Origin of the sequence: Streptomyces sp. NPDC059010 (assembly GCF_042740355.1) — a bacterium.
GTDB lineage: Bacteria > Actinomycetota > Actinomycetes > Streptomycetales > Streptomycetaceae > Streptomyces.
The window spans coordinates 1-56,933 of sequence record NZ_JBHYJA010000043.1; the positions used below are offsets into that span (position 1 = coordinate 1).

Sequence of the window (56,933 nt, forward strand, 5' to 3'; positions counted from 1 at the left end):
CGTCAGACCCAGTACCGCAGCGGTGTACTCAATGGCTGTCTCGCAGCCACCGGACTGCCCCTCATACTCGCGACACCACGCCTACAAGCTCAGTAAGAACCCGTCTTTGAACCTCAAGATCAATGACGGCAGCTGCCAGCGGCCCTCATCTGGACCAGTGGCCACTCTTCCTATGGCTGGTCGTCTGGTACGGGCAAGGCTGAAGGATCGAGATCCCGGCGCATGCTGGCACGCATGGCGTCAAAGGCGTCGAACCAGGGTCGACCATCGCTCTTGAGCTCTGCCCAGGTGTCGTATCTCCGGCCAGCGATGAGTTGCCCAACGAGGTCGCGTATGCCCCTCATGGTCTGATCAGAGAGGACAACGATCTCAGGAGGTGCCGTGATCGCCATCTGGTAGCGAAGCTCATACACCCCACCGTTGCGGTAAGCGACTTCCGCCTGACGTGCCCGTTCCGGCCAGGGCTCCGTGCTGTCGATAACGGCGGCGCGGATGTCGTTCCAGGTCTTGGCCACGGCTGCGAGGTAGGCCGCATACAGTTCGCGTTTGACATCAGTACGACGCTCGCTCTGCTCGCGGCGCCACTTGGCTCGGTCGCCTATCGATGTGGCGCCCACTCCGATGACCGCGCCCGTCAGCGTGCCTAGGAGAGTCCCCCAATCCATCGCCTCAAGATACGCCCTCATTCACGTGAGCATCTGCCTGGCTACCGCCTGGATTACCGTGCGTGAGTGATCAAACAGCTTGGACAGCGAGCGTCGGCCGGGAAGCCGCGGCGGAGGGGTGGACCGGCCGTCGGGCGAGCCGCCTGGTCATCAACGTGATGGCCGCGAGAGTGAGCATTGCTGCCAGCCCGGCTCCGGCACAGACCTGCTCATGTCGGCATGGGGACCGCGTCGAGCCGTCATGCCGGGGCCGAACTATGACGCGTAGCCACCCGGGTAGGTGATTACGGCGTAATCACCTACCCGGACAGGTAGCGGCGGTCGAATGAGCACCCACCGCTCCATCAGCTGCGCGACGGGGCCTGGTTCAACTCGCGGAGCGATCCCTGGCCGCGCGCCTGATCGGAAGACGGCGGACACGGTCAGGTCCCTGTCGTTGGTCTGTCGGCTCCGCTCGTTGTCCCATCCTCGGTATGGCGTGAGTCGCCGAGGCGACGAGTCCTGGTGCAGGGGACGTGGCTCCTTACCGCCCTTGGAACCAGACCAAGTCGCCTTGAGCAGCAACGGTGTCGGGATGGTCGGTTCCAAGCACTCTTGCCATGTCGGGCAACAGTCGCTCGAAACCCTGCACGGCTTCGCCTGTATTTCCTGCCATACCTTGCATGAAGTGCAGGTTGTTTCGGGTGCGCAAGGTGTCGGGGTGGTCCGGGCCCAGCACTCTCGTCATGTCTTGCAGCAACTCGGCACTGGCTGCTGCGGAGCCTTCCGGGTCCCCTGCCCAGCCGTGCCACCACGAGAGGTAACTGCGGGTCCGTAAGGTGTCGGGGTGGTCCGGCCCCACCATGCGCAATCGCCCGGCGAGTACTTCGGCGTAGGTGGTTGCAGCGCCGGCCGGGTCTCCTGTCTGGCCGCGCCACCAAGCCAGAGTGGCATGGGTGCGCAGGGTGTCGGGGTGGTCGGGCCCGAGCACTCTGATCATGTCCTTCAGCAGCGCAGCACTGGCGCTTGCGGCGCCGCTTTTGTCTCCCGCCCAGCCTTGCCACCAGACGAGGGCTCCGTGGGTGCGCAGAGTGTCGGGGTGGTCGGCTCCCAATACGTCGGTCATGTCATGGAGCAGGGCTGCGTAGGCAGTAGCGGCTCCTGAGCGGTCTCCTGCCGCCGCCTGCCAGCGTAGGAGACGCCCTCGTGTGCGCAGCGTGTCCGGATGGTCCGGTCCCCAGTGCTGATTGGCGGAAGCGAGCAGACGCTGCCAGTAGGCAATCGCACCCGTGACCTGACCGGCTTCGCCGAGGCTGGTGCCGGTTCGGAACAGCACTTCATGTGCGTTGAGCCGGTACAGCGCGTCCTCGGCTTGGCTGGCAAGCGCGTCGCTGTTGGCGCGAAGGGCCTGTCCCAGGGCCGTGTCGCGCTCGATCTCGGGCCAGCTGGTGAGGAGGGCGTCAGCTGCGATGCGGGCGGTGTGGTCGTGCTGTTCGGGGGTGAGAGTGTCTCGGACGGCGCGCTGGACGAGCTGGTGGACGCGGACCGCGGTCCGGGGTGTGGTGGGGGTGTGCTGGATGAGGCTGAGCCTGCGTAGGGCACTCAGGGCGGTGAGGACATCGCGCTCCGGAACCTCCTCCTGGCTTTGCGGCTTGGCGCCCGGCGGGCTTACGAGCCTTGGAGCGGCGGCACCGGAGCTGGTGCGGTGATGGGCCAGGTAGGCGCGGGCAGGGGGACTGGTCAGGACCGTGGCGGGAATGCCGTTGGGCTCCAGGAAGGCGGCCAGTTGGAGGAGGGGGCGGGCCAGCCCGGCCGGTTCCAGGCCGTCGGCGCGCTCGATGGACACCGACCATGTCGTGGCCACCGCCAACTGCTGTCCGTCGGGCAGAGCGTCAGGCGCGCGCAGGGCGGTGGTCCGGTCGGCCAGCATCTGCCGGTAGTCGGCTGGGTTGATGCCGGTGTCCGTGAGATAGGCGGCGGCCTGAGACAGGGCCAGTGGCAGGTGCCCGAGGTCATCGGCAAGGGCGGCCAACTGGTCGGCTGGCTCCGTGTGGGCGGGTAGGGCACCGGTGAGATAGGCCAGGGACTCGGCGGGAGTGAAGACGCCGACCGGGATGAGGCGGCGGCCTGCGGTCAGGGCCGCATCCTGGCGACGGGTGGTAATAAGGGTGCGGCCGGTGACGCTGGAAGGCGGCCACAGGCCGTCCATGTCCTTGGGATCACTCACATCGTCCAGGATCACCAGCCACCGGCACCTCTTCTGAGCCGCCTTGGGCTGCAGCCAGGCCAGGAAGACATCAGCGGCCCGTGTGGTGTCGCCGGAGGCGGTGCCGAGCAGTTCGGCGGCGGCCCTCGCGTAGGCAGTGCGAACCTCATCGGCCGTGGTTGCGGTAGTCCACACCAGCACATCCAAGTCTTTGGCCTGCCACGCGGTGCGGGCGTAGTGGGCGGCGAGTTGGGTCTTGCCGACCCCGCCCAGGCCCACCACCACTCCTGCCGGCGCGGCCTGGGCGACAACCGCTGTCCCGCTATCCGCCAGGGCCGTGGCCAAACGGGCAACCTCGGCGCGGTCCTGGAAACAGACAGCCTGCGGAGGGATCGTCCCGACCTGGTGCGGCCACGAAGCCAGCGGCCGAGGCATTTCATAGTGATTGTGCTGGACGCCCAGGACAGGTCCGTAGAACGTGCCGTGGCGGAAGTCGACCAGGTCACCCCCGTCGGTAGCCGCGTTCGCGCTGCCGTCCAGAGATTCTTCTTGTTCCATAATCCGCCCCAATCCGAACGAAACGGCCCTTCGACCATACCCACGCGTTTGACTCCAACTACGGCCAGCGGCAAAGCCGTTACACCCAAATCCGGGGGTGAGACGCCGGAGCGGCCGGACGCGGAGGCCGATGGCCGCCCCGGGCGTCAGGCGGTGGCCGGAGGTGCTCGCGTCGGGCGGTCGTCGTCCGGACGACGGTTCACTTGAGTTCGGAACACCGTTTCTTGAACGAGCGACGGTAGGTCCGCAGTCGGGCAGGGTCATGTTGATCAGGCCAGCCTGCGGCGGCGCTGGTCGGTGGAGCGCGAGCCGAACGCTGAGTGCATTCCCTTCCCGACAGGGTGATTACGCCGTAATCACCCCGCTGGCGAAAAATCCGATGCCTTTGCGGCCGCCTACTCCAATGTCCCGTCTCATTCCACCGAGTCGCTTCTCAATGAACCGAGTCGTTCGGCCTTCTGCCTCAGCGAACCAGGCCGCGCGGCTGAGTGCGCCGCGGGTGCTGAGTTGCTCTCCCGGCTGGGGTGGATCAGGCAGAGCCGAGTTCCGCGTTGTCTTACGTGGATGTGGTGTATGCGTGTCGGCGGTGTCCGCTGCGGGACTGTGTGACGGGCCAGTTCGGAGATGTCATGGCCAATGCGTACGTTTCGCTGGTCGTGGGGTCAGCGTTACTTCGCGGGCGGGTACAGGGCGGCGGCGACCGGTCGGCACATCCGCTTCGAGGCGTGGACCGGCTCCGGGTCCCGGAGCCGGTGCTTCCCCGTCACAGCAGCGCCATCAGGCGCTGAACGCTGCGGCTGCCCTCACGGCGTACGCCCAGGGGGATCAGGGCGGCGCGGGTCGGCAGGCGCACGCCCCCGGTGAAAGCCACCCGAGTGCCTGAGCCTTCTGGCGTCGCCGCCACGCCGAGCAGCAGGAACCGGCTCTGCAGCCAGCACCAGCCGGGCCGCTGCACCCCGCGCAGTCGTGCCCGCATCCCGTACCGGCTGCGCGCCAGCGCCTCTACGCGCTCGCCCTGCCGACGGACGACGCGCAGCCGCTCCATGTCGGGCACGACCTGCCCGAAGGCGCCCTCCAGGTCGCCCAGCAGGTCCCAGACCCGGTCGAAGGGGGCGTCGATGTACGCCTCGGTCACGCGGGCGGCGCGAATACCGCTGGCCAAGGCATGCAGGCGGCGTACGGGGTCGAGGTCGGTGATGGGCCAGGGTTCGTTCATGACGTCCACGCCTTCCGGAAGGTTTCACGGGCCCGGTGCAGCCGCGATTTGACGGTGCCCGTGCGCACACAGAGCAGGGCGGCGGTGGTGCGCTCGTCCAAACCCTCGACGTCGCGCAGCATCAGCACCGCGCGATGCTCGGGGGAGAGCCGGTCCAGTACGTCCCAGATGTCGGCGGAGAGTTGGGGGTCGCCGCGGGCGGGGAGCGCGCTGAGATCGGCCGGAACGGTGCGGGCGGCGCGGTGCGCGGTGCGGATCGCCTCCCGCACGGCGATGGCACGGACCCAACCGTGCAGTGCGGCCGGGTCCTTCAGGGTGCGCAGCGACTTGAACACCGCCACCAGGGCCTCCTGCGCAGCGTCCGCGCCTTGGCCCAGTGCTATGGGCGCGCAGACACGGCCCACGTACGGTGCGAGGACGTCCAAGAGTTCGGCCATGGCGAGGGTGTCGCCACGCTGGGCGGCTCGCACGAGCCGGACCGTCCGGTCATCGTGTTGTTCATCAGGCACGGGCCGCATCCTTCCACCGCGCCACGCGCAGGGCGGCGACGGCCAGGACGGCGCACAGTGGGGTGTAGAGCATGAGGTTGAGCCAGTAGAAGGCGGTGTCGGCCTCCCTGGCGAACAGCCAGTACGCCCCGGCCAGAGCGCGCAGTGAGAGGCCCGCGGCCACGGCCAGCGTGCCGAGGCGGAGCAGCAGGTGGCGGGGCCGGCGGGAGCGGGCGAGGACGAAGGCTGCAGCGGTGAGGAGCAGGGCGGCCAGAGGGATCAGGATCGGTGGTGTGAACGGCACATCCGTACCGAGAACCGCGTCGGACAGGCTCCTGCCGTCGGCCGCGGGCCAGGTGGCTCCCGTCGTCCAGTACAAGTGGAGCACAGCGTCCACGGTGAGCACCGAGGCGACGAGTGCGGCAGCGCGGGTGGGGGCGGGGGTGTGGGGCCGGTACGGCATGTGGCCTCCTACGCAGGCGAGGTTGAATTCCGTCGCCCTGTTGAGGAGCCGTCCGCGCGAAACGTTCCCTCGAGGTACGTGAATTTTTCGGAGGTGTGCGGGGTCCACCCGGGCCCCGGCTGTCGAGCGGGCCTCCTGTGCCGGGGCGGATCGAGCGCGCCAACAGCAGGGCTGGGTCTGCCGTCGACGTTTCGCTCCTTCGGCTCGCCGACGTTGAAGGCGACATTGCCCGTCCCACGGGCTTGTGGCAGGTCTGTGGGCGTCCTTCTCGACGAACCGAGTCCACGTGTCTCACCCAATCAAGTCCACGCAGGACGACTACAGAGCGAGCGCCAGGATCCACGCGATCTGCGAGCTACCCCCGCGGGCGCGGGGACGACACGACGGGGCGCACGATCAGCGGGTACCCCTCCGAGCTACCCCTGCGGGCGCGGGGGTAGGTCGTACTGGCCGTGACGGTGCGGCCGTCCGTTGCCGTCGTCCCCGCGCCCGCGGGGACATCCCGGTCGTACGGGCACGCCGGGTCCGGAGACGCACGGCCCGCGAGGTGCTTCTGCCGTCGTGGCTCCTGGACGATGGCACGATTGATGAACAGCCGTTGACGATACGGGAGTTGGGAGTCTCATTGCGGGATGTGCGGCGTATTCAGACGGCGGTGCTGGGCAGTGCGGATTCCGAGGAGCCGTTGCTGTTGCCGCTGGAGGCGATTGAGGTGGATGCGTTCCGGCAGCGGCATGAGGGGAAGTCGTTCTGGTGCGGGCGGCTGCTGGGTGGGTGTGGCGGGCACACGGTCTTCCATATCGCGGCGGGAACGCTGGCCCGGGGGCCGTCGCAGGTGTCGTTGAGGAGATCCATGGTCAGTGCCACGGACTTGCCGTCCGGCCCCTTGGCCGAGAACTTGACCCCCTGCGCTGCCCACGGGTTTGCACGGACAGAGGCGAACTGCACCGGGGCGTGGTACGCCGCGAAGTCCTTGCCGTTCCGGGTGAGGGTGACGGTGCCCGGCCGAACTGGAACAACGCGAACACCGTGCTGCACTACGGCAAGGACGGCGCCCTCACTGGTCCCGACAAGGAGCACGCCGAGACGTCCATGCTCGCGCTGCACCTGCTCCAGTCCGCGCTCGTCCACGTCAACACCCTGCTGCTCCAGCAGGTCCTGGCAGAGCCCAGTTGGGCCAAGAAGCTGAGCGCCGAGGACCGGCGCGGCCTGACCGCGCTGTTCTGGTCGAACATCAAGCCGTACGGCACTTTGCATCCCTGCGACGCCAGTCCCGTGGATTCACGGCGGCCGGCGATGAGCGCCACGCATGGGGACTGTTCAGCCGCAACCTCTGGCTCGACGACATGATGGGGGACCTCTACACCGTCATGGACCTGCTCTCACCTCACATCGCAGAAACTGGCTACTGCGGGCACTTCCGCGAGGAGTTCGACGCCGAGCCGACCACCCTCACCTTCCGAGAGGGCGCCTTCGGGCCGCTGAAACTCTGATCCAGTTCAATCCCTGAACGTCGAAGAGGTTAAAGAACGAGCTAAGAGCGCCGCCGACGCCTCACGTCACGCCCGCCGCAGCAACCGGTTCACCGCCCGCCCGAACACATACCGAGCCACCCGCTTCACCACCCCGTCCAGCACCCCCGGCACGAACCGCACCCGCAGCTCCTCCCGCCACACCACCCGCGTCCGCCCGCCCGGACCGGGCCGTACCTCGATCTCGGCCCAGCCCGTGATCACGCGGCCCCGCTTCTCCAGTCGGCACCGGCCGGGTGTGTCGTCCCCGGGGGGCTGCCACACCGTCACCTCCATCGGATCGGCGAAGGAGAGCGGGCCGAGTCCGGAGCGGGCGACGAACAGCGTGCCCTCGTGGGTCGGTTCGGGGGTGGTGACATGGACGCGGGTCAGGGGGACGACCTCGGCGTGGCGGGGCCACTCCGTCAGACGGCGCCAGGTCTCGGTGAGGGGGAGTGGAACCGTGCGTTCGAGCAGGAAGTTCGCCACGCAACGATCTTACGTATACGGGGTGCGCCGACGGTCCGGACAGTGGTCGGACGGCGGACGTACGCGGAGTGAACTCGCCTCCCGTCGCGCCGCCCGCGCCCTACGCTTTCGGCCAAGGGCGGGCAAACCGCCCGCCCAACGGGGGAGTTGGTCGCCATGCCACTGAAGACGTACGGCGTACTCGTCGGACGAGCCGTCGACACCCGGCGCGAGGGCGCCCACGACACGCCGCACTACCAGATCCACCTCACCGACGAGCACGGCACGCGCCCCCACTCTCGAATTCACTCAAGCGGGGGGACCCCCTTCCGGGCCGCCGTCAACGTCCAGTCCCAGCAGAAGCCCTCCGAGCTGCTGTACTTCGTCAGCGAGGACTTCCGGCACCCGATCACGGACCGGCTGGCGGGACTGCAGAGCGGCTGGAACACCCTGCCCTCGGGGCCCGGCGGCCCGAACCTCGACTTTGTGCGCGGCAACCTCTTCGACCCGGCCCTGATGCGGAAGCTGCCCCCGGACCTCGAAGGACCCGACAACGACCTCGCCGACCTCCTCGACCACTCGGTCCGCCGCGCGGTCGCCGACTCCGAGGCCCGCGTGTACCTCTTCGGCGAGCGCTGGGGCCCCGAACCGAAGGTCAAGGACAAGGTCTTCGGCTTCCTGCCCGGCAACGGCGTCCACGACATCCATATGAACCAGGGCAACAGCGGCCGCTTCCGCGACGCCGACGGTGTCTGGCAGGACGGCGGGATGCTGATCCACTTCCCGGCTCGGTCCCGCTGGGTCGGCGTCTTCCTCGCCTTCCAGAGCCAGTCCTGGAAGACGGACGACGTCACCGGTCACGCCATCGACGACGTCGACGGTTCGCGCCCCGTGCCCGGCACCCGGCCCGTCCGGATTGTCGCCGCCCTCGTCAATCCGCGCGGCCCGGCCCCCGAGGCCGAGACGGTGACCCTCGTCAACGCCTCGCCCGACCCCGTCGACCTGACCGGCTGGCAGATCCAGGACCGGCTGGGGCAGCGCTCCGCCGTGCCGTCCGGCCCGCTCGCGGCCGGCGTCTGCCTCACCGTCAGCCTCGGCGGCGGGGCCCAACTCGGCAACCACGGCGGCGAGATCAGCCTCCTCGACGCGCAGCGGCTGAAGGTGGACGGCGTCTCGTACACCGCCGAGCAGGCCGGGCGGGAGGGATGGTCCGTCGTCTTCTGACGGGCCCGTACCACCCCGTCGTCTTCCGACGGGCCCGTACGACCTGGCACATGGACCGGGGCGCGCCGTCTATCGCACCCGTACACCCGTACGGCACCATGAGCGCGACCCGCACCACTGTCGGGAGGGCGTCTCGTGGACCGTGAACGGCACGACGTACTCGACGAGTTGCAGCGCGACCCGTATCCGCACTACGACCGGGCCCGCCGTGCGGAGGGGCTGATCCGCGTCCCCGAGCTCGACGCCTGGCTGGTCGCCCGGGACGCCGACGTACGCGAGGTCCTGCGCCGTCCCGACGAGTTCTCGTCGGCGAACAGCCTGCGGCCGGACGTGCTGCCGTCGCCCGCCGCGCTCGCCGTCCTCGGCGGCGGATTCGGCGGGCGGCCCGTCGTCGTCACCACCGACGGCGCCCTGCACCAGCAGTTGCGCGCGCCCATCGTCCGCGCGCTGTCCCCGGCCCGGGTCGCCGCCGTCCTGCCGTTCGCCGCCGAGCGGGCGGCGGCCCTGGTGGACGGGTTCGTCAAGGACGGCCGGGTCGAGCTGATGGCGGCCTACGCCCGGCGTCTGCCCGGTGACGTCATCGGCAGGATCGTCGGCCTCGACCCCGCCGACGTTCCGGCCGTCGTACACGGTGGACACCGCGCGGAGGAGTTGCTGTTCCGCCCCTTGGCGGAGGACGAGCAGATCGCCGCCGCCGAGGACGTGGTGGCGATGCAGCGGATCATGGACCGGTGTGTACGGGAGCGGCACGCGGAGCCGCGCGAGGATCTGGCCACGGAGATCGTCGCGTCCGTCACCGAGGGCTCCGACGGCGGACTCACGATGGAGCACCGGCACGAGGCCGTCTCGCACCTGCAGAACCTGCTCATCGCCGGCCATCTGACCACCACGGCCCTGATCGGTACGACCGTCCTGCACCTCCTGCGGCATCGCCGTCAGTGGGAGCTGCTGTGTGCCGAGCCCGAGAGGATCCCGGCGGCGGTCGAGGAGGCGGCCCGCTACGACACCGTCCTCCAGGGATTCCGGCGGCTCACCACCTGCCCGGTCACCCTGGCCGGCACCGAACTCCCGCCCGGGGAGGAGGTGTTCGTGGCCTTCGGCGGGGCCAACCGTGACCCCGCCCGGCATGCGCGCCCCGACGAGTTCGACATCACCCGCGCCCCGGAGCGTCACCTGGCCTTCGGGTTCGGTGTGCACGGCTGCCCCGGCGCCCAGCTGGCCCGCGAGCAACTCCGGCTCACGCTGGAGGAGTTGACCCGCAGGCTGCCCGGGCTGCGGCTCGCGCTGGACCACCCGGTCACCATGCGACCGACGATGATCCACCGCTCCCCGTACCGTCTGCACCTCACCTGGTGAGGCACCTCACCGCCTCACCGCCGCACTGACTCACCGCCTCACTGGGCGTAGAACGTGGCGTCGGCCCTGTCCGTCGCCGTGTTCGGTGCCTGCACCTGCAGCAGGTAGTCGTAGTGCCGGATGTAGCGCCCGGCGTAGTTGTACGACTCGTATGACACCCCCGCCGAGTCGGACAGCCCGGCCCGCTTGTGGAACGTGGCGTCGGACGCGAACGCCGCCGTGCCGTCGTTCTTCTCCACCCACACCTCGAAGTTCTTGTGCCGCAGGTAGTAGCCGGGGAAGTTGGCCGACTCCAGCGAGACCGTGCCGCTGCCCGCCAGGCCGGTGACCACGCGGAACTGCGAGTCCGCGAGCGGGGAGACATGGGGTTCGATCCTGGCGCGGTACTCCCAGTGCCGGATGAACCGGTCCGCGAAGTTGTACGACGAGAAGCGCTGCGGCGTGACCCCGTCGGCCACCGGGATGCCGAAGTCGGGGGTGCCGTCGGCCTTCCAGTACAGCTTCTGCACGCGGGTGCGGCGGTTGGGGTCGTTGAGCGGGTCGCCGGTGATGTCCTTGTAGCTGCGGTCGTGGTAGACGAGGATGTCGCTCTTGCCGTCCTCGGAGACCGTGAACGAGTTGTGGCCGGGGCCGTACTGGCCGGTGCTCGCGTTGCTGGTGAAGACCGGTGTGGAACTCTTGCTCCAGTTGGCCGTGTTGAGCAGGTCGGCACTGGCGGAGGCGGTCAGCATGCCCAGGCAGTAGTTGCTGTCGGTGGCGCTGGCCGAGTAGGTCAGGAAGACCTTGCCGCCGTACTGGATCACCGCCGGGCCCTCGTTGACCTTGTAGCCGACGGTCTCCCAGGAGTAGGTGGGCCGCGACAGCATCACCGGGGTGCCGGTGATGGTCCAGGGGTTGGCCATCTTCGCGAGGTAGACGTCCGTGTTGTTGTTCACGGACGGGTCGCGCTGGGCCCAGGCCAGATAGCGCACGCCGTTCACGACGAACGTCGTGGCGTCCAGGGAGAAGCTCTCCCACTGGGTCTTGATCTGGCCCTTCTCGGTCCAGGTGGCGGTCAGCGGGTTGGCGCCGGTGCCCTCCAGGACGTACATCCGGATCGCCCACACGTCGTTGGTGGCCCCGGCGGCGAAGTAGACGTACCACTTGCCGTCGATGAAGTGGATCTCCGGCGCCCAGATGTGCGCGCCCATCACACCGCTTGCGTGCTTGGTCCAGATGGTGACCTCCTGGGCCGTGGACAGGCCCTGGATGGTGGTCGCGCGGCGCAGCACGATGCGGTCGTACTCGGGGACGGTCGCGGTGAAGTAGTAGTAGCCGTCGGTGTGTTTGAAGATGTGCGGGTCGGCCCGCTTCTCCGCGATCGGGTTGGTGTAGGTCACGGCGGGGGAGGCGGGCACGGCGGCCTGGGCGGCGGGGGCGGGCCCGGCGAGGCATGCCGCCAGGGCGACGAGGACGGCCATGAGCAGCCGTACGGCTATGCGTCTCAAGGGAGTTCTCCAGTCGAGGGCGGAGTGATCAGGTCGTGGGGACGAGGCGCCACTGCTGGCAGTTGTTGTTCAGCCAGGTCCACTGGCGTACGTCGGTGCCGTTCGCGGTGCCGCAGTCGGCGACGTCGGCGACCTTGCCGGTGGACTCGTTGACGATCCGGACGTGGTCGCCGCTCGCGGTGAACACGAGGCGGTAGCGCTGGCACTTGTTGTTCAGCCAGGACCACTGCCGGATGTCGGCGCCGTCGGCGGCGGAGCACTCGGCGGTGTCCATCACCTTGCCGGTGGCGACGTTGACCAGGCGGTTGGTGTCGTCGCCGAGGTCCTCGACCTTCCACTTCTGGTTGGCCCCGCCGGTGCAGGTCCACTGGAAGATGTCGGTGCCGTCGGCCGCGTTGCCGCCGTTCACGTCCAGGCACTTGCCGCTGTTGCGGTTGACGAGGGTGTACGCCGTGGGCGTCTGGGCCGTCTCGCCGGACGGTCCGGGCAGGGTGGTGCCGAGCTTGACCGGCGTGCCGAAGTCCGGGGTGCCGTCGGCGTTCCAGGTGAACTCCTGGGCGCGGGTGGTGCGTCCGTTGCCGCAGCCGCCGTTCGACGCGGAGTTGGCGTGGTAGACGATCCAGTTCTCGGTGCCGTCGGGTGAGGTGAAGAAGCCGTTGTGGCCGGGGCCGTAGACGCCGTTCGCGTCACTGCGCTGGAAGACCGGGGTCTGCTTCTTGGTCCAGGACGCCGGGTTCAGCGGGTCCGAGCCGGTCAACTCCAGCTGACCCAGCTTGTAGTCGGCGGTATTGCAGGAGCTCGCCGAGTACGTCAGGAAGGTGCGGCCGTTGTGGTACAGCGGCTCCGGGCCCTCGTTGACCGGGGCGCCGGACCGCTCCCAGGACAGGGTCGGGCTGGAGATGATCGTGAAGGTGTTGCTCGCCAGGGTGTACGGGTTGCTCAGCGGGGCGATGACCAGGCTCTGTGTACTGCCGTTGATGAACCCGCTGCCCACCAGATACAGCTTGTTGTTCGCCTGCAGCACGCTCGCGTCGATCAGCCAGCCGCCCGGCGTGAGATTGGATCCGGTCAGCGAGCCCTTGTAGGTGTACGGCCCCATCGGGTCGGTGCCCGCGCTCTCCAGCACATGCGTGCGCTGGGAGTCGCAGCAGGCGACGCCGCTCTGGCCGGCCGAGTAGTACACGTACCAGTGGCCGTTGAACAGATGCATCTCCGGCGCCCAGATGTTGGTGTTGCGGGTCGGCGTGGTGTCCGACCACACCTGCACATTGGGCGCGGTGGCGAGGCCCGCGAGCGTCGGCGACTTGCGGATGCCGAGGATGCCGGTGAACGTCGTGGTGATCAGGTAGTAGTTGCCGTCGTGGTACTGGAGCCAGGGGTCGGCGCCCTTGGCCGACTTCAGCGGGTTGGTGTACGGGCGGCCGTCCGCCGCGGACGCCGGTTGCGTGGACGCCACCAGGGCGAGAAGGGCCGCGAGGACGCCGAGGATCAGTGATCTACGGCGTTGCCTGAGCGGCCGGTGAGACATCCGGGGCATACGAGACCGTCCCTGTCCGTAATTCTGTCCGTGATTTCGAACGGAGTTCGTGATTCCGATCGTGATTGGGACAGAAGATAAAAGTGGGCCATGTCCCCGTCAACGGTTTCGTCACGCGGGCTTCGCAAACCCGCGTGCGGACGCACGACCGGCGGTGGTGTGTGAAGGTGCGCTTGCCCGTTCAGGTGATGAACCGACGGATGGGCTGCCGACTGCCCAACTCCCCCCGTATCCAAGGCACATGGACAATCACCAAGTGCCCGCCGACCCGGCTGCCCTCTCCCGGCGGCGGTTCACGACCGCATCGGCGGCGACGGCGGCTCTCACCGCGTTGACGCCCGCCGCCGCGGCGGCCGCCGCACCCCGACAGGCCCCGCACCGACCGAAGTCCACCGCCGACTGGGACACCTGCCTTGCCGTCGCCCGCGCCCTCCTGCTGGTCGACGACCACGACCAGCCGCTCGCACCGGCATACCGGAAGATCCTCGACTCCGGGCTGCCGCGCGCGAAGACGAAGACCGCCAAGAAGGTCCTCGTCATCGGTGCCGGGCCCGCCGGTCTGGTCGCGGCCTGGCTGCTGAAGCGGGCCGGGCACCGGGTCACCCTGGTCGAGGCCAACGGCAACCGCGTCGGCGGCCGGATCAAGACCTTCCGTACCGGCGGTCACGAGCACGCGGCGCAGGCGTTCGCCGACCCGGCCCAGTACGCGGAGGCCGGCGCCATGCGCATCCCCGGCAGCCATCCGCTGGTGATGAGCCTGCTCGCCCAACTCGGCGTAGAACGCCGCCGGTTCCACCTCGTCGACGTCGACGGTGAGGGCAAGCCCGTGAACAACGCCTGGCTGCACGTCAACGGCGTTCGCGTACGCCGTTCCGAGTACGCCGGGGCACCCCGAAAGATCAACCGCTCCTTCGGCGTGCCCCGCGAGTACTGGGACACCCCTTCCTCGACCATCCTGCGCCGCGCCCTGGATCCCGTCCGCGACGAGTTCAGCACCGTCGGCGCGGACGGCAAGCGGGTCGACAAGCCGATGCCCGAGCGGGTCAGGGGCTGGGCGCGGGTCGTGCAGAAGTACGGCGACTGGTCGATGTACCGCTTCCTGACCGAGGAGGCCGGCTTCGACGAGCGCACCATCGACCTGATCGGCACCCTGGAAAACCTCACCTCACGGCTGCCGCTCTCCTTCATCCACAGCTTCATCAGCCAGTCCCTGATCAGCCCCGACACCGCGTTCTGGGAGCTGATCGGCGGCACGGCGACCCTGCCGGACGCGCTGCTCAAGCAGGTCGCCGACGTCCTGCGCCTCGACCGCCGCGCCACCCACATCGAGTACTGGGCGCCCGGCCGTCCCGGCGCCGACGACACCTCCCACGTCCGGGCGGGCGGCCCGCACGTCTGGATCGACACCGTCTCCGAGGGGCGCGACGGCAAGGTCGTGCGCGAGGAGTTCACCGGCGACCTCGCCATCGTCACGGTGCCGTTCTCCGGGCTCAGGCAGGTGCAGGTCAGCCCGCTGATGTCGTACAAGAAGCGGCGTGCGGTGGCCGAGCTGCACTACGACAGCGCGACCAAGGTGCTGCTCGAATTCGGCCTGCGCTGGTGGGAGTTCACCGAGGCCGACTGGAAGCGGGAGCTCGACGCCGTACGGCCCGGCCTCTACGACGACTACCGCAAGGGCAAGGCGCCCGCCGACGGCAGCCTCCTCGGCATCCACCCCTCCGTCCCGCGCGGCCACATCAGCGACGCCCAGCGCGTGCACTACGCCGCCAACCGCTGGGCCACCCGCGACCAGCCCGAGGCGGCGCACATCATCGGCGGCGGCTCGGTCTCCGACAACTCCAACCGCTTCATGATCAACCCCTCCCATCCGATCGACGGCAGCAAGGGCGGCGTCGTCCTCGCCTCCTACAGCTGGGCCGACGACGCCTCCCGCTGGGACTCCCTCGACGAGGACGCCCGCTACCCGCACGCGCTGCGGGGCCTGCAGCAGGTCTACGGCCAGCGCGTCGAGGTCTTCTACACCGGGGCCGGGCGGACACAGAGCTGGCTGCGGGATCCGTACGCCTACGGGGAGGCGTCCGTGCTCCTGCCCGGCCAGCACACGGAGTTGCTGGAAGCCATTCGCGCGCCGGAGGGGCCGTTGTACTTCGCCGGGGACCATACGTCGGTGAAGCCGTCGTGGATCGAGGGCGCTCTTGAATCGGGGGTGCGGGCTGCGCTGGAGGCGCACGGGGACTGAGAATCCGCGAACGGACGCTGAGCCGTCGTAGGGCTCAGTCATGCGGGTCGGGGTCCTGCGGCAGCGGCTGTTCGGTCCAGATCACCTTGCCGTCGGCCGTGTAGCGCGTGCCCCACCGCTCGGCGAACTGGGCGACCAGGAACAGCCCTCGGCCGCCCTCGTCCGTGGTGGCGGCGCTGCGCAGATGCGGGGCGGTGCTGCTGCCGTCGGAGACCTCGCAGATCAGGGCGCGGTCGCGGATCAGACGGACATGGATGGGGCCGGTGGCGTGGCGGAGGGCGTTGGTGACCAGCTCGCTGAGGATCAGCTCGGTCGTGAACGCCTCGTCCGCCAGCTTCCAGTCGGCCAGGGTCCGGGCGGCCACCGCGCGGACCCGGGCCACGGCCGAGGGATCGGCCGGCACGTCCCAGGCCGCCGTGCGGTCGGTGGGGAGCCGCCGGGTCCGGGCGACCACGAGGGCGACGTCGTCCCGCGGCCGCTCGGGCAGCAGCGCCCCCAGTACCGCCTTGCAGGTCTCCTCCGGCGTCCGGCCCTGCGTCGGCGGGGCCGCGGCGAGCGCCCCGCGCAGCAGCTCCAGACCCTCGTCGATGTCCCGGCCGTGGTCCTCGACCAGCCCGTCCGTGTACAGCACCAGACCGGAGCCCTCGGACAGGCGCAGCTCCGTCGCCTCGAACGGCAGGCTGCCGCCCAGGCCCAGCGGCGGGCCGCCGGGGACGGCGGGGAACTCGACGTCGCCGTCGGGGTGGACGAGGGCCGGTTCGAGGTGGCCGGCGCGGGAGAGGGTGCACAGTCCGGAGGACGGGTCGTACACCGCGTACAGACAGGTCGCCCCGGTGACCGGTGCGGCCTCGCCGTCGCCCTCGTCCTGGTCGATGCGGACCACCAACTCGTCCAGATGGCCGAGGAGTTCGTCGGGCGGGATGTCCAGGGTGGAGAAGTTGTGGACCGCCGTGCGCAGGCGTCCCATCGTGGCCGCCGCGTGCAGTCCGTGCCCCACGACGTCCCCCACCACCAGCGCCACCCGTGCGCCCGGCAGCGGGATGACGTCGAACCAGTCCCCGCCGACCCCGCCCTGCGCCGCGTGCGCGGGCAGATAGCGGTAGGCGACGTCCAGGGCGCTCAGGCCGGGCAGGGCCCGCGGCAGCAGGCTGCGCTGGAGCGTGATCGACAGGGTGTGCTCGCGGGTGTAGCGGCGGGCGTTGTCGATGCTGACGGCGGCCCGCGCCACCAGCTCCTCGGCGAGCGAGACGTCCTCCCGCTCGAAGGGCTCGGGCCGGTCGGCGCGCCAGAAGGTGGCCATGCCCATGATGACGCCGCGGGCGCGCAGCGGGACCGTGAGCATCGTGTGGATGCCGAAGTCGACGATCCGGCGGGCGTTGTCGGGATCCTGCGCCTGCCAGCCGGAGAAGGTCGCCATGTCCGTCTCCAGCACCGACTTGCCGGTGCCGAAGCCGAAGGCCTGCGGGCTGTCCGGGGCGAAGTGGATCAGCTTGCCGAGCGGGTAGAGCGGGCTGCCCTCCCGTACGCCCCGGAAGGCGACCCGGCGCATGTCGGTACGGCCCTCCTTCGGCTCCTCGCCGCGCAGCACCGGATCCGCCAGATCGACGGAGACGAAGTCGGCGAACCGCGGCACCGCGAAGTCGGCCAGTTCCTGCGAGGTGCGGGTGACGTCCAGCGTGGTGCCGATCTCCAGCCCCGCGTCGTACAGCAGCTTCAGCCGCTCCTGCGCCACGTCCGCCCGGCCGGTCATGGTGCGCAGCTCGGTGGTGTCCCGCAGCGTCGCCACACTGCCGGGCGGCCCGCCCTCACGGTCGGTCGAGCGCTGGCTCACGGCCAGCAGCCTGCCCTGCGCCAGGTGCACCTCGTCGGTGGCGTCCCGCCCGGAGGAGAACAGCTGGGCGAGGTCGCGTCCGATGCCCAGATCGCGGCAGAGCCGCCCCTCCGCGTCCGGGGCCAGTCCGAGCAGCCGCCGCGCCTCGTCGTTGGCCAGGGCCAGGCGCCGCTGGTCGTCCAGGATCAGTACGCCCTCGCGTACGGAGTGCAGGACGGCGTCGTGATGCTCGTACATCCGCGTCATCTCTTCGGGCCCCAGCCCGTGCGTCTGCCGCAGCAGCCGCCGGCTGACCAGTGCGGTCCCGCCGGTGGCGAGGGCGAGAGCGGCCGCCGCCGAGCCGAGCACCATCGGCAGCTGGTTGTCCACGGTGCCGCCCACGCTGGCCAGCGTCACCCCGGCGGCCACCAGGCCGACGACCTTGCCGTGGTCGTCCTTCACGGGGACCACGGCCCGCACGGACGGCCCGAGGGTGCCGGTGTACGTCTCCCGTACGACCCCGCCCGCCGCGGCCGGTGCGATGGTGCCGACGAAGTGCTTGCCGATCTGCTTGGGGTTGGGGTGCGTGTAGCGGATCCCGTCCTTGGTCATCACGACGACGAAGTCCACGTCGGTCGCCTCGCGCGCCGCCTCGGCACGCGGCTGCAGCACCGACGACGGATCGGAGCTGCCCAGCGCGTCGACCACACCCGGTGAGTGTGCGAAGGCCTCGGCGACCGCGAGGGAGCGGTTGCGGGCCTCCCGCTCGGTGTCGTTGCGGACCTGCAGTACCAGGGCCACCACCGCGGCGACGACGAGGAGCACGACGATCGCCGCCTGCAGCACGAAGACCTGCCGGGCGACGGTACGCGCGCTCAACAGGGAGCGCAGGCGGCCGAGGAATCCGGCCATGCTCTATTTCTAACACCGTTCGCCGGGGCCAGCACGGGGCGCTCCGCGGGTGGAGCAGGGAGGTTGTGCCGGGTCGGGGCGCTTTTTCGGGTGCGGCTGCGTTGTGGCTGGTCGCGCCCACGCGGCGGAGCCGCATGTCGATACAGCCCCGCCCTCCTTGGCACGTCTATGGCGAGCACGATTCGATGCGCCCGGCGCCGGACGGCTCGCGGGTGGCGGGTGTATCGGGGGCCGTCGGCTTGTGGAGGAGCAGCAGGGCGGCGTCGTCGTGGAGGCGGCCGCCGACGTGGGTCAGGAGTTCGTCGTGCAGGGCGGTGACGGTGTCGGCCGGTTCGCCGCAGGTGTGGCGGGCCAGGCCCTCGGCGAGGGGGTAGAACTCGCGCTCGTGGTTGCGGGCCTCGGTGACGCCGTCGGTGTACAGCAGCAGCTGGTCGCCGTCGGTGAAGGGCAGCACCTGCAGTGCGGGCGTCTCGCCCGAGAGGGTGCGCAGACCGAGGGGCGGGGCCGGACGGTCCGGCTCGACCGGCACGACGACGCCGTCGCGCACCAGCAGCGGCGGCGCGTGGCCGCAGTTGACCACCTCCAGGTGGCCCTCCCGGGGGTAGCCCGCCACCACGGCGGTGACGAAGTCGTCGCTGCCCAGGTTGCGCGCCAGGCTCCGCTCGATACGGGCGACGACGTCCAGGAGGTCGGGCTCGTCGTAGGCGGCCTCCCGGAACACCCCGAGCACCAGGGCGGCGGTCCCCACGGCCGGCAGCCCCTTGCCGCGCACGTCGCCGACGATCAGCCGTACCCCGTACGGCGTGGACACCAGGGCGTAGAGGTCACCGCCGATCCGGGCCTCGGCCGCGGCGGCGCTGTAGCGGACGGCCACGCGGAACGGGCCGACCGTCGCCGGTATGGGCTGCAGCAGCGCGTGCTGGGCGGCCTCGGCGACGGACCGGACGGCCGCCAGCACCCGCTCGCGCCGCCCGCGCCGGGCGCTGGTGAGGGCACACGCCAGGGTGACCACCAGCAGGGCGGACAGCGCGATCGCCAGCTGGCTGTCCGGGGCGCCGCCCCGGATGCCGAGCGTCACGCTCATGGCGGCGGCGAGCAGCCCCACGCACAGGACGCTGCGCGGCCCGCAGGTGGTGGCGGCGAGCGCGGGGCCGGTGGCGAGCAGCGGCACCCAGGTCATCCCCGTGCCGCCGACGAGATCGACGAGTACGAGGGCGGAGACGATCAGGATGGGCAGTACGGGCACGGCGGCGATCAGCCGCCTCGGCCAGTGGTCATCACCGTGGTGGGGGGCCATGCTCATGTCTTGTCCGCTGTCCTCACCTTGTGGGGGGGCCATGCGCCCGTGAAATGTCCGGTTTATTCAGGAAAGCGTTTCGACCCCGGACGGGACAAGGACAGCGTTTTCAGATAGTGAGCGAGAGACCCCGGGTCACCCGGTCGGCGGCGGGGATCAGCCGCGCCCTGACCTCCTCCAGCCGGGAGCGCCGCCCGGCCCGCAGCGAGACGCCCAGCGAGCCGAGGGTGGAGCCGGCGTAGACGGGCACCGCCACGCACACCGTGCCCAGGGAGTACTCCTCCATGTCCGTCACGGCAGGCGCCAGGGGCGAGGATTCGATGCGCCGCAGCAGCTCGGGGGTGTCGGTGATCGTCCTGGGCGTGAGGTCGGAGAGCGTGTGCCGGGACAGGTACTCCTTGCGCGCGTCCTCGTCCAGCTCACGCAGCACCGACTTGCCCAGCGCCGTGGCGTGCCCCGCGTCCTCGAACCCCACCCACAGGTCGACCCGGGGAGCGCGCGGGCCGTCGACGATCTCCGCGACCCGGATCTCCCCCTCCTCGTAGAAGGTGAGGTAGGCGGCGGACGACAGCTCGTCGCGCAGCGCGGCGAGCGTGGGCCGGATCCGGCTGAGCAGCGCCTGTGTCCGGCCCGCCGTGTGCAGCGTCTGGAGCCGCTCGCCCAGGATGAACCCGCCGTCGGCGAGCTTGCGCACATAGCCGTCGTGGACCAGCGTGCGCAGCAGGTGGTACGCCGTGGCCAGCGGCAGGTCCGTCTCCCGGGCCAGCTGCTTCGCCGGCGCGCCGTTCGCGTGCGCGCTCACCGCCTCAAGCAGCCGGAAGGCCCGCTGCACCGAGTTGATCAGCGTGGGCGTAGGGCCGGTGTCAGCACCCATAGGAACAGGGTGCGCCGGGCGCACGGCCCGGGCAAGGCGTACCGCCGGACAAGACCTACCGGACCCGCGCCACGAGCAGCGCCACGTCGTCGTGGTCGTCGGGATGGCGCAGGCCGTACAGCAGCAGGTCGCAGGTCTCCTCCAGTGGACGGCTGGGTTCGTCGAGGAAGCCGAGGAGGACGTTCAGCCGGTCGTCGATGGGGTGGTGGCGGGTCTCGACCAGGCCGTCGGTGTAGAGGACCAGCAGATCGCCGGGGCCGAGCTCGACCGTGGTGGTCTCGAAGGGGACGCCGCCGACACCGAGGGGGGCTCCGGTGGGCAGTTCGAGCAGCTCGGGCGGGCGGCCGGGGCGGGCCAGCGCGGGCGGCATGTGTCCGGCGTTGGCCATGTGACACAGCCCGGTCCCGGGGTCGTACACGGCGTACAGACAGGTGACGATGTAGTGCTCCAGATCGCAGGTGATCTTGTCCAGGTGCTGGAGCACGGCCCCGGGTTCGAGGTCGAGGTCCGCGTACGCGCAGGTGGCGGTGCGCAGCCGGCCCATGGTGGCGGCGGCGTCGATGCCGTTGCCCATGACGTCGCCGACGACCAGGGCGGTCTTGTCCTCGGTCAGCGGCAGGACGTCGTACCAGTCGCCGCCGACCTCGCTGGTGGCCTGCGCGGGCTGGTAGCGGGAGGCCAGCTCCAGACCGGTGTGGTGCGGCGGGTGGTCGGGCAGCAGGCTGCGCTGGAGGGTGAGGGCGGTGTTGCGCACGCTCTGGAACCAGCGGGCGTTGTCGATGGCCACGGCGGCCCGGCTGGCCAGCTCGCTCGCCAGGACCACGTCGTCCTCGTCGAACGGCGCCGGATTACGGGTCCGCTTGAGGTCGAGGGCGCCGAGCACCTCGCCGTGCGCGATCAACGGCACCGCGAGATACGAGTGCACACCGGCCCGGGCCAGCAGGGAGGTGGCCTCCGCGTCCCGGGCGATGCGCGGCAGATCGTGCTCGCCGACATGGCGCACCAGCACCGGCCGCGCCGTGTGCACACACAGGGTGACCAGGCGGTCGCCCTCGTAGGCGGCGAGGTCACCGGGCGGATCCGCGGCACGCAGGGCCACGCTGGGGTAGGCCGCCTTCAGCGCGAGGGCACGGAAGAGTTCGGGGCCGTTGTCGGGTTTGCGTGTCCGGCGGCAGGCCAGGGCGGAGTCCAGGACGTCCACGGCGACCACGTCGGCCAGCTCCGGGGCGGCGATCTCGGCCAGTTCGCGGGCGGTCTGCTCCACCTCCAGCGTGGTGCCGACCCGGGTGGAGGCGTCGGCGACGAGGGCGAGACGCCGCCGGGCCCGGTCGGCCTCGGCGGCCGCGCGGTGCCGCTCGGTGACGTCGACGAACGAGATGGCCGCGCCCAGGGTCCGGCCGCCGGGATCCTCCAGCCGGTAGAAGGACAGCGACCAGGCGTGCTCGTGCTCGGGGTCGGCGGGCGGGCGGCCCACGTGGTACTGGTCGAGCAGCGGCGTGCCCGTGGTGAGCACCTGACGCAGAGCGGACTCGATGGTGTCGATGTCGGGCAGCGGCAGCGTCTCCCGCAGCCGACGGCCGATGTGGTCCTCGGCCGGGGTGGCGTCGATGCGCTCCAGCGCCGGGTTGACCAGCAGATAGTGCAGGTCGGGGTCGAGCAGGGCGATACCGATCGGGGACTGGTTGATCAGCCGCTCGCACAGCGCCAGGTCGGTCTCCACGCGCTGGAGCAGGGAGTGGTCGGCGGCGATGCCGAGCGCGTACACGTCCCCGAGATCGTCCAGCAGCCGCATGTTGCGGAACTCCGTCAGCCGGGTGCTGCCGTCCTTGTGCCGCACGGGGAAGGCACCGGCCCAGCTGCGGCCGGTCTCCAGCACCTCCGCGAACAGCTTCGCCACCGCCGGCAGATGCTCGGGTTGGATGAACAGCCGCGCCGCGTACGTACCGAGCGCCTCCTCGGACGTATAGCCGAAGAGGTCCTCGGCCTGAGGGGTCCAGAACACGATGCGCCCGGCGGCGTCGACGACCACCGCGGCCACGCTCAGCATGTCCAGCAGGCCGGTCGGGCGGGGCGGCTCCGGGCCGTACCCGCCGCCGTCGGACTGGAAGGAATCCGATTCGGCTGTCATCCCAGCTCCTCCGCCACCGGCCCGGGCTCGCGTGCCACCGGCCGACCGGGCCCGCCGGCCTCGGCCACGACCGGGTACCACGGCTGCGACGGCCGGCACCTCCATGCTCTCTCCGCTCCCGCGCCTTGCCCAGTGAGAGCCCGTGAACGAACCCCCGGTCGTCCCGCCCGGCCGGGCGTCGCTGCGCGGGCGTGGGTCGTGCACAGGCTCCGAGGAGGCGGGAGCGGGCCGGAGGGGATGACGTGGCGGTCGTCGGCCCGTGCGCATCCGGCGTACTAGCAGGAACATGGTCGTGTACGGGACGGGACCCATGGACGCTGCGTGAGGACCCATGGATGCTCCGCGAGAGGAACCGGACGCGCCCACGTCCGCAGGACCGAGCGCGCTCTTCGACGCGTCCTCCGACGCGGCGGCGGTGCTGTCCGCGCACGGTGTCGTGCTCGGCTGGACCCGGGCCGCGGAGGAACTCCTCGGCCGCCCGGCGTCGGAGACGGTGGGCCGGCCGGCCGCCGGACTGCTGGCGATGCCCGGCGATCCGGCGCGGGTGGCCGCGGTCGCGGAGCGCTGCCGGGCCGGCATGGGGTGGAGCGGGCTCATTCCGCTACGGCACGGCGACGGCCGCCGTATCGACGTGGACCTGCGGGTCTCCGCGTCCTTCCGGATCGGCCCGGACGAGTGCTTCCTGATCTCGGCGCGCGAGCGGCGCCCGCAGTGGACGGTGGGCCAGTCCGTGCTGGACGGTTTCCTGACCCGCTCGCCGGTCGGTATGGCCGTGATGGACACCCAGCTGCGCTACGTATGGCTGAACGACACCCTGGAACGGTTCGGCGGTGTGCCCCGTGAGCAGCGGCTCGGGCGACGGCTGAGCGAACTGCTGCCCGGCCTGCAGGCGGAGACCATCGAGGGCCTGATGCGCAAGGTCCTCGACACCGGCGTCCCCGTCACCGACTACGAGTACGAGGGCTGGAGCTGGGCCGATCCGCACCGCCGGCACGCCTACTCCACCTCGTTCTTCCCCCTCGTGGACCCGGACAACTCGGTCACCGGGGTCTGCTACATGGTCCTGGACGTCACCGAACGATGGAACGCCCGCCAGCTGCTGGCGCTGGTCAACGAGGCCGGCACCCGGATCGGCACCACCCTGGACGTCATGCGGACGGCCCAGGAACTCGCCGACTTCGCCGTGCCCCGCTTCGCCGACTTCGTCGTCGTGGACCTGCTGGAGCCCGTACTCAGCACCGAGGGACACGGAGCGTGGCTCACCGACGCGGGCCCGGCCCCCGCCAAGCCGGTGATGCGCCGGGCCGGCATGAACTCCGTGCGCGAGGGCGTCCCCGAGGCCGTGGCCCAGATCGGGGACCAGGTGGACTTCGTGCCGCCGCCGCACGACGCGCATCTGCTCATCGACGGCGAGCCGATCCTCATCCCGGTCCTCGACCCGTCCGAAGAGGTGTGGGCCAGAGAACAGCCCGCGCGCGCCGCCAGCATGCGCGAGTTCGGCCTGCACTCCCTCATCTCGGTGCCGATGCGGGCCCGCAACACCGCCCTCGGTCTCACCTCGTTCCTACGGTCGCTCAATCCCGTGTCGTTCCAGCCCGACGACGTCCTGGTCGCCCGGGAGCTGGTCGCCCGCGCCGCGCTGTGCGTCGACAACGCCCGCCGCTACACCCGGGAACACACGGCCGCGGTCACCCTGCAACGCAGTCTGCTGCCGCAGGCCCTGACGGGCGGTACGGCGCTGGAGGTGGCCTCCTCCTATCTGCCGGCGGACCCGACGGGCGGGGTCGGCGGCGACTGGTTCGACGTGATCCCGCTGTCCGGCACCCGGGTCGGCCTGGTCGTCGGCGACGTCGTCGGCCACGGCATCACCGCGGCCGCGGCCATGGGCCGGCTGCGCACCGCCGTACAGACCCTCGCCGCCATGGAGATGCCGCCCGACGAACTCCTGGCCCACCTCGACGACCTGGTGCTCCGGCTCAGCGAGGAGCACACCGACGACCAGGGAGCCGAGGGCGCCGACGGAGCCGAGGGGGCCGGGGCGGCCCACCAGAGCACGACCGCCTTCCTCGGCGCCACCTGCCTGTACGCCGTCTACGACCCGGTCACCCGGCGCTGCACCATGGCCCGCGCCGGACACCCGCCGCCGGTCGTCGTCGCCCCCGACGGACAGGTCTCCTTCCCCGAACCCCCGGCCGGACCGCCGCTCGGGCTCGGCGGGATGGCGTTCGAGGCCACCGAGTTCGAGCTCGCCGAGAACAGCCTGTTCGGCCTCTACACCGACGGCCTCGTCGAGTCGGCCGACGGCGACATGGAGCAGGGCATGGCCCGGCTGGGCGACCTGCTGTCCCGCCCCGAACTCGACCTCGGCACCCTGTGCACGTCCGTGGTCCGGCAGCTCGTGCCCGTGCCGCAGCCCGACGACATCGCCCTGCTCCTGACCCGCACCCACGCGTTGGGCGCCGAACACGTCGTCTCCTGGGACGTGCCCGTGGACCCGGCCGCCGTCGCCGACATCCGGGCCCGGGCGACCCGCCAGGTGACGGACTGGGGCTTCGGGGAGCTGGCCATGACGACCGAGCTGATCGTCAGCGAGCTGGTCACCAACGCGATCCGCTACGCCGAACCCCCCATCCGCCTACGCCTCCTCCGCGACACCCGCCTGACCTGCGAGGTCGCCGACGCCAGCAGCACGGCCCCACGATTGCGGCATGCCCGGATCATGGACGAGGGCGGCCGGGGGCTGTTTCTGGTCGCCCAGCTGTCCCATCGGTGGGGGGCGCGGTACACGGCCGACGGGAAGATCATCTGGGCGGAACAGGAAATTCCGTCACCGTAGCCCGCGTGCGCTGTGCAGGGCCTTGCTGAGGGGAACGCAGCGCGTCCGACAGGGACTTGACGCCGCCATGGGCGGTGAGGCCGCCGTCCACCGGGATCTCGGCGCCGGTGATGAAGGACGCCTCGGCGGAGAGCAGGAACGTCACCAGCGGGGTGATCTCGTCCACGGTGCCGGTGCGGCCGAGCGGTGTCTCGCGGATGTTCGCCTCGCGGAAGGCGGGGGCCGCGGAGGCGGTCATGTCCGTCTCGATGTAGCCGGGGTGGATCGTGTTGACGCGGATGCCGCGCGGGCCGAGCTCCAGCGCCGCCGCCCTCGACAGGCCCCGCAACGCCCACTTGCTCGCCGTGTAGGCGACCGGGTAGTGGCCGGTGAGCGCGGCCGTCGAACCCACGTTGACGATGGACGCACCCGGCGGCATCAGCGGCGCGAGATGCTGGATGCCGAGCAGCGGGCCGGTGACGTTGACCGTGTGGACCCGGTCGAAGTCCTCCGGGCGTACCTCGCCGAGACGGGCCCGCCAGGTGACGCCCGCGTTGTTGACCAGGCCGTGGACATGGCCGTACGACTCCCTCAGCTCGGCGGCGAGTTCGGCCCACTCCTCGTCGCTGGTGACGTCGAGGCGACGGCAGCCGGATGTCTCCGTCACATCGGTGGCGATCACCCGGGCGCCCTCGCGGGCCAGCGCCCCGGCCTCAGCGGCGCCCTGTCCGCGAGCCGCCCCCGTGACGACCACGACCCTGCCCGCCAGCCTCCCGGGGCGCGGCCCGCTCACGGCCGCTCCCGGCCGCGCCGTCGGCCCGTCGGCAGCGGCACCGGATCCACCCCCGCAACCACGGTGTTGGACACGGAACCGATGCCCTCCACGGTGAGCGCCACGGTGTCACCCGGCTTCAGAGGCGGAGGATCCTGGCTGCCGCGCACACCCCACAGCTCGGCCAGACAGCCGCCGTTGCCGCAGGTGCCGGAGCCGAGGACGTCTCCGGGACGCACCCAGGTCCCGCGCGATGCGTAGGCGACCATCTCCTCGAAGGTCCAGCTCATGTGGGACAGCAGGTCCTCGCCGACCACCTCGCCGTTCACCGCGGCGGTGAGCGCCAGCCGCAGGAAACCGTCGGCGTCCCGGTACGGCTCCAGTTCGTCCGCGGTGACGAGGTACGGGCCGAGGGTGGTGGCGGTGTCCTTGCCCTTGCAGGGGCCGAGGCCCACCCGCATCTCGGCCGACTGGAGGTCACGGGCGGACCAGTCGTTGAGGATCGTGTACCCGAGGATGTGGTCGCGGGCCTGCTCGGGCGTGAGGTCACGGCCCGCGCGGCCGATGACGGCGGCCACCTCCAGCTCGAAGTCGAGCACGCCCGACCCCGGCGGCACGGGGATGTCGTCGTGCGGGCCGTACACCGCGTAGGGGTTGGCGAAGTAGAAGGTCGGGGCCGCGTACCAGCGCTCCGGCACACCCGCCGCCCCGTCCACGGAGCGGCGTACACCCTCCACATGTTCCTCGAAGGTGACGAAGTCCCGCACGGTGGGCGGCTGGAGCGGCGGCAGCAGGCGTACGTCCGACAGCGGGACGGCGTCCCCGACGGGGCGGGCGTCGACGGCGTCCAGGGGCGAGGTGTCGTCCGGGAGAGCCCGGACGACGGTGCCCTCCACGACCCCGCAGTGCCGTCGACCCTCGTACAGGTAAGTGGCGATGCGCAATTGTCGGCGCCCCTTACACCGGCGGGGCGACGAAGACGCCGCGGTCGACGTCGTTGAACGACTCCTTGGCGACCAGCTCGTTCATCGGGTTCGCCGTGCCCCACTGGTCGGTGACCTCGGGCCGGGAGAAGTCGTAGACGTGCGGGTGCCAGGTGTCCTCGTCGAGCTCCTCCAGCTCGGTGGTGTACTCGACGGTGTTGCCGTGCGGGTCGAGGAAGTACGTGAAGGTGTTGTCGCCCGCCATGTGTCTGCCCGGCCCCCAGATCTTGCGCACACCGGCCCGCATCACGCGCCCCGATCCGCGCATGTACTCGTCCAGGCCGCGCATCTCGAAGGAGATGTGGTGCAGGGAGGTGTGCGGGCACTGGGCGATGGCCATCGAGTGGTGCTGGTTGCTGATCCGCATGAAGTGCATGACCTCGCCCATGTGCGGCGAGCTGAGCGTGTCGGAGAGGCGGAAGCCGAGGTGGGTCTCGTACCACGCGCGGGTCTTGTTCAGGTCCGGGGAGTTGAGGACGACATGTGACAGCCGGACCGGGATCGCCTCCTTCTCCTCGATCCGGCGATGCTGCCGGGCCGCCACGTCCGCGGAGACCTCGACGGTGCGGCCGTCGCCGTCGAAGAAGCGGAAGCCGTAACCGCCGCCGGGGGTGTCGACCTTCCCGGGCCGTGAGATCAACTGCACGCCCTGGGCGAGGAGTTGCTCCGCGAGCGCGTCCACGTCGGCCGCGCTGCCCGCGCCGTAGGAGACCAGGTCGAGACGCTTCTCGTCGGCCTTGCGGAGCCGGACGACGTACTGCTCGGGGCTGCCCTCGGCGGCCAGGAACGAGACGCCGGAGTCCTCGGCGACCTTGGTCAGGCCCCAGACGCCGGAGTAGAAGTCGAGCTGCCTGTCGTAGTCGGGTACGGCGAGGTCGACGTGGCGCAGATGGGTGAGGAGGCGCATGGGGCGGTCAGTCCTTCCGGAGGAGTGCGGCGGCGTTGCCGCCTCGTACGGCGTCGAAGTCGGCATCGGAGAGCCGCGCGGTGCGCAGCGCGCCGACGGGGTCGTCGGTGCCCATGTCGAAGGGGAAGTCGGAACCGAGCAGGACCCGGTCGGCGCCCGCGGCGCGGATCAACTCCCGCAGGACGTACGGGTCGTGGACGAGAGAGTCGAAATACAGGCGCTTCAGATAGCTGCTGGGCGGATGGGCGCAGCCCGCACGGGCGTCGGAGCGCGTGGACCAGGCGTGGTCGGAGCGGCCGAGGTGGGTCGGCAGATATCCGCCGCCGTGCGCAGCGATCAGCTTCAGCCCAGGATGGCGGTCCAGGACGCCCGAGAAGATGAGATGGGACAGCGCGACGGCGTTCTCCGTCGGCTGCCCGACACTGTTGGACAGGTACCACCGGTCCAGTCGCTCGTCGAGCGTGCAGCCGAAGGGGTGCAGGAAGAGGATCGCGCCCGTCTCCTCGGCCCGCGTCCAGAAGGGTTCGTACGCCGGGTCCGACAGCTCGCGGCTGGGCCCCTTCTGCCCGATGGCGGACAAGGAGGGAGCGTGCGAGGAGATCTCGACACCCAGCAGGCCCAGGCCCATGGCGTGTTCGAGGGCGCGCACCGCCAACTCCGGGTGCTGGAGGGGAGCGAGACCGAGGCCATGGAGCCGCCCGGGTGCCCGGGCGCAGTGCGCGGCCGTCGCCTCGCCGGCCAACAGGGAGAGCTTCTCCGCCGTCTCCTCCTCCGCCCAGTAGTGGTAGTGCGACGGGGAGGGGCTGACGACCTGCACGTCCACGCCCTGCGCGTCCATCGCGGCGAGACGTACGGCGACGTCGGTCAGAGCCGGGACGCGCTCGCGCACCATCGGGCCGTTGACGGCAAGCGCGGCCGGGCCGTTGCGGCGGGCGTCCAGCGCCCTGGCCTCGGCGAGACCGGGCCGGCCGGCCACCAGGGCGTCTACCTCGGGGAGCAGGACGTGCGCGTGCACGTCGATGGTGGGCGTGTTCACGGAAGCGCCGGTGGGCGCGGTCGCGGAGGCGACAGCGGGCGCGGTCACGGAAGCTCCTTCAGCGAGGTCAACGTGCGGCCGACCAGCCCCGCGACATCGGCGTCGCGTACGCAGTCCAGCTGCCACCGGCCGATCTGCACCGACGCCTCGACGACCCTGCGCACCCGCGGGATCCGGCGCTCGTAGTACGCCTGGAGCAGTTCGTCGTCCCACTCCCGGCCGCAGGTCAGCAGCTCGGCGAGGACGAGGGCGTCCTCCAGGGACATCGCCGCGCCCTGGGCCAGCGTGGGCGGGCAGCAGTGGGCGGCGTCGCCGATCAGCACGACCCGGCCCCGGTGCCAGGAGCCCTCGACCAGCAGGCGGTCGAACCAGGTGTAGTTGACCTTCGCCGGGTCGGTGATGTGCTCGGTGATCTCCGGCCAGACCCCGCCGTAGCCGCGCGCGAGGCGGCGCATCTCGTCGGCGTAGTCGGCCGGGTCGACGCCGGCGCGGTCCCGGCACGCCTCCACGACAAACGCGTAAAGGGTGTTCTCGCTGGTGGGGGTGTACCCGGCGATGTAGGCGGGGCCGCCGTAGGAGAGGTCGGCGCGGGTCACGCCCGCGGGCCGTGGGGCGGCGATACGCCAGATGGCCATGCCGGTGGGCTCGGGTTTCGCGGTGATGCCGATCGCGGCGCGGGTGGCGGAGTTCAGACCGTCGGCGGCGATCACCAGGTCGTAGCGGCCCTCGACGCCGTCGCTGAAACGCACCGAGACACCGTCGGCGTCCTGGTCCAGCGACTCGGCCGTGGTGCCGAGCCGGACCCGTGCGCCGGAGGCGCGGACCGCGTCGATGAGGATCTGCTGCAACCGGGGGCGCTGCATACCGAGGGTGGCGGGCAGGTCGGGACCACCCGTCTGGATGTCCTCGGCGACGAACAGCACGGTGCCGTCCGGAGCGGTCACCCCCAGCGAACCGAAGGCACAACCGGAGGCGGCCGTCTCCTCCCACACCCCCAGTTCGCGCAGGACCCGCAGGGCGTTGCCCTGAAGGGTGATGCCGGAGCCGGTCGTGGCGTTCCAGTCGGGCCTGGCCTCGATCAGGTCGACGGCGATGCCGGCGCGGCGCAGCAGAACGGTGACGGCGTTGCCGGAGGCACCCCCGCCGATGACGAGGACGGTGGGCGTACCCCCGGACGGCGGCTGGGGGAGGGTGCGGCTGTCGGTCATGTCGGGGTCCCTCCCGAGAGTGGGCCGCGCGGCGACGGGCGGCTGGGGATGCGGGGTGTGGGCATGCGGGGGTGTGGGGATGCGAGGGCGCGGCGAGGGTCGGGTGCGGCGAGGTGTGGGTGGGCGGTTCGCCCGCCCGGGTGCCGACCGGCCGCTCCGAGTGCGGGCCGGACGGTTCCGGCCGATACTCGAAGTCGGTGGTGTGAGGGCCACCCGGCAGTGAGCGGACTGACGGGTGGCCAGGGGGCCGGCGCAGACAGGCCGCGGACCCCGCTCGATGACGATCTACTTGACGGCGGTCTACTTGACGGCGATCGGGTTGACGGGGGAGCCGACGGCCCCGGTGATGGGCAGCGGAGCGGCGGTCAGCCAGAACTCGTACACACCGTCCGAGGCGCAGTCCTCGGCCAGCGACTCCAGGTCCCACATCTCGCCGATGAGCAGTCCCATGTTGGGGATGACGACCTGGTGCAACGGCTGGAAGGCGTGGTCGAACTCGTTCGGCCGAACCTCGAAGCCCCAGGTGTCGGTGGCGATCGCCGCGATCTCGGTACGGTGCAGCCAGCCCGCCGTGGTGAACGACAGCCCCGGCGCGGGCCCACCCGCGTAATCGCCCCAGCCGTCGCGCCCGACCCGGGCGAGCCGGCCGGTGCGGACCAGGACGATGTCGCCCCTCCCGACGCCCACCCCGTGGGCCTGCGACGCCTGCGCGAGGTGCTCCTCGGTGATCGCGAACGCGTCCGGCAGTTCACCGTCGGTGCCGGCCACCCGGCCCACGTCCAGCAGGACACCGCGCCCGGCGACGTACGGCGCCATGTGCTCGATGCCGGTGACGAGGTCGCCGTCGGAGGTGACCACCTTCTCCGCCGGCCGCCCGTTCCAGGCGTTGCCGTGGTCGAAGATGTGGCCGAGCCCGTCCCACTGGGTGGAGCACTGCAGGGGCATCGCGATCACGTCGTCGGCGCCGCCGATGCCGTGCGGGAAGCCCTGGTTGCCGAGGGCGGCGTCGGTGCCGGTGTCGAGCATGGTGTGGACGGGGTTGGTCCGCCGGCGCCAGCCCTTCTGCGGCCCGTTCATCTCGAACCGCTGCGACAGCGAGAAGCTCACGCCCCGCCGCACCAGCGCGGCACCCTCCCGCCGCTTGGCCTCGTCGAGGAAGTTGAGCGTGCCGAGCACGTCGTCCGCGCCCCAGCGCCCCCAGTTGGAGTACGCCTTGGCGGCCTCGGCGATCGCGCCCTCGGGATCGTGCCGGTTCACGCCGCCTCCTCGACACAGCGGGTGCGCTGTACGCCCAGTCCCGTGATCGAGCCCTCCAGCACGTCGCCGTCGCGCAGCAGCCGGCCCCAGTGGATGCCGTTGCCCGCCGGGCTGCCGGTCAACACGAGGTCACCGGGCAGGAGTTGAGCCGACTGCGAGATGTACGACACCAGCCGCGCGATGCCGAAGAGCATGTCCTTGGTGGACTCGTCCTGCATGGTGTCGCCGTTCAGCTTCAGGGTGACCCGCAGATCACCGGGATCGGCGACCGACTCGGCCGGCACCAGCCACGGCCCCAGCGGGGTGAAGCCCGGGGCGTTCTTGCAGCGCAGCCAGTCGGTGCCGATGGCCTTCATGTCCCGGCGGAACACGGTGGCGCGGTCGGTGAGGTCGTTGGCGATCGTGTACCCGGCGACGTACTCCAGGGCCTCCTCGACGGACACCCGGTGCGCGGGCCTGGCGATCACGGCCGCCAACTCCAGCTCCCAGTCCGGCTGTTCGGCCCAGGCGGGGAGGACGACGTCGTCGTACGGCCCCGCGATCGTGCTCGGCAGGCCGATGAACACATACGGCAGGTCCTCGGCCGCCCGCCGGTCCATGACCGCGGCGATCTCGGCCCGCGCCTCGTCGACCGTGCGCGGATCGTCGGGGGAGCGGTGGGCGACCTCCAGGTCGATCACATGCTGCCGGTAATTGGCACCGGACTGGAAGATCTGCCGGGGCTCGACGGGAGCGTGCACCCGCAGCCCCTCCAGCGCCCGCCACTCCCCGGCGTCGTCGCCCGCCAGGACACGCAGCCGGGGGAGCGTCTCATCCCACCGCTCCAGTACGCCACGCATGTCGGACGGCGCCGAGTCCAGGGCCCGGCCCAGGTCGAGCACCCGGCCGCCGGCCAGGAGGCCGGGGAACGGCTTCCCCTCGGGGCCGGAGAAGGTGCCGAGCGCGAACGGGCCGGCAGGCTGCACGAGCGTTGCCATGAGATTTCCTCCTGCTGGGTTGCGGTCTACTCTGGCCTCGATCGGCGGATCACGGAAATCAATCTTGTGAATGCGCCGGATCCATGGCATGGATGGCTCGCGCTGGCGTGGATGGCTTGGGCTGACATGGATGGCTCGCGCTGACATGGGTGGCCGGCGATGACATGGATCGCTTTCGCTGACCTGGATGACTTCGCTGACATGAATGGCTTTCGCTCGCAAGGTGGTGCCCGGTGAACCTGTCCCGACTCGACCTCAACCTGGTCGTAGCCCTGCGCGCCCTGCTGGAGGAGCGCAACGTCACCCGGGCCGGCGAGCGCGTCGGGCTCAGCCAGCCGGCGATGAGCGCGGCACTGTCCCGGCTGCGCCGCCATTTCGACGACGAACTGCTCGCCCGCAGCGGCAACTCCTACGAACTGACGCCGCTCGGCGTCGCGTTGCGGGACCGCAGCGCCACCGCCTGCGACCTGCTGGAGCGGGTGTTCTCCAGCCAGGCCGACTTCGACCCGGCCGCCGAGTCCCGCGAGTTCACCCTGCTCGCCTCCGACTACAGCGCGGCCGTGTTCGGCTCCGCGCTCGCCCGCGCCGTACACCACGAGGCCCCCGGCATCCGGTTCGCCTTCCAGCATCCGGCGCCGTCGGTCGAGGAGAACACGGCCGCGCTGCTGAGCACGGTCGACGGGCTGCTGATGCCGCACGGCGTCATCGACGGTTTCCCCGCGGTCGACCTCTACCAGGACCGCTGGCTGTGCTTGGTCGCCGACGACCACCCCGAGGTCGGCGACGCACTCACCCTCGACCATCTGGCCCGGCTGCCGTGGGCCGTCTACCAGCGGCCCTACGACGCGCCGGCCGCCCGCCAGCTGAGCATGCTCGGCATCAGCCCGCACGTGGAGGTGTCCGTCCAGACCTTCCAGCTGCTGCCGCACATGGTCGAGGGCACGCGCCGGGTCGCGATGATCCAGGAGCGGCTGGCCCGCAGGGCGGTGCAGTCGGCGGCGGTGCGGGTGCTGCCCTGTCCTTTCGAGGCCGTACCGGTGCAGGTGGCGCTGTGGTGGCATCCGGTTCATGCGCAGGACGCGGCGCACATCTGGCTGCGGCAGAAGGCGGCGGACGTGGGGGCGACGTTGATGGAGGAGAGGGGTGATCTTCGGTGATCTTCGGTGACCTAGTGTGCGTGCCGCGACGGACCCCGTGAACCTGGGGCGTTGAGGAGCCGTCGGACCACGTCGGACCGCGTCAGACCACGTCAGACCACGTCAGGCCAATTGCTCCGGCAGCGGCCGTGGATCGACCGTCCCGGCCCGCCGCCGGGCTGCCGCCCACAACCCCGCCGCCATCAGAGCCGCCACCAGCCCAAGCACCCCCACCGCACCGGCCAGCGATCCCACCTCCGCCTCCACGGCGATCAGCACCAGCGGGCAGACGAACTCACCCCCGAAGAAGGCCGCCGTCCACAGCCCCGTCCCGCGGCCGCGGTCCTCGAAGGCCAGCCGGGACATCGCGCTCGTCAGCAGCGCGGGCAGCAGCATCCCCGTACCGAGGCAGTTGATCACCGCTCCGACGACGAGTAGCACCGTATTGCTCGCCAGGAACATCACCCCGAACCCGACCGCGCAGACCGCGAGGACGGCGGGCAGCATCGGGTCGGGGGCGCGCTTCAGCCGGGCGAAGGCCACCGCCCCGCCCACGGTGGCCGCACTAGCGATGGCGGTGGCCAGGCCGATCACACCGGAGTTCTCCACTCCGAGGTCGTCGAGCAGGTACGACATCTCCACCGGGACCGTGTAGAAGACCATCGCCCCGAAGAAGGTGAGGGCACAGATGGCCGCCAACCGCCGCCAGGGGAAGGGGCGGTGACGGACCGTGCCCCTCGCGTCGGCAGGGTGGGCCGGGTCGGCTGGGTGGGCCGCCGGGTTGGGCAGGGCGGAGGCCATCATCGGGGCGAGGAGCAGACTCACGGCGTAGATCCAGAAGGGCACCCTCCAGCCCGCCGCGCCCACGACGCCGCCGACCACGAAGAAGACGGTGGCCGAGGCGGAGGCGCACATCGTCTGCAGGGCGAGGTACTTCACCCGCTGTCGGCCGCTGTAGTAGTCGGCGATCAGCGTGGTGCAGCAGGTCATGATCGCGGCCTCGGCGACACCCACCAGGGCCCGGCCGACGATGATGGCGCCGAGCGAGTCCAGCCACAGCGGCGCCGTGCCGAACACGGCGTACAGGATGGTCGCGACGATCAGCAGCCGCTTGCGCCCCAGCCGGTCCACGAGCACCCCGGCGAACGGGGCCAGCAGCGCCAGCGACAGCGCCGGAACGGTCAGCGCGAGGGGGACGAGCGCCTTGGCGCCGGGCGTCGCGGCGAAGTGGTCCTGCATCTTCGGCAGCACCGGCGCGATCAGTACGGCCCCCAGGATCGGCAGACAACTGCCCGCCATCAGCAGCGTCACCCGCAGCAGATGGGCGGGGCGCGACGCGGCGACGGACGACGCGGCGCCGTCCATGGCTGCGGTGGGCGGGGTCGGGGACATGGCACCGGGCATGGCGACTCCAGGGGACGGCGTAGGGGAGGGCATGCCTTTCACGGGCGCCGACGGCGCCCGGCATGCCGGTAAACGACCCCACGGCGAACGCCGTGGACGACCCCACGCCGGCGGCTGGTCCGGACAGCGGTGTGCGGGACAGTGCCGTGCAGGACGGTGGCGTGCAGGTAGGGACGACTATGGGCCGCCGGTCTCCCCGCCGCCATCCTCCGAGCGATCGGAATCCTGGATCCCGGCCATTCATGGCGTGGATGGAGGCGTGGACGAGCGGATCGGGGGAGGCAGCTCAGGAGAGGCAGTTCACGACGGGTAGTTCACGGCAGGCAGTTCATGACGAGCTACCTAGCTGCCCAGCCGGCTGCGGGTGAGGGCGACGTGGAGGAGGGCGAGACGGCGAGCCTCGGGTCAAGGACGTTGCTGACCAGGTCGTTCGGCCTAGGGCTCCCGATGGCGGCGCTACGCTCGACGGTCGCCCACCCCTGGGCGATGGAACCGGAAGGCATCACCGCCCGGCACTGGGCCTTGCCCCTGTTCCACGACGCCCTCCGCCTGACAGCGGAGTGCCGGGCCCGGATAGCCCGGGCCCGGCAACACAGCCGACCTGTACGGCCCCCGGAGAACCGGGGGGTCAGCCTCTCCTCATCGGTGTTACCAGTCCTTCTCCTTCTCGTGCTTGGGGTGGTCGGGCTTGCTCGGCATGCTGGGCTTGGAGGGAAGTTCCGGCTTGGACGGGAGCTCCGGCTTGCTCGGGATGCTGGGCTTGGAGGGGAGCTCCGGCTTGCTGGGGATGGCCGGCTTGGAGGGGAGCTCCGGCTTGCTGGGGATGGCGGGCTTGGAGGGGAGCTCCGGCTTGGTGGGGATGGCGGGCTTGGAGGGGAGCTCCGGCTTGGTGGGGATGGCCGGCTTGGAGGGGAGCTCCGGCTTGGTGGGGATGGCGGGCTTGGAGGGAAGTTCCGGCTTGCTGGGGATGGCCGGCTTCGAGGGGAGCTCCGGCTTGGTGGGGATGGCCGGCTTCGAGGGGAGCTCCGGCTTGGTGGGGATCGCGGGCTTCGAGGGAAGCTGTGGCTTGGCCGGGAGTTCCGGCTTCGTGGGGAGGGCGGGCTTCGACGGCAGTTCCGGCTTCGACGGAAGCGCAGGCTTGGCGGGAAGTTCCGGCTTCGCGGGCAGCGCCGGCTTGGAGGGGAGCTCCGGCTTCGAAGGCATCGCTGGCTTTGCCGGAAGCGCCGGTTTCGCGGGGAGCTCGGGCTTGGAAGGGAGCGCAGGCTTCGCCGGCAGCGAGGGCTTCTCCGGGAGTGCGGGCTTGGCCGGCAGCGCGGGCTTGGCGGGGAGTTCCGGCTTGGTGGGCAGTGCGGGCTTGGCCGGGAGTTCCGGCTTCGCGGGCAGAGCGGGCTTCGCCGGGAGCGCAGGCTTCTCCGGCAGCGCAGGCTTGACTGGGTAAGCGGGCTTGGCGGGCAGCTCCGGCTTGGCGGGGAGCGCGGGCTTCGCAGGGAGTTCCGGCTTCGCGGGGAGAGCGGGCTTGACCGGCTTCTCCGGGAGTGCGGGCTTGGCCGGGAGTGCGGGCTTTGCGGGCAGCTCCGGTTTCGCGGGCAGCGCGGGCTTGGCCGGATGTGCGGGCTTCTCCGGCAGCACGGGCTTCGACGGAAGCTCCGGCTTGGCCGGGATCGCGGGCTTGACCGGCTTGGCCGGGTAGTCGGGCTTGGCCGGGTGCACGGGCTTGGCGGGGTAGTCCGGCTTCACAGGATGCGCGGGCTTGACCGGGTAGTCCGGCTTCACGGGATGCGCGGGCTTGGCCGGGTGGACCGGGTAGGCGGGCTTGCCCGGGTGGGCGGGCTTGGCCGGGTAGTGAGGCGTCGCGGGCTTGCCCGGGTGAGCGGGCTTCGCGGGGCTGCCCGGGTGTCCCGGCTTCACCGGATGTGCCGGTTGGGCGGGCGTCGCCGTGTGGGCCGGGTGGGCGGGCTTGGCCGGATGCGGGGGCGGGGTGGTGTGGTTCTGGGCGCCGGCGGTGCCCGCGCTCGTCAGCGCGGCTGCTGCCAGCGCGGCGGCCAGGGCGGCCGGCGTCAGAACAGATCGCCATCTCGGCGATGTTGTCATTTTCTCCACTCTCCTCGACTTGGTTCAGGGCCTCGTGACGGCTGGTCAGCACCAAGAGCCGGACAGTGGATGAGTACGAAATCGGCTGATATGACTAACCTTTTGACGGTAATAAGCCACCGGATGGGGTATCGCTAGGGGCTCTCGATTGGCCCGGCTGGTGGCAACGAGGTACACCCCCGCGCGGTCCGAAACCGTCGCGGCGCCCGCTTTCCCTCCCGCCTTCCCGCCTGCTTTCCCGGTCGGTTTCTCGGTCGGTTTCTCGGCCTCCCCGGTTCCCGGAAGCATGCGCCCGCCACGACGACAACCCGCACACCGGTTGCCGGCCCACCAGCTGCGCACCGAGCCGGGGACGCTGCGGGCGCCGGCGCCACCGCCCCCCAACCCGTCACGACGCCCGCACGAGCGCGTTCCCCCTGCTGAGCCACCTCTCCTCGGCCCCGTCTCCTGGAGGACGGCACCGAGCCGAACAGCGGCATCCAGTAGCAGCCGATGCCCTGAGCGACGCGGACGTCCGTGACGGCGATGCGATTGCCCGACGCCTCCGAGGCGGCCGCGCTCACGGTCACCCCGCCGACGAGCGCCAGACCGGCCGTCGCCTCGACCCGGCCGAGCCCTTCGCCCTGCGAGACCACCCCGCAATGCTTGCACATGAGCGAGTAATTAACTTGCCGGAGTCGAGTGGAACTCGCGCGGCCGGCCGCCCGTTGACGTAGCGCAGATCCACAGACGTTCAGGCATTCAGACGTGCCAGACGTGCCAGACGTGCCAGACGTGCCAGACGGTCAACGGACCCGTGAGCCACCTGGAGTGTCATGACCAGCTCTCCGTCCCGACGCACCGCGTTACGCGGCCTCGCCGTCACCGGTGCCACCGTCATCGGCTTCGACCCCTTCACCCGGAGCTGGGCGGCAGCCACACCCACGGCCGACGCGTCCCGGCTCAAAGGCGTGCCCGACCTCGACGGAACGCTCCTCACGGACACCGCGTCCCGCACGGCCGTCGCCGACGACTACGGCCACATCGTGCACCGCGCCCCGGCCGCGGTGCTCAGACCGGGATCCGTGCGGGACGTCGTCACCATGGTCCGGTTCTGCAACACCCACGGGATCGAGGCCGCCCCACGGGGGCAGGGTCACGCCACGCAGGGACAGGGGCAGATCGACGGCGGCCTGGTCGTCGAGATGACGCCCCTCGCGTCCATCGGCCCGGTGGACACCGGCAGTTCGACGGTCACCGTCGGCGCCGGCGCCAAGTGGAGCGACGTCGCCAAGGCCACCCTCGCGCACGGCCTGACGCCGCCCGTCTTCACCGACTACCTCGAACTCTCCGTCGGCGGCACGCTGTCCGTCGGCGGCTTCGGCGGCCAGGCCCACCGGCACGGCGCCCAGGTCGACAATGTCGTGGCGCTCGAAGTCGTCACCGGCGCAGGGGAGTTGCTGCACTGCTCCGCCATCCGGCACGCCGACCTGTTCCACGCGGTGCGCGCCGGGCTCGGCCAGTGCGCGATCATCGTGGGCGCCACACTGCGTCTGGTCCCGGCCCCGGAGACCGTACGCCACTACCTCCTGCCGTACGCCGACCTGCGGACGTACGTGGACGACCAGCGGCGCCTCGCCGAGGACGAGCGCTTCGACTACCTGGAGGGCCAGCTCACCGCCGACGACTCCGGCGTCTACCGGGGCGGCGTCATCGAGGCCGTCGCCTACGGCCCGCCCGCCGGCCAGGCCCCCGACGACACGGCTCTCCTGCGCGGGCTGCGGCACGACCCGCAGGGCGCGCAGATCACCGACCTGCCGTACTACGACTTCCTGGACCGCGTCGCGCCCGCCGTGGCGGAGCTGAAGGAGTCGGGCCTGTGGTACTGGGCGCACCCCTGGCTCAACCTCCTGCTCCCCGGCGCCCGTACGGCCGACATCACCCGCGAGATCCTGGCCTCGCTCACCCCCGACGACGTCGGCCCCGGCCTGGTCCTCCTCTACCCGATACGCCGCGAACGGCTCACCGCCCCCTTCCTTCGCGTCCCGGACGACCCGGTCCCCTACCTCTTCGCCATCCTGCGCGCGACCCCACCCGACGACCGTCCGACGATCGACCGCCTCCTCAAGGCCAACCGCTCGGCGTACGACATCGCCTACGCGGCCGGCGGCCGTCGCTACCCGGTCGGCTCGGTCCCCTTCACCGAGCGCGACTGGCACCGCCACTTCGGCCCCGCATGGCCGGCCCTGGCCGCGGCCCGTCGGCGTCATGACCCGAAGGGCGTGCTGGGCGCGGGCCAGGGCATCTTCAACGGGTGACGGCGATGACGGGCTCTATCCGACCCGTCTCACCGGGCTGCTGTCGCGGCGTCCTCCTCTTCGGGCAGATCCCGCGCCGCGATACGGCTCAGGTGGCGTGCGAACACGGTCGGGGCCTCGGGGTTCATGCGGGTCAACGCGACCATGGCGGTGACGACGACGTCGCAGATCTCGGACTCGACGTCCTCCCAGGTGTGTGAGTGGCCCTTGCGCGGGTTCTGCCCCATCGCCCCGATCACGGCCTCGGCGACCTCGCCGGCCTCCTCCTGAATCTTGAGCAGCTGCAGGAGGATGCGCTGGTCGCGGGGGAGCGTGGAGTGGTCTTCGAAGCGGGCCGCGAGTCGGCTGATCGTCTGCCAGGTCGTATCAGGCACGTGCGTCTCGATTCTGGTCGATTCTGTTCTGTGTCGAACCCATGTCGGATCCGTGTCGAAGTGCATGGGCGTCACCGATCCTTGGCCAGGGCGACGAGTTCCGCGAACAGGCCACCCCCGGCGGCGAGTTCGTCGTACGTGCCCTGTTCGGTGACCCGGCCCTTGTCCATGACCAGGATGCGGTCGGCGAGCCTGGTGTTTTCCAGCTGATGGGTGACGACGATCGTCATACGTTCGGCGGCGATCCGTTTGATCTGGAGGAAGATGGCGTGTTCCCCGCGGGCGTCCATCTGCGAGGTCGGCTCGTCCAGGATCAGCAGCGGGGTCTGCCGGTAGAGCGCGCGACCGCACGCCAGGCGCTGCCACTGCCCGCCCGACAGCTCCGCCCCGCCCCACAGTTCCTTGGCGAGGAGGGTGTCGAGCTGCCGGGGCAGGGTCTCGATGGCCTGGCGCATCCCGACGGCGTCGACCACGTCCCACACCGGCGCGTCGTCGTAGGTCCGTGGCTGGCCGAGGGTGATGTTCTCGCGAGCGCGCAGGGGCCAGCGGGCGAAGTTCTGCGGGACGAGCGCGGTGCGTTTCCATACGGCGTCGGGGTCGGCCTGGGCCAGGTCGACGTCGTCCCACAGGACACGGCCCTTGTCGGCGAGCAGGATGCCGGTGATGAGTTTGGTCAGGGTCGACTTGCCGGAGCCGTTCTCGCCGACGACGGCCAGGATCTCGCCGCGTCGCAGGGTGAGCGACACGCCCGCGACGGCCGGTTCCGCCTTGCCCGGGTACCGGTACACGACCTCATCGAGGCGGATTTCGTCCACGCGCTCGGAAATCGTCAACTCCCCTCGCTGCGGCGCGCGTTCGGCGGCCAAGTCCAGGAAGGCGCGCATGTCGGCAAGGTAGAGCGAGGTGTGGAACATCGCCGCCCCGTGGATGACGAACTGGGAGAGCGCGGCCAGGGTGGTCTGGACGGCGACCACGGCGGTGGCGGCGACGGGCAGGGCGATACGGCCGGAGGCGGCCAGCCAGGCGAGGGTGGCCCAGGTGCACAGCAGGAAGATCCCGCCCAGGGCACTGGTGGCCAGGACGATGCGGAGCATGCGCGGGGCGGCGGCCAGGGTGCGCCGGTCGATCCGGTCGGACAGGGCGCGGTACCAGTAGGCGAGGTAGCCGGTCAGGCCGTTGGCGCGGACCTCGTCGCCGTATCCGGAGTAGGTGGCCCACCAGCGCATCATGGAGCGGACGTTGCGGTCGCCGAGGTTGAGGTAGTGGGTCTCGTAGTCGACGCGCGCGGACAGTACGGCTCCGGCACCGGCCGGGAGGACGGCCAGCAGAAGCAGGGGCAGCATCAGCGGGTGCAGCGCCGTGATGACACCGCCGGCGGCGATCATGCGGATCAGGGCGGACAGGAACCGCTGGGCCTCCTGCACCATCGTCCGGGTCCGGATGGTGCCGACCTCGGCGGCCTCCTGCCGGTCGGTGAACCCGTCCTCGCCGTACGCGGACGACTCCACGCGGCACACGGCGGTCACGAGCGCGATGTCCGCCTCGGTCATCAGCAGCGGGGTGATCCGCCCGTCGGCGTACGAGGACAGGGCACCGCTGACACGGCCGACGGCCGCGGCCGTCGTCACGACGATCAGGGCGGGCAGCGCGGCGTGCAGACGTTCGGGCACGCTGCCGGTGCCGAGGACATGGGTCATCGCCTGTGCGGTGAACGCCAGGACGACAGCGGCGGCGACGCCGGTGAGCACCTGGCAGACCAGGAGCAGCACGGCGCCGGTCCGGTCGACGGCCCACGCCATCCGCGCCGTGTGTCCGAGCACGGCCGGCAGGCGTCGGCACATGGTGCCGAAACTGGCGTCTGCCAGGGGGTTCTTGCCGAACTTGGCCTCCAGCGTGATGGCGGCCGGAGGTGGAGGGGGAGGACTCTCCGAGCTTTCGGTCGAGGCGTCAGTAACAGTCACCTGCATCCCTCCTCGGGGTAGGTGCCGCACCTGGATGGCTCGGCGTGCACGGCTAACGACGCGACACCGGAATCGAACACGCTCGATTCCGGACGCGCGCGATCCCAGCCCCGCCAAGGGCACGAACACGCGGACACCGAGTTGAGGCCATCGCCCGGACCACACGGGTTGGCCGAAACGCCGACGCCTGAAACGCCTGTGACGAATGAGGTCTACCGGAGGTCACTGGCGGGCGTCGTAGCTGTCGTGCGCCGCGAGTACCTCGGTGATGTGCTCCTCGGCCCAGCGGCTCAGTGCCTGGAGGGGGGCGTGCAGCATGTACCCGAGTGCCGTCAACTCGTATTCGACCCGGGGCGGGACCTCGGCGTACACATGGCGCGAGACGATTCCGTCGCGTTCCAGGTCCCGGAGTGGGTCGGTGAGGACCTTCGCGCTGACGGTTACCGTTCATGGAGACCTCAGTACCGCCGTCGACCTCGCCCCGGACGAGATCACCGAGTCGTACCTCGTCCAAGCATGGGAGGTCTGCCGTTCACTCCCCGGCTGTCCGAGAGCGGTGGACGACGCGGAGGGTGAGGAGTTCGGCGACGGCCTCCAGCCAGCGGGCGGCCGCTTCGTCGCCGTCGACCCCGTCGGCGGCGGTGGCCGCGGACTCCAGCCATGCACGCACCATGGACGCCGCCTCATCGCCCGGCACCGGCTCGCGCAGCTCGGCCGCGTACCGGACACCCCCGCCGCGTACCACCTTGGCGAGGAAGGCCACCGCCCGCGGCTGGATGCCGAGCCGGTCAAGGAGGACGGCGGCGCCCACCGCGCCGTCGCCGAAGAGGGCGGTGCGGTGCGGTCCGGCGAAGGAGAGGCCGTAGCGCAGCATCGCGGGGATGTCCGACTGCGCCAGTTCGTCGTCGGTCCGGCCGGGGGGTGAGGTCTGCGGCGCGGAGGTCATGGCTTCCTCACGGTGACGGTGTAGGTGTGGATGGTGGCCCGGTACTTCTTGTCGGGGGTGGGGCTGCCGCTCGGGACAGGGGAGGGGGTGACGGGTCCGCCGGCATCGCCGCCGCCGGCGCAGGCACCGTGCGGGCACTGGATGAGCCGGATCTTCGTCGTGCCCGCTCCGACGGCCTTGAAGTCGAAGTAGTCCGTTCCGCTCCCGCTGCCGACGGCGTCGTCGTCGGCCTCGATCTCCTCCCGCTTGTCCGTCTTGCGGACGACGTCGGCGTCGGGCTCCGGCGACGTCAGGTACCACCATTCCCCCATCGCGGTGTCGACCGGAACGGACAGCGTGAACTCCTCCCCCTCATCCACCTGAACGTGCTTCTCATCCAGCTCGTAGGTGTCAGGCCCGGTGAGGCCGCAGCCCGCGAGCAGGGTCATCAGCAGGGCGGGGACGGCGAGTCGGCGCAGGGCGAGGGCGCTGGTCATGACGCTCACTTATCGGTCGGCGGGCAGGTGGACGGCGTACGCGTCGGGCATGCGGGAGTCGGAGGCCTTGTCCATGTGACCGTTGACGAAGTCGTCCTCGCTGACCCAGGTCGTCTGGCCCCACGGGTTGTAGATCTGCAGCATGTCGCCCTCCTGGCCGATCACCATCATCTGGTGTCCGTGCCGGCCGTCCTTGTCGTACCCCTCCACTTCGATGGGGACTGGTCTGCCCTCGGCGACGGACTTCTCGATGTCCGGCAGCACGTCACGGCGCTCGTCCGCACCGCGAACCTGCTGGTACTCGTAACTGCTGCCGGTGTGCGGGCTGATCTCGTCGTTGGCGATCTGGTTCTGCCCGTCGCTGTCCATTCCGTCCGGGACGTCGGACCAGAAGTGCGTGTAGTCGCCGTCGCCTTCCTCGTGCAGGCGCAGCTGTTCGTCGTGGATACGGTCGCGGAAGGCGTCGGGGTCGTCCTCCTGCCCGGACGGTCCGCCGGTCAGCTCCAGCGCGTAGACGGGATCGACCATGGCGCGGGCGGTCACGGTGCTCGACGGCACACAGGTGTTGCCCTCCTGGGACCACTTCTCGTCGCCGAACCACTGGTAGTCGGTGTTCTTGTTCGACCCGTCAGGGTTGCGCCCCTCGTCCACCTTGCTGTCGCCGGCCGTGACGATCGGGCTGAGGTGCTGCTGAAGCCAGTACGGGTCCTTGCCGTGGATCTTGTCCTGGAACTGGCCGACCTGGTCCACGTCATAACCCGCGGCCAGCGCCTTCACCAGATACGCCCGCTCCTGCGGCGTCTTGGCATCCGCCAGCATCTGCTCGAAGCGGGCCTCGTCCTGCGGGTTCATCTTCTCCATGAAACGGCCGGAACGTTCGAGGTCGCCCGCCGTGAGGAGTTCGTTCTGCTCCTGCGGGCCCCCGAACACGCCGACGTCGGCGAGGACGAGGCGGTCGGCGGCCGAGATGTTGTCGGTGTGCATCTGCCCGGCACGGGCCTCGGCCGCGTACTTGTTCAGCTCCCGCGCCGCCGTCCGCGCCGCGTCGTCCGCCTCCTGCGCGGCGTAGTAGAGGAAGTTGGCCCCCGTTCCCGCGATCTCCTGGGCCCGCTGGCGCTCGGCTTCCTCGTCGTCCGTCTCGACCATGTCGTCGAAGAAGCCGTCGTCGCCGCCGAGCATCGTGCGGGCCCTGCGCAGCTGTTCGCGGCCGTCGCCGTCCTTGGACTGGGCGGAGGTGAGGGCGTCGGAGAGGTCGAAGAGGGCCTTGGACGCCTTGCGGAACGCCTCGGCCATCTGCTCGGCGGAACGGCCGGCCGCCGCCACCACCTCGGCCGCCTTGGCTCCGGTGCTGCCCACCCACACCGACGGAAGCCCTGACGCGGCGACCTTCTCGACCCGCTGCTGTACGTCCGCGGCATCGTCGGCCTGGCCCTTGTAGCGCTGGGCGATGGCGTCCAGGGTGCTCGGGGAACCGACCGGCGCGGCGACACCGAGGAGGTTGTCGACGGCCTCCAGCACCCCGTTCTTGCTGTCGGCCGCCGCGAGGTCCCCGATGTAACGGTCGATCTTTTCCTTGCGGTCGGTCGTGGATTCGCCTGCGTCAGCCATGTGGTGAGAGCCCCGCTGTCCTTGCTCAGATGTGAGGTGTCCGGCGTCAAGTGACCGGTGGAAGCGCACACGTCGGCCGGGTGAGCGCGGGCGACGGTGTGCCGGTCTGTGTGTCGGTCTGTCCGGTGTGTGCCGGTCAGTCAGGTCAGTCAGTCGAAGTCGGCGAGACTCGGGGGCGCCCCGCCGGGGGTGGGCCGGGTGCCGGTGGGCGGACCGCCGAGGGCGGCGGGGCGCGCGCCCGGGGTGAGGCCCGTGGTCGTCCCGGAGGGGGCAGCGGCGGGTGCGGGCATGGTCGTCAGGCCGTCGTTCGCGCCCGTGGAGTGCAGCGCGAGGATGGTGTCCTGGTCGGCGCTCACGTAGTTCTGCTGGGAGATGCCGACTTTGTCCGCGAGTTCGTGCAGCGCGGCTTCCAGCGTCTTCGCCTCGGCCTGCCAGGCGGCGGCGAAGTTGTCGTACGCGGGGCCGGAGTCGGAGCCGCCGAGGGCGTCCGGTGTGTAGCACATCTGGTCTTCCACGGCCTTGCGTATGGCGCCTACGTCGTCGCCCGCCGAGTCGAGCTTTCCGGCCTCGCCGTCCATGCCGCTCGCTTGGATCCTGTAGCCGTCCGAGCCCGCGCCTGACATGCTCCCCGCCCCCTGATCTGAACGGCCGAGCACCCCCGTGGCAGTCCAGGCCGTCTGACCAGCGATGCTACCCGATCCCGTGTCATGAGCACGTGGCCTCACAGGGGAAGCAGAGCCAGTCCTTCCGCTTGGATCCCCACGCGCTCCCCAGCGCAGCCGTAACTCCCCATATTCTCCCGAGAGTCACCCCGATCGCACGTGGCAAGGTGTGGGATTCGCGACGAACGTCGAGGCCACTACAGGAAATTGCTCTCTACCGCAGGCAGCCCACGACCAGCACGGGCAACCTGGAACAGCGTCACCGAGCCGGGATCGGCTGGGTCAGGTTCAACGCGTTGCCGTCGGGGTCCTGGATGTGGGCGACGCGCTGTCCCCACGGCATGTCTTTGGGGCCGCCGCGGACCGAGCCGCCGAGCGCCGTCACCCGGCCGAGCGTCTCGTCGACGTCGTCGACGCCGATGCTGAGCAGGATCCGCGGTGCCGCCCCGGTCCCCGGGTCCGGCTTGGCCACCAGCCCGAGGTCGGTGTCGCCGATGCGCAAGCCGAGGTAGAAGGCCTGGCCTTTCGCCGGTACCCGGAAGATCTCCTCGGCGCCGAACAATTTCGTATAGAAGCCGAGCAGGACGTCGTGGTTGGCGGTAAGGATCACTGGCTGGATGGTGGACATGGCACTCCTGTCGAGAACGGTCGTATCGCTGGATAGACCGTTCGAGGACGGAGGACTCATCGGTAAAACCGCCTTGCCAGACGACCTACACCCCAGACTGCCGCCCGCGACCAGTACGAGCAGCCCGAAACGGGGTCACACCACCCCTGCTGACCAGCCACTTCAAGACGGCGCAGCCTCACCACAGGAGTTGAGCGCCGTGGGGTCACAGGTCGTGGGCGATGGGGTGCAGCGGTTCGTACAGCGGAAGTTCGGCGCCGCTGGGGAGTCGGATGGCAGTCAGTCTGCCCCAGCGTTGTTCGCTGACCGGGCGGGTGATCTCAACGCCCTTGGCGCGGAACTCGCCGAGCTGGGAATCAAGGTCGTCGCACATCAGGTAGAACTCATGCAGGGGCGGGCCATCGGTCGGGTGCACGGCGACTTCGGCCGGGGGCAGCTTGAAGATGAGCCAGCCGCCGCCCGCGTCGACGCCGGGAAAGTCGAGGACGTCACGGATGAAGGCACGGTCCGCCTCGGCGTCCTGGCTGTAGAGGATGACATGCGCACCGCTGATCATGGCTAGCTCCTTTGTACGGCCGGGGCGACGTCACTCCATCGACTCCAGAATGCGGTCGAGTGTCCGGCGCCCCATGCTGCTCATCGTCGGATTGCTCTCGACGTAGTACCAGACCAGACCCATCGCCTGTTCGAACGCCCATGCCTTGCCGCGCTCCCATTCCAGATCGTCGCAGGCCAGTGTCCGCCGGAGCACTTCCCGCGGGCCTGGCTGCAACAGGTGCCAGGCGCTGACCAGATCCAGCGCGGGGTCGGCCGGGCCGAAGCCGCCGGTGTCGAGTACGCCGCCGAGCCGGTCTCCCGCGACCAGCACATTGCCGGGAATCAAGTCACCATGGCTCATCACGTCGGCACCCGTGCGGGGCAACTCCCGAAAGTGGCTCCACATCCGGCGCAGCCGGGGCACGTCGAGCAGCCCCTCGCTCTCCTCGAAGCACTGCGCCATCCACTCGTCGTGGTGAGCGAGAACGCCGCCACGATTGTCGCCGTTGAAACGCCGCCCCCGCGTCTCGGCGTCCCGGAGGGCGGCGATGAAGACCGCGAGGTCTTCGGCAAAGGCGTCCGACCCACTCGGGTCGGCATCGAAGGCGATCGTTCCCGGCAGCCATGTCTGGACCGACCACGGCATGGGGTAGCCCGCTCCAGGCTTTCCCAAGGCGACGGGTTCCGGGGCGGGGAACCGGGACACCTGCGCCAGCTCCGCACTCGCCCGGGCTTCCCGTTCCAGAACCGCCAGCGCCTCGGCAGCATCGGCCAGACGCAGGGGGAAACGCGCCGAGAGGTCGTTCCCGATGCGGAAGATGGCGTTGACCGTCCCGGTCGACGGCAGGAGTTGGATCGCCTTGCCGCTCCACTGAGGGAACTGTTCTTGGATCAAGGCCGCAACGATTTCGGTGGTCACGTCCACTTGGTCATCGTGCATGGTCATCTCTCGCAGGTTCTTCCACCAGTCCGATTCGAAGCGCCGGAAGCAGACCGGATCAACTGAGACGACAGCCAGTATTCATCCGCCAGGGCCCAGATCAACTGAGATTTTCGGCGCCCCAGGTGTCACAACCGTTCTGGTCGCCCGGGTCACAACCGCGGCTCTGGGCCAGACCACTTGAGACGGGACGCCCCTAGATCATCTCCGGGACACCGTCCATGACGTCGTCCACGGTCAGCCCCCGCCCGCCACGTGAACCAGCAAGCGCTCCTGCTGCGTGAGGATGGCAGGGCCGAGGAGAAGGACCCGGTCAGCCGCGGTCATCACCAGCATTCAGGTCTACGGCCACAACAACGCGCCCATCCAGAACGTCGTGGGGCAGAACATCTCCCACGTGTACCAGTCTGCCTCCGTGCAAGGCGCCGTCGGCATCGAGACCGTACGTGAACTCCTCGCCTCTTTCCGCACCGGTGTGGAGCTGCACGAGGCAGGTCTCGCCAACGCGGCAGTGTTGCGGGCCATGACGGTTTCCGTCGACACCTCGCTGGCCGCGACTGATCCCCAGGCGCAGGCCGGCGCCTTGAGGGGGGTCGCTCAAGCCTTGCCCGCTTTGGTGGCCGGAACCGCCGTCCAGCAGGGCGGGCAGGCGCTTGCCAGCGCCCTTTCGTCGTGGGTGGGTTGAAAAGAATGACGCCCTTACGGCCGCTGGGATCCGGGATGAACCGTTCCGGCTGCCGACGTGTGCGCGCGCGGATACAGTGCTGGGACCAGTGGGGGAGAAGACACACGTGGACGAGCTGACCTTCGCCGTGACGACAGTGTTCGCGGCACTTCTCAGCCAGGCATCACAGGACACTTACGCGAAGGCGCGGGACCTCCTACGGCGCTTGCTGCGACGAGGCGACCAGCCGGACGCCGCAGCCGAGTTGGAGCGCCTCGACCAGGATCGTGCGAGTGTGATGGAGTGTTCCGCGCCCGAGCGGGACGAGGCGGCACGCCGGGCTGCCGCTGGGTGGGCGCTGGGCGTGGAAGGACTCGTACGCGCGGACCGTGCGGCCTTCGAGGAACTGCGGGCGCTTGTTGAAAGGGACGGGCCGACCACAGTGATCAACCAACACAACCACGGCTCGGGCACCTTCATCAACGGCAGTGTCGCTGGCGGGCTCACGATCAACCACGGTGCGGCGCATGGCAGAGACACCTGAACCATCGATCATGGGGGATCAGCACAACCATGGTCCCGGAATCTTCATCGCGGGTGACGTCATCGGGGACGTGCATCACCATGCTTCGTCCCGGCCAACCTTCCACCAGACCGCGCGCATCGAGCAGCATGAGTCGGTCGGAGGGCCGGGCAGTGCCGGAAGGGCGCCTTTCGATGAGGAGCCGTCGGGCGGGGAAGGCAGGACGGGTCCGCTCAAGTCCCTGATCGGGAACGCGTTCGGCGCCTTCATGCTGTTCGGCATGGCCGGCTACGGTCTGGCAACCGTTTTCATGCCGACGCATCCTACATTGGAACGTGTCATTTCGGTCCCCCTGGCGGCTGGTCTGGCCTTGGGCGGTCTGGTGCCCCTGGCATCCTCGCTCGCCGTGCTCGCCGAACTCTGTGCCGCAGGCGCGGCGAACGCGGCCGGTTCGGCGGGCAGACGAGGACGGGAGGGGCGACGGGCCGCCGCCCATTTGAACCTGCGACAGGCACGTCTGGTCGCCCGCACTGCCCACTACTGTGCCGTGCTCGCCGGTTTCGTGGCAGCACTTGTTGGCTTCCTGGCCGCGAGTAGAAGAGCGGCGGACCGCGCCCAGGTGGCAAGCGATTGTGCGGAGTCGGAGGTCGCCAAGGCTTGTGCGGTCCTACAGCGGAGCGATCCGGCTACGGGGGCGCGTTGACTGCCGGGTCGGCGGGTTGATTCAACGTTGGCAACGCAGGAACGACCACTTCACTGACGCGATAATGCAGGCATAGCCCGCGAGACTGAGATGGCCCGAACGAGATTGCGGCGCGGGCATTCGTTCTGCGCTGCCAGTTACGCCGGGGCAAGCGAGGAACACGTTGCGGAGGTTGGTGAGGGTCTCGCGGTCCGCGCCCCTCGATCGATCAGGTCAGGGTCGTGTTCCTGGGAGGGCAGACCGACACGGCGCAGGAAGTGCAGCACGCCGAGCGCCCTTCTCTGCGTGCCTGGGCCCCTTCAGATGCCTGTCCGAACTGCGACGTCTCCTTGGGAGGTCGCGCTAGTCTCCCGGGATGGCTGACTTCTTCCAGGGCGTTGGTACCAGCCCTGCGGCGCCCTTTCGCCTGATCGTCACTGGTGGCGGGACCGGCGGACATACGTATCCGGCTCTCACCGCTGTGCGGACCCTGCAGGCACGTCTGGCCGCTGCGGGTAGGGCTCTCGACGTACTGTGGGTGGGCACGGCGAGTGGGCTGGAGGCCCGTGTGGCTGCCTCTGAGGGCATCCCGTTCGTCGAGGTCGCCACGGGCAAGATCCGTCGTTCGAAGAATCCACTGAAGCTGGTCTCGCTGGCCAACGTGAAGGACATGACGAACGTGCCGCGCGGTGTGAGCCAGGCACGGAGGATCGTCGCCGACTTCCGGCCGGACGTCGTGCTGGCCACGGGCGGCTATGTGGCCGTGCCGGTGGGGCTGGCGGCGAAGATGTGCCGGCGTCCGCTGGTGGTGCACGAGCAGACGGTGCGCCTTGGCCTTGCCAACAAGGCTCTCGCGCGGGCTGCGGCCGTCTTCGCCGTGTCCTCGGAGTCCACCCTTTCGCTGCTGCCGGAGGCGGCTCGTGCCGGCGCTGTCGTGACGGGTAATCCGGTGCGGCCGGAGGTACTCGTGGGGCAGGCGGAGAAGGCTGTGGAGGCTCTGTCCCTGAGGGGCTTCGACCGTTCCTTGCCCACCGTGTATGTCACCGGTGGCGCGCAGGGATCGGCCCAGATCAACCAGACCGTCGCCGGGATCCTGCCGTGGCTGCTGGGCCACGCGAACGTCATCCACCAGTGCGGCGAGGCCAACCTGGCCGCCATGCGAGTGCAGGCGGCCACCCTGCCCTCCGCCCTGGCGGCCCGCTACTACCTGACCGGCTTCGTCGGCAGCGAACTGCCCGACGTCCTGACCCTGGCCGATGTGGTGATCTCCCGCAGCGGCGCTGGGACGATCGCCGAGCTGACAGCCCTCGGCAAGGCTGCGGTGTTCATCCCCCTGGCGTCGTCGGCCGGCAACGAGCAGGCCCACAACGCGCGTCATCTGCAGGACGCCGGTGCCGCTGTCGCCTTGCTGGACGAGGTGTCACCGGCGAGCTTGCAGGCGGCTGTCGGTCCGCTGCTGACCGATGGGGCGCGGCGCGCGAGTGTCGCCGAGCGGGCGCGCGCTCACGGCCGCCCCGATGCCGCGGAACGGCTTGTCGATGCGGTCCTGGCGGCCGTAGATCAGCCGTCCGGGCGCTGAAGGCGACGGGCAGAGCCCGCGACGATCATCTCGATGCAGTCGTGGAACGCGTTGCCCGGTTGTCCGAACGGGTCGGGTACGTCGCGGTCGCCCAGGTACAGCGCGAGTCGGCCGACCGTGTGCTCGTCGGCCAGTTCGTGCAGCGCCGTCAGGTTTGTGACGTCCATGGCCAGGATGGTGTCGGCCCAGCGCATCAGGTCGCGGTCCACCTGGCGGGCGCTGTGTCCGCCGAGGTCGTAGCCGTGGTGCGCGGCGGCCTCGGCGGGATCCGGCTCCGGCATGTCCGGAAGTGCTGACTCTCCGTACGCACCGTGTGCCTTGTCGACGGCGTCGGGAGAAGGCGATCCATGGGGAGTCGAGACTGGGCAGGGGAGTGTCGGCTGAACCGTGAACTGTCCGGGTGGCAGTCGCGTCAGCTCCTCGGAGGCCGTGACATAGGTGCTCGTCGCGTGATTGCTCAGAGCCAGTCCCGCCGCTTGAAGATGACGTACAAACTGGTGCAGACAATCCCCATCAGGGCGATCGCGAAGGGGTATCCGAACACCCAGTGCAACTCCGGCATGTGCGTGAAGTTCATTCCGTAGATCGTGCCGACCAGCGTCGGGGCGAAGAGGATCGCCGCCCACGACGAGATCTTCTTGATCTCCTCGTTCTGCTCGAACCCCGCCTCCGCCAACGCCCGCATCTCCGCGTTCTGTTGCTGCGTGACCAGCGTCGCGTTGACCGTGAGGATCTCGGTGAGGGCCTGGCGGAAGCCGTCGACGCGTTCGCTGGTGTGGGTGACGTGGTCGGCGACGTCGCGGAGGTAGCGCTGGAGTTCCTCGTCCGTGCCGTATTTGGAGAAGCCCGCCATCAGGCCGTGCAGCATGCCGACCAGGGGGCGGGTGGCGCGTTGGAACTCGACCATTTCGCGGGAGAGTTCGTAGATACGGCGGGAGACCTCGGGGTCGCCGCGGAAGACCTCGGTCTCGATCTCGTCGATGTCGATCTGGACGCCTGCCACGACCGGTTCGTAGCCGTCGACCACCGCGTCCAGTATCGCGTAGAGCACCGCCTCGGGCCCGAGCTTCAGCAGCTCCGGCGTCTCCTCCATGCGCCGGCGCACCGCCGACAGATCGGGGGCCGCGCCATGGCGGACCGTGATCACGAAGTCGGGGCCGACGAACACATGGAGCTCGCCGAAGTCGACCTCCTCCGGCGCGTCGAGATAGCGGGCCGCGCGCAGGACCACGAAGAGCGTGTCGCCGTAGCGCTCCAGCTTGGGCCGCTGGTGTGCCTCCATCGCGTCCTCGACCGCGAGCGGGTGCAGATCGAACTCCGCGGCCAGGGAGAGAAGCTCCGCCTCGGTGGGGCGGGCCAGGCCGATCCATGCCATGCCCGACGGCTGGTCACGCAGCTCGCGGTAGGTCTCGGCGAGGGTGGCGGGTGCGGACACCCGCACACCGTCCCGGTACAGCGCCGCCTGCACGACACTCACCACGTCGGAGGATTCGGGAGTCGCGGGGTTCGCCGGAGGCACCGGCAGCGGTGGGCCCGGTGGCGGCGGTGGGGTGAGGGCTCGGCGCCAGACGGACTTCATGGGGTTCTTCGAGGCGGGTCGGGCGCGTCGCTCGGACATCGCGGCTGCCTCCCGGTCGGAACGACGAGTGCGTGATCACGGAGCAGGATATACGGGGCGAATGACATGGGCGGATGGGCCGGACCCAGATTCGGTGAGAGTTGCGGACGGTAGCTGTCCGCAAGTCTCCCTAGTGTGCGGAGCATGACGAAGAGGACCATGGCAGGGACGACGGCTGCTACGACGGCGGCAGCGACGGCAGCGACGGCGACAAGCGCGGTGAAGGCGACGAGGACGGTGAAAGGCATGACCAGGACGGAACCGGTCCTCAGTCCCCGCGCCCTCAACCGTGCCACCCTCGACCGGCAGCTGCTGCTTCGCCGCTCGACTCTGTCCGTCAGGGCGGCCGTGGAGCATCTGGTCGGTCTCCAGGCGCAGGAGGTCAAGCCGCCGTACTACGCGCTCGCCGCCCGGCTCGACGACTTCACGCCCGAGGAGCTGTCGGGGCTGCTGGCCGACCGTGCCGCCGTGCGCATCGTCACCATGCGCTCGACGATCCATCTGCACACCGCCGACGACAGTCTCACCCTGCGTCCGCTGGTCCAGCCGGCCCGGGACCGGGAGATCAACTACTTCCGCAAGGGCCTCGTCGGCGTCGACCTGGACCGGCTCGCCGTACTCGCCCGCGAACTCGTCGAGGCCGAGCCCCGCACCATGAAGCAGCTCCGCGAGGCCCTCAGCGCCGAGTGGCCGGACGCCGACCCGCAGTCCCTGGCCGTCGCCGCCCGCTGCAGCCTTCCCCTCGTCCAGATCACCCCGCGCGGGCTGTGGGGCCGTAGCGCCCAGGTCGCCCTCACCACCGCCGAGCACTGGCTGGGCCGCCCCGCCGAGCCGGCCGTCTCAGCCGACGACGCGGTGCTGCGCTATCTGGCCGCCTTCGGACCGGCCTCCGTGAAGGACATGCAGACCTGGTCCGGTCTCACCCGGATGCGGGCCGCCTTCGAACGGCTCCGCCCCCAGCTGCTCACCTTCCGGGACGAGAACGGCGTCGAACTTTTCGACCTCCCCGACGCCCCGCGCCCCGACCCGGACACCCCGGCCCCGCCCCGCCTGCTGCCCGAGTTCGACAACCTCCTCCTCTCCCACGCCGACCGCACCCGGGTGATCCCGGCCGAGAACCGTGGCCGCACCTGGCAGGCCAACACGTTCTACCGCCCGCTCCTCGTGGACGGTTTCCTCGCGGGCGTGTGGCGGATCATCGGCGACGACCTCGTCATCGAGCCGTTCACCGAGCTCACCAAGGCCCAGCGTGTGGACGTGACCGAGGAGGCGGAGCGGGTGGTGCGGGTGCTGCACGCGGAGGCGTCGTACGACATCCGTTTCGGGACCGTCATCCAGTAGCCGTGCGGCGGTTCTCAGTCCGCGGGCCGTGTGGCGGTTCTCAGTCCGCGCGGCCCGTCACCGCGACCGTCACGCCGAGCCCGATCATCGTGCACCCGCCCGCTCCGCCTATCAGCGACAGCCTCCGGTCGGAACCGGCGAACCAGGTGCGGGCCGCCGACGCGGTCAGGCCCCACAGGGTGTCCGTGACCAGGCCGATGGTGATCGGGACCAGGCCCAGCAGGAGCATCTGCAGCGGGACATGGCCCGCCGAGTGTTCCACGAACTGGGGGAGTACGGCGGCGAAGAACACCACGCCCTTGGGGTTGGTGACACCGACGAGGGCGCCGTCGAGGACCGTACGCAGGTCACCGCGCGGCGGTCCGGCCGGCTGCGACCGTATCGCCGACGCCTTGAGCTCCTTGCGGTGCCGGAAGGCCTGGACGCCCAGGTAGACCAGATAGGCCGCGCCGGCCAGCTTCACCGTCAGATAGATCGCGACGGACCGCTCCACCAGCGAGCCGATCCCCACCGCGACGGCCACGACCAGCAGATACGAGCCGAAGACATTGCCCAGCGCCGTCGCCACGGCGGTGCGGCGGCCGTGCGCCAGGGCGCGGCCGATGACGAACAGCACACTCGGCCCCGGAATCACGATCACCAGGACCGACATCGCCGCGAAGGCGAGCAGACGGTCTGTGGACACCATGTCCATCACCTCCATCCGGCAGCCATTCAAACAGGGGCCACTGACAATGGACATGGATCGGGACAGGGAGCGGGACAGGGACAAGGGACAGAGACATGGATAGGGGGCGTTGCGGGCCGCTCGTGGAGGCCCGCAACGCCCCCTGGTCTTCACCTGAGGTGTGCTCAGGAGACCTTCTGGGTGCTGATCCCGGCTACGACTGGACCTGTGCGGTCACGTCGTCCGAGAAGGTGGTCAGCCGGGTGTAGACACCCGGGAAACCGGCCTGGGCACAGCCCTCGCCCCAGGAAACAACCCCTGCCAGGACGCCCCCGATGATCAGGGGACCGCCGCTGTCGCCCTGGCAGGTGTCAACGCCGCCGGACGCGAGTCCGGCGCAGACCATGTCGGACTGGACGAAGTCCGAACCGTAGGAGTTCGCGCAGCTGGAGTCGGCCACGGTCGGCACGGTCGCCGTCCGCAGCTGGTTGGAGGAGCTGCCGCCCGAGGAGGTGGTGCCCCAGCCGATGATGCGGGCGGTGGTGCCGGCCGCGTACACACCGGTGTCCGAGGAGCCGACGTACGAGGCCGTCTTGTACGGCATCGAGGTCGACAGCGTCAGCACGGCGAGGTCGTTGCCCTCGGTGGCGGTCGTGTAGTCCGGGTGGACCCAGATCTTGCTGACCTTGCTCACCGTGCCGTCCGTGCCGTTGCGCAGATTGCGGCCACCGACGACCCGGACGTTGCCGGCGGTTTCGTCGGCCATGCAGTGGGCCGCGGTGACGACCTTGGTGGGCGAGACCAGCGTGCCGCCGCAGAACTGGCTCTCCGAGGCGTCCGTGATCTGCATCATGAACGGGTAGGTGGCCGTGGTGGTGGTCGTACCACCCACGATGGGCTGGGGTGCGGCCTCAGCGGTGGGGGCGCTGAGCAGTGCGGCCGCGGCGGCGGCAACGGTCGCCGCGACGGCGGCGGTCTTGTTGGCACGGGTGAGCCCGAACATGAGACTCCTCATCAGGTGTTGCCGGTGGGGGGTCGCGCCCGGTGTGGGGGGTGTGCACGGGGGCCGCGGGACCGACCCCCGTGTGCCCGGGCGAGCGGCACACCCCAAAGCTAGGTCCCAGCAGTTGCCCTGCCCAATGAGGGAACCCCCTAAGGGAGTTGGGCAGGGAAAACCCTCGGTCGTGCCGTCCAAACCCCGCAGACCGACAAAGACGGGTGAACCTGACTCGTACGCCACGCCGAACACACATCGCCGACGCCCGAAGCCAGCCTCGCCCGGCACCCAGGAGCCAACCTCGCCCGGCCTCCTGAACTCACCGCGCCCGGCAGCCCGAGTTCACCGTGTCCGGCAGCCCGAACTCACTTCGTACGGCGTCCCGCCGCGAGTCTGACGATGTCGACCCGCGATCGGATCCCCAGCTTCCGGTAGACCCGGGTCAGCGTCGCCTCGACCGTCTTCACGCTGATGAACAGACGCGCGGCGATCTCCCGGTTCGTCGCGCCCTCCATGACGAGCGCGGCGACCTGACGCTCCATCGAGGCGAGCCCCGCCAGCCCCTCCAGGCCGTCCGGCGCGGGGACTGGCGCGGGTGCCGGCTCCGCGGGACGGGCCTCGGCGGCCGACCCGACCAGCCGCAGCCACGGCAGCGCCCGGCACCGGCGGAACAGCCGGGCCGCCTCGTCGTACGACGTCGGGCCGGGAGCACCGGTGCGCAGCTGGGCCAGGGCGAAGGCGGCCCGCGCCTCCTCCAGGCCGTAGCCCAGCTTGGCGAGCCGGTCCTGAGCCGACGTCAACTGGACCACGGCGGCGTCCTGTTCGCCCCGCGCCGCACGCACCAGCGCCTCGGCCCGGTCGAGGACGGCCAGCACGCTCTCGCGGTCCAGCCGCCGCGCCTGCTCGCGAGTGACGTCGATGACGTCCTGCGCCTCCGTGAGCTCGCCGCTGCGCACCAGTGCCTCGGCGAGGTCGCCGTGCCAGCGGCCGCGAGCCGGGTCGGTGATGCCGAGGCCCTGCTCCACCTCGCGCACCCGGCGCAGCGAACGGACCGCCCCCTGCGCGTCCCCCGCCACCAGCTGGGCGTGGCCGAGGGCGGCCAGGGCACGCGAGACGTACATCTGGTCGCCGTCCTCCTCGGCGTGCTCCACCGCTTCCCGGGCCAGCGCCAGCGCCCGGTCGACCTCCCCGCCCGCGGCCTCGGCGAGCGAGGTCAGCACCGCGGAGGCCACCTCGCCGATCCCGGTGTCACGGGCCAGCCGCAGGCTTTCGCGGGCCAGGTCGAGGGCACGCCCGCAGTGGCCGGAGTGCAGTTCGGTCTCGGCGATGCCGCGCAGGAAGTGCACCTCGCTCTCCACCCACCCGTGCCGGCGCACCTCGCGCAGCAGCGCGGTGACCGCGGCCCGGGCCTCGGGCAGCTGGTCGCTCA

General features: G+C 70.5%; 48 protein-coding genes and 1 pseudogene (1 of these 49 running past the window's edge). 13 read left to right on the plus strand and 36 right to left on the minus strand.

The window, feature by feature from the left end:
• Nucleotides 1-170: 170 nt before the first annotated feature.
• The 5 genes from ACFWYS_RS35330 to ACFWYS_RS35350 all read right to left on the minus strand — a co-directional run bounded on the left by ACFWYS_RS35330 (nt 171) and on the right by ACFWYS_RS35350 (nt 5,575).
• Nucleotides 171-686 (minus strand): hypothetical protein, encoded by a 516-nt coding sequence (locus tag ACFWYS_RS35330; protein WP_384777836.1) that lies wholly within the window; start codon nt 684-686, stop codon nt 171-173.
• A 502-nt stretch (nt 687-1,188) separates the two neighbouring features.
• Nucleotides 1,189-3,408, minus strand: coding sequence for a tetratricopeptide repeat protein (locus tag ACFWYS_RS35335; RefSeq protein WP_384777839.1), 2,220 nt, complete (start codon nt 3,406-3,408; stop codon nt 1,189-1,191).
• 763 nt (nt 3,409-4,171) lie between these two features.
• Entirely contained in the window at nt 4,172-4,624 is a 453-nt protein-coding gene (locus ACFWYS_RS35340; RefSeq protein WP_384777842.1) for a hypothetical protein, read from the minus strand.
• Nucleotides 4,621-5,142 carry an RNA polymerase sigma factor gene (locus tag ACFWYS_RS35345; protein WP_384777845.1) on the minus strand — a complete coding sequence of 174 codons (522 nt, stop codon included), beginning with the start codon at nt 5,140-5,142 and terminating at the stop codon, nt 4,621-4,623. The genes ACFWYS_RS35340 and ACFWYS_RS35345 overlap by 4 nt, the downstream gene beginning before the upstream one ends.
• Complete coding sequence (locus ACFWYS_RS35350; RefSeq protein WP_384777848.1) at nt 5,126-5,575, minus strand: DUF3995 domain-containing protein; 450 nt, start codon at nt 5,573-5,575, stop codon at nt 5,126-5,128. Before ACFWYS_RS35350 ends, ACFWYS_RS35345 begins: the two co-directional genes overlap by 17 nt.
• A gap of 954 nt (nt 5,576-6,529) precedes the next feature.
• Here ACFWYS_RS35350 and ACFWYS_RS35355 point away from each other — a divergent pair.
• Nucleotides 6,530-6,925 (plus strand): Tn3 family transposase, encoded by a 396-nt coding sequence (locus ACFWYS_RS35355; RefSeq protein WP_384777851.1) that lies wholly within the window; start codon nt 6,530-6,532, stop codon nt 6,923-6,925.
• Nucleotides 6,922-7,068, plus strand: a complete 147-nt coding sequence (locus tag ACFWYS_RS35360; RefSeq protein WP_384777854.1) for a hypothetical protein — start codon at nt 6,922-6,924, stop codon at nt 7,066-7,068. The genes ACFWYS_RS35355 and ACFWYS_RS35360 overlap by 4 nt, the downstream gene beginning before the upstream one ends.
• A 66-nt stretch (nt 7,069-7,134) precedes the next feature.
• On the opposite strand, the gene ACFWYS_RS35365 is transcribed toward ACFWYS_RS35360, so the two are convergent.
• Nucleotides 7,135-7,575 carry an SRPBCC family protein gene (locus ACFWYS_RS35365; protein WP_384777857.1) on the minus strand — a complete coding sequence of 147 codons (441 nt, stop codon included), beginning with the start codon at nt 7,573-7,575 and terminating at the stop codon, nt 7,135-7,137.
• A gap of 156 nt (nt 7,576-7,731) precedes the next feature.
• Between ACFWYS_RS35365 and ACFWYS_RS35370 the strand changes: the two genes are divergently transcribed.
• Nucleotides 7,732-8,778 (plus strand): DUF2278 family protein, encoded by a 1,047-nt coding sequence (locus ACFWYS_RS35370; RefSeq protein ID WP_384777860.1) that lies wholly within the window; start codon nt 7,732-7,734, stop codon nt 8,776-8,778.
• A gap of 135 nt (nt 8,779-8,913) precedes the next feature.
• Nucleotides 8,914-10,134 carry a cytochrome P450 gene (locus ACFWYS_RS35375; RefSeq protein ID WP_384777863.1) on the plus strand — a complete coding sequence of 407 codons (1,221 nt, stop codon included), beginning with the start codon at nt 8,914-8,916 and terminating at the stop codon, nt 10,132-10,134.
• A gap of 38 nt (nt 10,135-10,172) precedes the next feature.
• On the opposite strand, the gene ACFWYS_RS35380 is transcribed toward ACFWYS_RS35375, so the two are convergent.
• Both ACFWYS_RS35380 and ACFWYS_RS35385 read right to left on the minus strand, forming a co-directional pair.
• Nucleotides 10,173-11,594, minus strand: coding sequence for a family 43 glycosylhydrolase (locus ACFWYS_RS35380; RefSeq protein ID WP_384778063.1), 1,422 nt, complete (start codon nt 11,592-11,594; stop codon nt 10,173-10,175).
• Nucleotides 11,595-11,649: 55 nt separating this feature from the next.
• Complete coding sequence (locus ACFWYS_RS35385) at nt 11,650-13,149, minus strand: family 43 glycosylhydrolase (RefSeq protein ID WP_384778065.1); 1,500 nt, start codon at nt 13,147-13,149, stop codon at nt 11,650-11,652.
• 250 nt (nt 13,150-13,399) lie between these two features.
• On the opposite strand from ACFWYS_RS35385, the gene ACFWYS_RS35390 reads away from it, so the two are divergent.
• On the plus strand, nt 13,400-15,397 hold the full coding sequence (locus tag ACFWYS_RS35390) for a flavin monoamine oxidase family protein (RefSeq protein ID WP_384777866.1): 1,998 nt from the start codon (nt 13,400-13,402) through the stop codon (nt 15,395-15,397).
• Between the two features lie 34 nt (nt 15,398-15,431).
• Here the strand turns inward: ACFWYS_RS35390 and ACFWYS_RS35395 are convergent, their stop codons facing one another.
• The 4 genes from ACFWYS_RS35395 to ACFWYS_RS35410 all read right to left on the minus strand — a co-directional run bounded on the left by ACFWYS_RS35395 (nt 15,432) and on the right by ACFWYS_RS35410 (nt 22,418).
• On the minus strand, nt 15,432-18,119 hold the full coding sequence (locus tag ACFWYS_RS35395) for a SpoIIE family protein phosphatase (RefSeq protein ID WP_384777869.1): 2,688 nt from the start codon (nt 18,117-18,119) through the stop codon (nt 15,432-15,434).
• A gap of 166 nt (nt 18,120-18,285) precedes the next feature.
• A complete protein-coding gene (locus tag ACFWYS_RS35400) occupies nt 18,286-19,422 on the minus strand; it encodes a PP2C family protein-serine/threonine phosphatase (protein WP_384777872.1) in 1,137 nt (378 codons plus the stop codon).
• Between the two features lie 103 nt (nt 19,423-19,525).
• Nucleotides 19,526-20,290 (minus strand): IclR family transcriptional regulator, encoded by a 765-nt coding sequence (locus ACFWYS_RS35405; protein WP_384777875.1) that lies wholly within the window; start codon nt 20,288-20,290, stop codon nt 19,526-19,528.
• Nucleotides 20,291-20,345: 55 nt separating this feature from the next.
• Entirely contained in the window at nt 20,346-22,418 is a 2,073-nt protein-coding gene (locus ACFWYS_RS35410; protein ID WP_384777878.1) for a SpoIIE family protein phosphatase, read from the minus strand.
• Between the two features lie 331 nt (nt 22,419-22,749).
• Between ACFWYS_RS35410 and ACFWYS_RS35415 the strand changes: the two genes are divergently transcribed.
• Nucleotides 22,750-25,254, plus strand: a complete 2,505-nt coding sequence (locus tag ACFWYS_RS35415) for a SpoIIE family protein phosphatase (protein WP_384777881.1) — start codon at nt 22,750-22,752, stop codon at nt 25,252-25,254.
• On the opposite strand, the gene ACFWYS_RS35420 is transcribed toward ACFWYS_RS35415, so the two are convergent.
• From ACFWYS_RS35420 to ACFWYS_RS35450, 7 genes are all read right to left on the minus strand, one after another.
• Entirely contained in the window at nt 25,220-26,026 is an 807-nt protein-coding gene (locus ACFWYS_RS35420) for an SDR family NAD(P)-dependent oxidoreductase (RefSeq protein WP_384777884.1), read from the minus strand. The two genes, ACFWYS_RS35415 and ACFWYS_RS35420, sit on opposite strands and share 35 nt — an antisense overlap.
• On the minus strand, nt 26,023-26,949 hold the full coding sequence (locus tag ACFWYS_RS35425) for a fumarylacetoacetate hydrolase family protein (protein WP_384777887.1): 927 nt from the start codon (nt 26,947-26,949) through the stop codon (nt 26,023-26,025). Before ACFWYS_RS35425 ends, ACFWYS_RS35420 begins: the two co-directional genes overlap by 4 nt.
• Nucleotides 26,950-26,962: 13 nt before the next feature.
• Nucleotides 26,963-27,895, minus strand: a complete 933-nt coding sequence (locus ACFWYS_RS35430) for a VOC family protein (protein WP_384777890.1) — start codon at nt 27,893-27,895, stop codon at nt 26,963-26,965.
• A gap of 7 nt (nt 27,896-27,902) precedes the next feature.
• Nucleotides 27,903-28,979, minus strand: a complete 1,077-nt coding sequence (locus tag ACFWYS_RS35435; RefSeq protein WP_384777893.1) for an amidohydrolase family protein — start codon at nt 28,977-28,979, stop codon at nt 27,903-27,905.
• Nucleotides 28,976-30,139, minus strand: coding sequence for an FAD-dependent oxidoreductase (locus ACFWYS_RS35440; protein WP_384777896.1), 1,164 nt, complete (start codon nt 30,137-30,139; stop codon nt 28,976-28,978). Before ACFWYS_RS35440 ends, ACFWYS_RS35435 begins: the two co-directional genes overlap by 4 nt.
• A 300-nt stretch (nt 30,140-30,439) precedes the next feature.
• Nucleotides 30,440-31,396, minus strand: coding sequence for a cyclase family protein (locus tag ACFWYS_RS35445; protein WP_384777899.1), 957 nt, complete (start codon nt 31,394-31,396; stop codon nt 30,440-30,442).
• The gene (locus ACFWYS_RS35450; protein WP_384777902.1) at nt 31,393-32,373 is read right to left on the minus strand and encodes a fumarylacetoacetate hydrolase family protein; all 981 of its coding nucleotides are present in this window, start codon (nt 32,371-32,373) and stop codon (nt 31,393-31,395) included. Before ACFWYS_RS35450 ends, ACFWYS_RS35445 begins: the two co-directional genes overlap by 4 nt.
• A gap of 233 nt (nt 32,374-32,606) precedes the next feature.
• On the opposite strand from ACFWYS_RS35450, the gene ACFWYS_RS35455 reads away from it, so the two are divergent.
• Nucleotides 32,607-33,530, plus strand: a complete 924-nt coding sequence (locus tag ACFWYS_RS35455) for a LysR family transcriptional regulator (RefSeq protein ID WP_384777905.1) — start codon at nt 32,607-32,609, stop codon at nt 33,528-33,530.
• Nucleotides 33,531-33,632: 102 nt separating this feature from the next.
• On the opposite strand, the gene ACFWYS_RS35460 is transcribed toward ACFWYS_RS35455, so the two are convergent.
• Nucleotides 33,633-34,913 (minus strand): MFS transporter, encoded by a 1,281-nt coding sequence (locus tag ACFWYS_RS35460; RefSeq protein WP_384777908.1) that lies wholly within the window; start codon nt 34,911-34,913, stop codon nt 33,633-33,635.
• A 648-nt stretch (nt 34,914-35,561) separates the two neighbouring features.
• Nucleotides 35,562-37,004 carry a hypothetical protein gene (locus ACFWYS_RS35465; protein WP_384777911.1) on the minus strand — a complete coding sequence of 481 codons (1,443 nt, stop codon included), beginning with the start codon at nt 37,002-37,004 and terminating at the stop codon, nt 35,562-35,564.
• An 815-nt stretch (nt 37,005-37,819) separates the two neighbouring features.
• Between ACFWYS_RS35465 and ACFWYS_RS35470 the strand changes: the two genes are divergently transcribed.
• Nucleotides 37,820-39,301: an FAD-binding protein gene (locus ACFWYS_RS35470; RefSeq protein WP_384777914.1), complete on the plus strand. Its 1,482-nt coding sequence runs from the start codon at nt 37,820-37,822 to the stop codon at nt 39,299-39,301.
• Between the two features lie 29 nt (nt 39,302-39,330).
• On the opposite strand, the gene ACFWYS_RS35475 is transcribed toward ACFWYS_RS35470, so the two are convergent.
• From ACFWYS_RS35475 to ACFWYS_RS35520, 10 genes and pseudogenes are all read right to left on the minus strand, one after another.
• Nucleotides 39,331-39,675: a MazG-like family protein gene (locus ACFWYS_RS35475; protein ID WP_384777917.1), complete on the minus strand. Its 345-nt coding sequence runs from the start codon at nt 39,673-39,675 to the stop codon at nt 39,331-39,333.
• A gap of 71 nt (nt 39,676-39,746) precedes the next feature.
• Nucleotides 39,747-41,642: an ATP-binding cassette domain-containing protein gene (locus ACFWYS_RS35480; protein ID WP_384777920.1), complete on the minus strand. Its 1,896-nt coding sequence runs from the start codon at nt 41,640-41,642 to the stop codon at nt 39,747-39,749.
• A gap of 216 nt (nt 41,643-41,858) precedes the next feature.
• Nucleotides 41,859-42,074, minus strand: a pseudogene (locus ACFWYS_RS35485) (winged helix-turn-helix transcriptional regulator); the annotation flags it as partial.
• 94 nt (nt 42,075-42,168) lie between these two features.
• Nucleotides 42,169-42,582: a hypothetical protein gene (locus ACFWYS_RS35490; RefSeq protein WP_384777923.1), complete on the minus strand. Its 414-nt coding sequence runs from the start codon at nt 42,580-42,582 to the stop codon at nt 42,169-42,171.
• Complete coding sequence (locus tag ACFWYS_RS35495; RefSeq protein ID WP_384777926.1) at nt 42,579-43,058, minus strand: protease inhibitor I42 family protein; 480 nt, start codon at nt 43,056-43,058, stop codon at nt 42,579-42,581. The genes ACFWYS_RS35490 and ACFWYS_RS35495 overlap by 4 nt, the downstream gene beginning before the upstream one ends.
• A gap of 9 nt (nt 43,059-43,067) precedes the next feature.
• On the minus strand, nt 43,068-44,666 hold the full coding sequence (locus ACFWYS_RS35500) for a peptidoglycan-binding protein (protein WP_384777929.1): 1,599 nt from the start codon (nt 44,664-44,666) through the stop codon (nt 43,068-43,070).
• Nucleotides 44,667-44,815: 149 nt separating this feature from the next.
• Complete coding sequence (locus tag ACFWYS_RS35505) at nt 44,816-45,289, minus strand: WXG100 family type VII secretion target (protein WP_384777932.1); 474 nt, start codon at nt 45,287-45,289, stop codon at nt 44,816-44,818.
• Between the two features lie 298 nt (nt 45,290-45,587).
• The gene (locus tag ACFWYS_RS35510) at nt 45,588-45,956 is read right to left on the minus strand and encodes a VOC family protein (RefSeq protein ID WP_384777935.1); all 369 of its coding nucleotides are present in this window, start codon (nt 45,954-45,956) and stop codon (nt 45,588-45,590) included.
• A gap of 205 nt (nt 45,957-46,161) precedes the next feature.
• Entirely contained in the window at nt 46,162-46,512 is a 351-nt protein-coding gene (locus ACFWYS_RS35515; RefSeq protein WP_384777938.1) for a VOC family protein, read from the minus strand.
• Between the two features lie 30 nt (nt 46,513-46,542).
• A complete protein-coding gene (locus tag ACFWYS_RS35520) occupies nt 46,543-47,439 on the minus strand; it encodes an aminoglycoside phosphotransferase family protein (RefSeq protein WP_384777942.1) in 897 nt (298 codons plus the stop codon).
• 370 nt (nt 47,440-47,809) lie between these two features.
• On the opposite strand from ACFWYS_RS35520, the gene ACFWYS_RS35525 reads away from it, so the two are divergent.
• The 4 genes from ACFWYS_RS35525 to ACFWYS_RS35540 all read left to right on the plus strand — a co-directional run bounded on the left by ACFWYS_RS35525 (nt 47,810) and on the right by ACFWYS_RS35540 (nt 50,881).
• The gene (locus ACFWYS_RS35525; protein ID WP_384777945.1) at nt 47,810-48,118 is read left to right on the plus strand and encodes a hypothetical protein; all 309 of its coding nucleotides are present in this window, start codon (nt 47,810-47,812) and stop codon (nt 48,116-48,118) included.
• 106 nt (nt 48,119-48,224) lie between these two features.
• Complete coding sequence (locus tag ACFWYS_RS35530) at nt 48,225-48,641, plus strand: hypothetical protein (RefSeq protein ID WP_384777948.1); 417 nt, start codon at nt 48,225-48,227, stop codon at nt 48,639-48,641.
• Nucleotides 48,625-49,323 carry a hypothetical protein gene (locus ACFWYS_RS35535; RefSeq protein ID WP_384777950.1) on the plus strand — a complete coding sequence of 233 codons (699 nt, stop codon included), beginning with the start codon at nt 48,625-48,627 and terminating at the stop codon, nt 49,321-49,323. The genes ACFWYS_RS35530 and ACFWYS_RS35535 overlap by 17 nt, the downstream gene beginning before the upstream one ends.
• Before the next feature lie 355 nt (nt 49,324-49,678).
• Complete coding sequence (locus ACFWYS_RS35540) at nt 49,679-50,881, plus strand: glycosyltransferase (RefSeq protein ID WP_384777953.1); 1,203 nt, start codon at nt 49,679-49,681, stop codon at nt 50,879-50,881.
• Here ACFWYS_RS35540 and ACFWYS_RS35545 read toward each other — a convergent pair.
• Nucleotides 50,863-51,162 (minus strand): hypothetical protein, encoded by a 300-nt coding sequence (locus ACFWYS_RS35545; RefSeq protein WP_384777956.1) that lies wholly within the window; start codon nt 51,160-51,162, stop codon nt 50,863-50,865. The genes ACFWYS_RS35540 and ACFWYS_RS35545 overlap by 19 nt on opposite strands.
• Nucleotides 51,163-51,338: 176 nt before the next feature.
• Complete coding sequence (locus ACFWYS_RS35550; RefSeq protein ID WP_384777959.1) at nt 51,339-52,499, minus strand: magnesium and cobalt transport protein CorA; 1,161 nt, start codon at nt 52,497-52,499, stop codon at nt 51,339-51,341.
• Between the two features lie 246 nt (nt 52,500-52,745).
• Between ACFWYS_RS35550 and ACFWYS_RS35555 the strand changes: the two genes are divergently transcribed.
• A complete protein-coding gene (locus ACFWYS_RS35555; protein WP_384777962.1) occupies nt 52,746-53,840 on the plus strand; it encodes a winged helix DNA-binding domain-containing protein in 1,095 nt (364 codons plus the stop codon).
• Between the two features lie 40 nt (nt 53,841-53,880).
• On the opposite strand, the gene ACFWYS_RS35560 is transcribed toward ACFWYS_RS35555, so the two are convergent.
• From ACFWYS_RS35560 to ACFWYS_RS35570, 3 genes are all read right to left on the minus strand, one after another.
• The gene (locus ACFWYS_RS35560) at nt 53,881-54,528 is read right to left on the minus strand and encodes a LysE family translocator (RefSeq protein WP_384777965.1); all 648 of its coding nucleotides are present in this window, start codon (nt 54,526-54,528) and stop codon (nt 53,881-53,883) included.
• Between the two features lie 193 nt (nt 54,529-54,721).
• Nucleotides 54,722-55,510, minus strand: coding sequence for a S1 family peptidase (locus tag ACFWYS_RS35565; RefSeq protein ID WP_384777968.1), 789 nt, complete (start codon nt 55,508-55,510; stop codon nt 54,722-54,724).
• 359 nt (nt 55,511-55,869) lie between these two features.
• A protein-coding gene (locus tag ACFWYS_RS35570; protein ID WP_384777971.1) for an AAA family ATPase crosses the window boundary here: on the minus strand, nt 55,870-56,933 show its end. The gene runs 1,750 nt beyond the window's last position; the window shows 1,064 of its 2,814 coding nt (coding positions 1,751-2,814); its start codon lies beyond the right edge, outside the window — the gene reads right to left on this strand; its stop codon occupies nt 55,870-55,872.

Coding starts and splice junctions, on each gene's coding strand:
- ACFWYS_RS35330 (WP_384777836.1), bottom strand. CDS start 686: ATGAGGGCGTATCTTGAGGCGATGGATTGGGGGACTCTCCTAGGCACG.
- ACFWYS_RS35460 (WP_384777908.1), bottom strand. CDS start 34,913: ATGCCCGGTGCCATGTCCCCGACCCCGCCCACCGCAGCCATGGACGGC.
- ACFWYS_RS35565 (WP_384777968.1), bottom strand. CDS start 55,510: ATGTTCGGGCTCACCCGTGCCAACAAGACCGCCGCCGTCGCGGCGACC.
- ACFWYS_RS35520 (WP_384777942.1), bottom strand. CDS start 47,439: ATGACCATGCACGATGACCAAGTGGACGTGACCACCGAAATCGTTGCG.
- ACFWYS_RS35390 (WP_384777866.1), top strand. CDS start 13,400: ATGGACAATCACCAAGTGCCCGCCGACCCGGCTGCCCTCTCCCGGCGG.
- ACFWYS_RS35405 (WP_384777875.1), bottom strand. CDS start 20,290: ATGGGTGCTGACACCGGCCCTACGCCCACGCTGATCAACTCGGTGCAG.
- ACFWYS_RS35450 (WP_384777902.1), bottom strand. CDS start 32,373: ATGGCAACGCTCGTGCAGCCTGCCGGCCCGTTCGCGCTCGGCACCTTC.
- ACFWYS_RS35480 (WP_384777920.1), bottom strand. CDS start 41,642: ATGCAGGTGACTGTTACTGACGCCTCGACCGAAAGCTCGGAGAGTCCT.
- ACFWYS_RS35440 (WP_384777896.1), bottom strand. CDS start 30,139: ATGACCGACAGCCGCACCCTCCCCCAGCCGCCGTCCGGGGGTACGCCC.
- ACFWYS_RS35490 (WP_384777923.1), bottom strand. CDS start 42,582: ATGACCTCCGCGCCGCAGACCTCACCCCCCGGCCGGACCGACGACGAA.
- ACFWYS_RS35560 (WP_384777965.1), bottom strand. CDS start 54,528: ATGGTGTCCACAGACCGTCTGCTCGCCTTCGCGGCGATGTCGGTCCTG.
- ACFWYS_RS35470 (WP_384777914.1), top strand. CDS start 37,820: ATGACCAGCTCTCCGTCCCGACGCACCGCGTTACGCGGCCTCGCCGTC.
- ACFWYS_RS35335 (WP_384777839.1), bottom strand. CDS start 3,408: ATGGAACAAGAAGAATCTCTGGACGGCAGCGCGAACGCGGCTACCGAC.
- ACFWYS_RS35495 (WP_384777926.1), bottom strand. CDS start 43,058: ATGACCAGCGCCCTCGCCCTGCGCCGACTCGCCGTCCCCGCCCTGCTG.
- ACFWYS_RS35535 (WP_384777950.1), top strand. CDS start 48,625: ATGGCAGAGACACCTGAACCATCGATCATGGGGGATCAGCACAACCAT.
- ACFWYS_RS35350 (WP_384777848.1), bottom strand. CDS start 5,575: ATGCCGTACCGGCCCCACACCCCCGCCCCCACCCGCGCTGCCGCACTC.
- ACFWYS_RS35370 (WP_384777860.1), top strand. CDS start 7,732: ATGCCACTGAAGACGTACGGCGTACTCGTCGGACGAGCCGTCGACACC.
- ACFWYS_RS35430 (WP_384777890.1), bottom strand. CDS start 27,895: ATGCGCCTCCTCACCCATCTGCGCCACGTCGACCTCGCCGTACCCGAC.
- ACFWYS_RS35465 (WP_384777911.1), bottom strand. CDS start 37,004: ATGACAACATCGCCGAGATGGCGATCTGTTCTGACGCCGGCCGCCCTG.
- ACFWYS_RS35395 (WP_384777869.1), bottom strand. CDS start 18,119: ATGGCCGGATTCCTCGGCCGCCTGCGCTCCCTGTTGAGCGCGCGTACC.
- ACFWYS_RS35510 (WP_384777935.1), bottom strand. CDS start 45,956: ATGTCCACCATCCAGCCAGTGATCCTTACCGCCAACCACGACGTCCTG.
- ACFWYS_RS35345 (WP_384777845.1), bottom strand. CDS start 5,142: ATGCGGCCCGTGCCTGATGAACAACACGATGACCGGACGGTCCGGCTC.
- ACFWYS_RS35415 (WP_384777881.1), top strand. CDS start 22,750: ATGGATGCTCCGCGAGAGGAACCGGACGCGCCCACGTCCGCAGGACCG.
- ACFWYS_RS35540 (WP_384777953.1), top strand. CDS start 49,679: ATGGCTGACTTCTTCCAGGGCGTTGGTACCAGCCCTGCGGCGCCCTTT.
- ACFWYS_RS35380 (WP_384778063.1), bottom strand. CDS start 11,594: ATGGCCGTCCTCGTCGCCCTGGCGGCATGCCTCGCCGGGCCCGCCCCC.
- ACFWYS_RS35515 (WP_384777938.1), bottom strand. CDS start 46,512: ATGATCAGCGGTGCGCATGTCATCCTCTACAGCCAGGACGCCGAGGCG.
- ACFWYS_RS35400 (WP_384777872.1), bottom strand. CDS start 19,422: ATGAGCATGGCCCCCCACCACGGTGATGACCACTGGCCGAGGCGGCTG.
- ACFWYS_RS35505 (WP_384777932.1), bottom strand. CDS start 45,289: ATGTCAGGCGCGGGCTCGGACGGCTACAGGATCCAAGCGAGCGGCATG.
- ACFWYS_RS35500 (WP_384777929.1), bottom strand. CDS start 44,666: ATGGCTGACGCAGGCGAATCCACGACCGACCGCAAGGAAAAGATCGAC.
- ACFWYS_RS35550 (WP_384777959.1), bottom strand. CDS start 52,499: ATGTCCGAGCGACGCGCCCGACCCGCCTCGAAGAACCCCATGAAGTCC.
- ACFWYS_RS35545 (WP_384777956.1), bottom strand. CDS start 51,162: ATGCCGGAGCCGGATCCCGCCGAGGCCGCCGCGCACCACGGCTACGAC.
- ACFWYS_RS35410 (WP_384777878.1), bottom strand. CDS start 22,418: ATGACAGCCGAATCGGATTCCTTCCAGTCCGACGGCGGCGGGTACGGC.
- ACFWYS_RS35555 (WP_384777962.1), top strand. CDS start 52,746: ATGACCAGGACGGAACCGGTCCTCAGTCCCCGCGCCCTCAACCGTGCC.
- ACFWYS_RS35340 (WP_384777842.1), bottom strand. CDS start 4,624: ATGAACGAACCCTGGCCCATCACCGACCTCGACCCCGTACGCCGCCTG.
- ACFWYS_RS35360 (WP_384777854.1), top strand. CDS start 6,922: ATGATGGGGGACCTCTACACCGTCATGGACCTGCTCTCACCTCACATC.
- ACFWYS_RS35385 (WP_384778065.1), bottom strand. CDS start 13,149: ATGTCTCACCGGCCGCTCAGGCAACGCCGTAGATCACTGATCCTCGGC.